This window comes from Porphyrobacter sp. LM 6, assembly GCF_001720465.1.
Taxonomy (GTDB): Bacteria; Pseudomonadota; Alphaproteobacteria; order Sphingomonadales; family Sphingomonadaceae; genus Erythrobacter.
Genome location: NZ_CP017113.1, coordinates 2,928,739 through 2,979,257, shown reverse-complemented (window position 1 = coordinate 2,979,257; position 50,519 = coordinate 2,928,739). Strand labels below are relative to the sequence as shown.

Below are 50,519 nucleotides of genomic sequence, written 5' to 3'. Positions count from 1 at the left end.
GTTTTGCAATCGCTGCAACCCGTAATCACCCGTTAGGCATGGCTACGAGAGCGGTGCGAAGCGAATCAGAGCGTGGCGACTCGGCGGGTCAGGCGCGAGAGCTTGCGAGCCACAGTGTTCTTGTGGAGCACGCCGCGGGCAACGCCGCGGGCCATTTCCGGCTGGGCCGCCTTGAGCGCGGCAGCAGCAGCTTCCTTGTCGCCGGCTTCACAGGCCGATTCGACCTTCTTGATGAAGCTGCGGATGCGGCTGATGCGGGCGCCGTTGATGGCGGCGCGGTTGGCATTGCGAAGAATGCGCTTCTTGGCTTGCGGCGTATTGGCCATAATTCGTGTCTGTCTCGCGTCTGGTTCAGACCGCCCTGAGCGGCTGAAAGGAAATCCGATGGTGTGCTCGAAAGGGGCGAGCAGACACGAGGTCCGACCGCCGGAAAGCGGCGCACATAGTCAGAAGCGCCGCGAAGGTCAACGATTCCCTTGGAGCAGGCCACTCGGGCGCTGTCAGGTCTGGCAGACCGGGCAATACCAGGTGCTGCGCCCGCCTTGAGCGATGCGGCGGATTACCCCGCCATCGTTGCGACGGCAAGGCTCTCCCTCGCGTCCATAGGCATCGAAGCTGCTGGCGAAATAGCCCAGCTCGCCATCGGGCCGCGCATAGTCGCGCAAGGTCGATCCGCCATCGCGAATCGAGGCCTCAAGCACATCGATGATCGCCGGCACCAGTCGCGCCAGCTGCGGCCCCGTAACCTTGCCGGCCGGCTTGGTCGGACGGATGCGGGCGCGCCACAGCGCTTCGCACACATAGATGTTGCCGAGCCCGGCGATGATCCGCTGATCGAGCAGGCACAGCTTGATCGACTGGGTCTTGCCCTTGAGTGCCGCCTTGAGGTGCGCTGCGGTCAGCCCAGGGCCGAGCGGTTCCGGGCCGAGCGCGGCGAATTGCGGCCAGGCTTCGATGTCATTGGTCGCCACCAGATCGACCGAGCCGAACCGGCGCGGATCGCACAGCGCGAAGCTGTGGCTGGCGGTTTCAAGCAGCAGGTGATCGTGGGTGTCAGGGGTTTCGGGATCAATCCGCCAGCGACCGCTCATCCCGAGGTGGAAGATCATCGTCGCCCCGCGATCGAGATGCATCAGCCCGTATTTCGCCCGCCGCGATAGCGCGCTGACGGTCGCCCCGGTCATCACCTGCACCAGATCGGCGGGGAAGGGGCGGCGCAGATCGGCGCGGTTGAGCTGGACGCGCGTGATCCGCTCGCCTTCAAGGAAGCGGGCAAGGCCGCGGACGGTGGTTTCGACTTCTGGAAGCTCTGGCATGGTCCGGCTTCCCTAACACCCTTTGCCTTGGCGGCAATTCCCTCTAGGGAACGCCGCATGAGCGAAACCACCGACGAAACCGTCTCCTTCGGCTACCAGCAGGTCACCCCGCAGGAAAAGACCCGCAAAGTGGGCGAGGTCTTCTCCAGCGTCGCGCGCAAATATGACATCATGAATGATGCCATGTCGGGCGGGCTGCACCGCTTGTGGAAGGACCGCTTCGTCAAGCGTGTGAAGCCGCAGCCGGGCGAGCAGATTCTCGATATGGCCGGCGGCACCGGGGACATCGCCTTCCGCATGGCGGCAAAGGGCGCGCACATCACCGTGGCCGACATCAACCAGGACATGCTCGATGTCGGCGCGGAACGTGCGCTCGAACGCGGCTTTTCCGAGGATGACGGCAGCCTCGTCTTTACCTGCCAGAACGCGGAAGAGGTGAGCTTCGCCTCGAACACCTTCGATGCCTATACCATCGCCTTCGGCATCCGGAACGTAACCCACATCGACCGCGCGCTGGCCGAGGCGCTGCGGGTGCTGCGTCCGGGCGGGCGGTTCTTCTGTCTCGAGTTCTCGACCGTTGAATGGTCGGGGCTGAAGGAGGCTTACGACCTCTATTCCGAACATCTGCTGCCGCGCATGGGGCAAGCGATTGCGGGGGATGCGGATTCCTACCGCTATCTCGCCGAATCGATCCGCAAGTTCCCGCCGATGCCCGCTTTCGAGCAGATGATCCGCAAGGCCGGCTTCGCCAATACCAAGGTCGAGCCGATCCTTGGCGGGCTGGTCGCGATCCATTCGGGGTGGAAGATCTAGGCCAGTGCCTTCGCCCGCAACGCATCTGATCCGCCTTGCCCGCTGGGGCGTGACGCTTGCCCGCCGCCGTGCGCTGGTTGGGATCGAGAATGATCCCAACGCGCCCGCAGGTCTGCGCCGCCTCGTCAAACTCGCGCGGCTCGCCACGCTGACCGGCAAAAGCGGCAAGCCCGATTACGCGGGCGCCTTCCGCGCTATTGGCCCGGCTGCGATCAAGCTTGGCCAGTCGCTCGCCACCCGCCCCGATCTGGTGGGTGAGGAAGCAGCCAACAATCTCCTGTCATTGCAGGACAGCCTGCCGCCGGTGCCCTTCGCGCAAATCCGTGCGGTGATCGAATCGAGCTTCGGCCAGCCGATCGAGGCGCTGTTCAGCGAAATCGATCCCGAGCCTGTGGGTGCCGCGTCCATCGCGCAGGTGCACAAGGCGGTGACCACCGATGGCCGCAAGGTCGCGGTGAAGGTGTTGCGCCCCGGAATCCGCGAGAAGTTCGCGCAGGACATCCAGACCTATGAATGGGCTGCGGCCCATGTCGAGGCGATGGGCGGCGAGGCCGAGCGTCTGCGCCCGCGCCTGACCATCGCCAATTTCAAGCGCTGGACCAATTCCGAGCTCGACCTCCGCCGCGAAGCTGCCTCGGCGAGCGAGCTGGCCGAGCAGATGGCGGGCGTGCCGGGTTACCGCATTCCGGCTGTCGATTGGGACCGCACCAATGGCCGGGTGATGACCATCGAATGGATCGACGGCATCAAGATCAGCCGCGTCGAGGAACTGCGCGCGCGCGGCCATGATCTGGCGGCGATTTCCGAGAAACTGGTTATCAGCTTCCTGACCCAGGCGATCAGCGCGGGGTTCTTCCATGCCGACATGCATCAGGGCAACCTGTTCATCGAGGATGACGGCACCATCGTCGCGATCGATTTCGGGATCATGGGCCGGATCGACCGCCGTGCGCGCCAGTGGCTCGCGGAAATCCTCTACGGGCTGACAACCGGCAATTACCAGCGCGTCGCCGAAATCCATTTCGAGGCGCAGTACGTGCCGTCCTACCATTCGGTCGGCGAATTCGCGACCGCGCTGCGCGCCGTGGGCGAGCCGATGCGCGGCAAGCCGGTGAAGGAACTCAGCGTCGGCCAGATGCTCGACGGGCTGTTCGCGATCACCCGCGATTTCGACATGCAGACCCAGCCGCACCTGCTGCTGCTGCAAAAGACGATGGTGATGGTCGAAGGCATCGCAACCCAGCTCAATCCCGACATCAACATGTGGGACACCGCGGCGCCTTACGTACGCTCGTGGATTCGTGACGAGCTCGGGCCGGAAGCGGCGCTGGCGGATCGCCTGAAGCAGGATGCCGAAACGCTGTTTCGCCTTCCGGGCCTGATCCGCCGCGTCGAGGAGATGTTCCCGCCCAAGGGCGGCGCGCCCGAACCGCCGCCGCTGCCGGAGATCGCGCTCATCACCGACAAGCGCGAAGGGCGCGGGTGGCTGGGTTATGTGCTTGCCGGACTGGCAGGCGCGGGCGCAGTATGGGGCGCAGTGAGCGCGGGCTGGCTCTAGTTGCCCTTGCCAAAGTGGCGTGCGGCGACGATCACGATAACCAGTGATAGCACTTCGACTGCCATTGGTAGCAAGGCGGTGGGGTAGTTCCCGTCGATCAGCAGGCTGAGGGCGCGTCCCGCGAGTGCGATGCCGATCAGCGCCGCCGCCGCCCACAGCGCCCCGCCGTGCGTGCGCCATGCGCTCCATGCCATCGATCCGCCCAGGACCCAGAAGAACCCGGTGAAATCCGCGCGCATGCTCGCCAGTCCCTGCGCACCCGCCGCCGCGACCCCGAAGGTCTCTCCCAGTTGCACAGGCGCGAACAGAAACCCCGTCCCGATGGCCAGATAAAGCAGCCCGAGCACACCAAGCGCCGCACGCAGAAGCAATATCATCCCCGATCCCCCGGTAAGTTCCCTGCATCATGTCTGACGCAGGCCCGGCTTCGGCTCAAGCCGCCGCGCCGTCAAATCGGCGCAAAACCAGTTGCGCCGCTGTAAGCGCAATCTTAACCACATCGGGTCAAGGATCGCTTCGTGCACAGCGCTTGGCGCTGACGAGCAACGCGTCTAGATATCGGGCAAGCTGGGCAAGCGAAGGAGCAGAGCAAGCGATGGCATGGCCGGTCAGCCATAACGTCCGCCAAAACGGGGCCGCGTGGTGACGGGCAGGTTCCCGCGCATCCTGCTGGTCGTGGGCGGCGGTATTGCCGCGTACAAGGCCTGCGAGCTCGTGCGCCTGATCCGCAAGGGCGGCGGCGATGTCACCTGTGTGGTGACCAAGGGCGGGCAGCAGTTCGTCACCCCTATGGCACTTGCAGCGCTTTCCGAGAATCAGGTCTACACCAACCTCTTCGATCTCAAGAACGAAGCAGAGATGGGCCACATCCAGCTCAGCCGTGAGGCCGATCTGGTGGTGGTCTGCCCGGCGACCGCCGATCTGCTCGCCAAGATGGCAAGCGGGATCGCCGATGACCTTGCCACCACGCTGATCCTCGCCACCGATAAGCCGGTCATGGCCGTCCCGGCAATGAATGTCCGGATGTGGGAGCATGAGGCGACCCAGCGCAATGTCGCCCTCCTCAATTCGGCCGGCGTCACGGTGCTCCAGCCCGATGAAGGCGCGATGGCCTGCGGCGAATTTGGCTACGGTCGCCTGCCCGAGCCCGAAGTGATCTGGCGCGCGATTGCCGAGCATTGCGGCATCGAATTGCCCGAGCCAGTGGCTTCGGGCCGCGCGGTGATCGAGGTCGAGGCACTTGAGCCTGAAGAGGCCGAAGAAGAGACGGCCGATTCGCCGATGGGCGGACTCGGCGGCCTTCTGGCACGGATCATTCCGCGTTCGACCGCCAAGCGCAGCCACGAGGAGATCGAAGCCGAGCTGGAAGAGGAGCTTTCGCCCGTCGAAGACGAGGAGTTGGCAGCGCCGGAAGAGCCCGAACCCGATTTCGCGCCCGATCTCGGTGGGCCGCTGCTGGCGACCAAGGGCAAGGCCAATGCCGCCCCGCCGGTCGATATTTCGGCGATCAACCATGCGGTTGACCCGCGCAAGTCTGCGCCCGAGCCCCTCGCCCCCGAGATTCCGGACGAAATCGAAGCGATCATCGGCGAGGTGCCCGAAGGCGCGGATTTCGGCCTGCCGGAAGGGCATCGCCCGCTGGCTGGTCGTCACGTGCTGGTCACCGCCGGCCCGACTTGGGAAGCGATCGATCCGGTGCGCTACATCGCCAACCGTTCGAGCGGAAAGCAGGGCTTCGCGGTCGCTGCCGCTGCGGCCGCGCTGGGCGCAAGGGTGACGCTGGTGGCCGGGCCGGTGTCGCTCAAGACCCCCGCCGGCGTGACCCGTGTGGATGTCGAAAGCGCGATGGACATGGCCGATGCGGTCAGGCGCGCGCTGCCGGCCGATGTCGCTGTGATGGTGGCGGCAGTGGCAGACTGGCGGCCCAAGGAATATCGCGACGAGAAAATCAAGAAGCGCGGCTCGGCCCCGCCGGCACTGATGCTGACCGAGAATCCCGACATTCTCACCAACGTCGCCGGGATCAAGAACCGGCCCGAACTGGTAATCGGCTTCGCTGCCGAGACCGAGAACATCCTCGAATTCGCCAAGGCCAAGCGCAAGCGCAAGGGTGCGGATTGGATCGTTGCCAATGACGTGAGCGGCGATGTGATGGGCGGCGACCGCAACCGCGTGCACATCGTCAGCACCGAGGGGGTCGAGACGCTCGAGGAAATGCCCAAGAGCGCGGTGGCGATGGCGCTGGCTGAACGCATCGCCGCGGCCCTGCACGCCGAAGCTGCCGAATGAGCCTTCCGGTCGGTGTTAAGATCAAGCGGCTGTCGCACGGCGAAGGCCTGCCGCTGCCCGCCTATACGACGTCCGGCGCCGCCGGGATGGACGTGGTCAGCGCCGAAGATGTGACGCTTGCGCCGGGTGCGCGGCACGCAGTGGCGACCGGCCTCGCGATGGCGATCCCTCAGGGCTACGAAATCCAGGTCCGCCCGCGATCCGGGCTGGCGCTAAAGCACGGTATCTCCGTGCCCAACACACCCGGCACGATCGACAGCGACTATCGCGGCGAACTCAAGGTGATCCTGATCAACCTCGGAAGCGAACCCTTCGCCATCGCTCGTGGCGACCGCGTCGCGCAGCTGGTGCTGGCGCCGGTGGTGCAGGCTGCGTGGGACGAAGTTGAAGAACTCGACGCGACCGAACGCGGCGCAGGCGGCTTCGGCTCGACCGGCGGCCACGCGAAGCTTTGATCTTGCCGCCTGAGCGGCGCTCGCATATTCCTCGCCTGTCCAAACGACGGGAATTCATGTCCGAGAATGTGACCTGCTGAATCGCCAGCGCACGCCTTGAGCGTGTGGCCGGCAGATTGCTTCGCCGCCCCGCACCTTGCGCGGGCGAGCGGTCCGGCACATTCATTCAGGACAATTCCATTGAACATCTCGAAACACGAGCAGCGCGTGCTGCACGTCCTCGCGCAGGGCGGATTGATCCGTTATCGGCGTGACGCCCACGGCAAAGTCATTGAAATCGATTGCTTCAACCGCGATGGCTTCCGACTCACGGATTGCAGCTTGCCAGTATTCGAAAGGCTGCGACGCCGCCGTCTGATCCGAAGCGTGGAGGGGCAGCCCTACCGCATCACCCGTGAAGGGCTGGCCGCTGTGCGGGCCCAGCTCGATAATCGCTGAGGCAGCACGCGGACGACAGACAACAAAAAAGGCGGCGCCGATCCCCTGGCGCCGCCTCTCTGTTCCCGTCCAAGGGTCTCTTGATGATAGCCCTACACCTTTAATCGGCAGGGCGCACGGTCTTTTCGTCATCGCGGATGGTGATTCGCACGGTTTCGCCCGAATTGCCGGGGAAGCCGGTGAACAGCGCGTCCACGAGGTTTGGCACGAGGCGCGGAAGTCGGTTTGAACGCGACACGGCTTCGGCCTTGCCTTCGAACAGGCGCTGGCCATCGGCCACGCGGTCAATCTTCACGTCCACGCCGCTGGTGTAGACGGTGTAACTGCGCACTTCCGGCCCACCGAAGAACGGATCGTTGAAGCCAAAGCCCCAAGCGCCGAATCCGCCGCCCCATCCGCCCCACGGACCCCACCGGTTGTAGCCGACCCCGTTGAAGTCGGTGCGAACGCGCTCGCGTCCGTTGTCGACGCGGTAGTCGAAGCGCACCAGCATGTCGGCGCTTTCGGGCGTAGCGACACGGGTGTAGCCGATCTGGGTGAGCTCTTCTGCGACGGAATTGGCATAGGTCGCGAATTCGAGCCCGCCCGCGAGTTTGGGATCCTCGGCCACCACCGCGAAGGTCTGTCCCTGCGGCGCCGGCAGCGGTACGGCAAAGCGCGAAACATCGGCCTTGAAGGAATTGGATGCACAGGCCGACAGCCCGAGCGCAAGCGCCACGGGCAGAGCGAGGCGGGTAAGGGACTTCATTGAAGGCATCGAGAGCAACATGACATAACCCTTGTCTGGCGACCAGCACGGCAATGGTGCTGGATCATGATGGATACATCATATCGCCAAGGAATGAACGGCAATTGAACATTCAACGCGCGGATGGCTCGGTTCGTCGTGGCCGACCGAGGGATCAGTGCCGTACCAGCCCCAGCGCCTTGTAAGCCGCATTTAGGGTCGGGGTGCCGCGCTCGCGGGCCTTGGCGGCGCCGCGGGCGAGGATGGCGTCGAGCGCCTCGGTATCGTCCTTCAGCGCCACGAACTGGTCGCGGATGGGGCCGAGCTTGGCGACCAGCAGGTCGGCGAGCGCCGGCTTGAACGCGCCGAAGCCCTGTCCGCCGAACTGGGCCAGCACGGCGGACACCGGCTCGCCTGCAAGAGCAGCGTAGATGCCGACGAGGTTCCTCGCTTCGGGCCGATCTGCCAGTCCGGCTTCCTCGGAGGGAAGCGGCTCGGGGTCTGTCTTCGCCTTCTTGACCTTCTGCGCCATCGTATCGGCATCGTCCGACAGGTTGATGCGGCTCATGTCCGAAGGATCGGACTTGCTCATCTTGGCGCTGCCATCGCGCAGGGACATGATCCGCGCAGCTTCGGCAGGGATGATCGGTTCGGGCAGGGTGAAGATCGGTGCATCTTCGGTGCCGAAGTCGTTGTTGAACTTCTGTGCGATGTCGCGGGCGAGCTCCAGATGCTGCTTCTGGTCTTCGCCCACGGGCACATGGGTCGCCTGATAGAGCAGCACGTCGGCGGCCTGCAGTACGGGATAGGTGAAAAGCGCCACGGACTGGCCTTCGCGGTTCTTGCCCGCCTTGTCCTTCCACTGCGTCATGCGGTTAAGCCAGCCCATGCGGGCCGTGCCGTTGAGCAGCCACTGCAGCTCCGGATGCTGCGGCACCTGCGCCTGATTGAACAGGATCGCCTTGTCGGGATCGAGCCCGCAGGCGACCAGCGTGGCCACCAGTTCCAGCGTCGAGGATTTGAGCTCGCCGGGATCGTGCGGCATCGACAGCGCGTGGAGATCGGCGATGAAGATCAGGCACTCGCCGCCCGCCGCATGGGCATCGTCCTGCAGCTTCACGTAATTGCGGATCGCACCAAGGTAGTTGCCGAGGTGCGGCTTGCCGGTGGGCTGGATGCCGGAGACGACGCGCATGTTGGTCCTGTCGTAAAGAAGATTAGCTCTGGCGGCGCATTAGGCGCTGCACCGTCGCCTTGTCGAGTACGCCGAGCAGCACCGTGCCTGCGCCATAGGTGACGAGGCTGACCGCGAGGATCGCGCCCACCGCCAGCAGACGCATGGTAAAGGGGCCTCCAAGCCACGGAGCGATGACCCGCATCAGCCCCCAAAGAGCCGCTCCCATAAGCGCCGATGCGAGCACGATCCGCCCGATCCGCCCTACCACCCTTGCAGGCAGGCGGAAGAACCCGCGGCGCGCAAGGATCGCGCCGAGCAGGGCGATATTGACCCAGGCCCCGATCGCGCCCGCCAGCGCCAGCCCGACCACCCCGAGCAAGGGCACGAGCACGAGGTTGAGCACGACCGTCACCACCAGCGAGGCCGCAGCAGTATAGACCGGAGTTCTGGTGTCACGACGGGCGAAGAAGTTGGGGGTCAGAACCTTGACCAGAACATAGGCTGGCAAGCCCACGACCAGCGCCGAGGTGACCATGCCGGTGATCCGGGCATCCTCTTCGGTAAAGGCTTGTCCCTCCATGAATGCCTTGACGAAGGCGAACCCGGTGAAGAACAGCGCCACCGCGCAGGGCAGAGTGAGCAGCATGGCAAGCTCGATCGCATTGGCCTGCAGACGGACGGCTTCCTCGTCCTCGGCGCGGCTGATGTAACGCGAAAGTGCGGGCAGGATCGCGGTGCCGAGCGCGATCCCGATGATGCCGAGCGGCAGCTGGTTCCAGCGGTCCGCCATCGCCATGTAAGTGAGGCTTCCGTCGGGCAGCCCGCGGATGAAGGCGAGGTCGATGAAACGGCTGATCTGGTAGACACCCGCGCCGAACACAGCCGGCACGATGAGCACGCCCATTTCCTTGACCCGGTCGGTGATGCGCGGGCGCTGGCGTGGAATGCGGAAGCCCGCCCGGCGCATGAACCACGCGAGCCACACGAGTTGGAGCAACCCACTTACCGATACCGCGATCGCAAGGCCTATGCCGGTCGCTGCGCGGGTCGCCTCGCCCGGGGTTTGGAACGCGCCCCAAACCAACGCGGCGAGCAGGCAGATATTGAGCAGGATCGGCGCAGCGGCAGCGGCGGCAAAGCGCGACAGCGAATTAAGGATAGCTGCGACCAGCGTCGCCAGACTCATGAACATGAGGTAGGGAAAGGCGATTTGGCCCATCGTAACGGCCAGGGCATAGGTGGGCGCATCGCCGCGCAATTCTCCATTGGCGAAAGCCCACAACACCCACGGCATGGCGAGCATCATCAATGCGCCGAACACCACGAGGATCGGCAGCAAAACGGCAAGAACTTCGGCTGCAAAGCGTCGCGCCTCGCTCTCGCCCTCGGCCATGTGGCGATTGAACAGCGGCACGAAGGCCGAAGCGAAAGCGCCTTCGGCAAACAGGCGACGGAACAGGTTGGGAAGCTGAAAGGCGAGTTGCCACGCATCCGCCACGCCGCCCGCTCCCAGCACCCGCGCCAAGAGGATGTCGCGCGCGAACCCGAAGATGCGGCTCACCAGAGTGAGGCCGCCGATCGTGCCGACGTTCTTGATCAGGCTCATAGCGGGCGTTGTCCCTCCACGCCTGCGTGATCAGGCGTTGCCGGTCACCGGCGTGATCGGGGTGCCTCCGGCTGCTTCCTCGGCGCGGCGCGCGGCGAGCTGCTGCGCGTAAATCCCGCCGAAATCGACCGGATCCACCATCAGCGGCGGGAAGCCGGCATCGCGCACCGCATCAGCCACGACGCGGCGGGCGAACGGGAACAGCAGGCGCGGCGCTTCGGCATAAAGGAAGGCGTGGGCCTGATCTTCGGGCACATTGCGCATCCCGACGAGGCCGCAATAGGCCAGATCAACCATGTAGATATTGCCGCGCTGCGAGGTTGCCGTGAGCGTCAGCTTGAGCGTCACTTCGTGGACGTCGGGGCTCACGTTTTCGGCGCCGATGTTGAACTGCACGTCGATCTGCGGCGCCTCGGGCCACTGGAACACGTCGGGCGCATTCGGATTTTCGACCGAGAGATCCTTCACATACTGGGTGATGATCCCGACCGCGGGCTGGGTGTCGGCCCCGTTGGCCTTGGGTTCGCCGCCCGCAGCAGCATTGTCGAGATCGGTGAGGACGCCTTCTTGCTCGGCCATGGAATTCTGTCTTTCAATCTGGGTAACACGATGTGCGTCTGACGCACCGATGAGGTGCGCGCCGCGCCGCCCAGCGCGCCTAGCAGGGGCGCGGCCTGCCCGCAACCGGATGCCGCCCGCAATACACGCGCGGCAATAATCGTATGGTGACGGCACATATTGGCGGTTGGCGAATTGTAATAGATACCCATTTAAGGCAGGGTGACACCTTATGGAGGTTGGCGCGCCGCAACGCGCGTCCGCCGCCTACGTAGATCGGATGAAGACTGTGCTTGAAATCGTTCTCCTCGCCATGGTGGCCGCGTTCCTCGGCTTGCGGCTCTACTCGGTGCTCGGTCGCCGGGCCGAGCAGGAAGAGGAATCAGTGCCGCAGCGGTTCGATGCTGATGACAAGCCGTCGGGCCTGCCGCGCCCCGCTCCGGCCGCTCCGGTCGTTGCCCCGCGCCCGCCCGAACTGGAAGGGGTGATGCCTGCCGTGGAACGGGGTCTGCGTGAAATTGCCGCTGCCGACAGCCGCTTCAACATCAGCCAGTTCCTCGAAGGTGCGCGTGCGGCCTACCGCATGGTGCTCGAAGCGTTCTGGAAGGGCGACCGCGAGACCCTGCGCGAACTGTGCGACGACGATGTCTATGAAGGCTTCATCGCCGCGATCGACGCGCGCGAAGCCGCGGCCGAAACGCTCGAGAACACGCTGATCCGGATCGAGGAAGTGCGGGTTCATTCGGCCTCCCTCGACGGGCGCACCGCCCGGATCGCGTTGCTGTTCGTGGCCGATATTGCCGCGCTCACCCGCGACAAGGATGGCAATATCATCGGCGGATCGCTCGACGACGCGATCGAAAGCCGCGATGTGTGGACCTTCTCGCGCAACGTCACCGCGCGTGATCCCAACTGGCTGCTCGACGAAACCGACGAAGGTTGATCGCCTGCCGCTGACCGGACGCGGGTGCCGGTGCGGGGCTGAAGGAGTCTGACATGCGCTCGGTGCTGGCGTTCGCGTTGCTGGTGATGCTGGCAGGGTGCGGACGCATCATCCCGCAAGGCAGCCTCCCGCCACCCGTCGCAACCGCGCCGCCGCCAGTCTCAACCGTGCCGCCGCCGGTCGCCACCATCATTACGGACAACGCTGTGCGGGCGGGTGTGGCGCCCGGCCCAGCGCTGGCCACCCTGCCCGTGAGTGATGCCGATGCGCACGGCGCGCTGGTAAGCTTCGTCGAATCCTGCCCCCGTCTCCTCAAGCGCGAGGATGCCAGCGGCCTGACCCGCCCGGACGACTGGCGCGAGGCTTGCGAGACGGCGCGGGGTGTTGCCCCGGCCCAGGCGCGCGCCTTCTTCGCGCAGACCTTCGCACCGGTGCAGGTCGGTGATGGCAAGGCTTTCGCTACCGGCTATTTCGAGCCCGAGATCGCCGGCAGCCGCACCCGCCGCCCGGGCTTCGAGGTGCCGGTCTACGGGATGCCGAGCGATCTGGTGCGCGGCTGGTTCGACTTCATCACGCCCGAGGCACGCACCGGCACGCCGCCCTTGGGGCGCTATGACGAGCAGGGCCGCTTCGTGCTCTATCACGACCGCGCCGCAATCGAGGATGGCGCGATCACCGCCACCGCGCCGGTGATCGCGTGGGCGGCGGATCCGGTCGAGTTCTTTTTCCTCCAGATCCAGGGCTCGGGCCGCTTGATCACCCCCGAAGGCGAGGTGATCCGGATCGGCTATGCCGGCCAGAACGGCCGCGAATATATCGGCATTGGCGGGGTCATGCGGTCCCGCGGCCTGCTCGGCACCGGGCCTGGGCAGTATCCGGGCTCGATGCAGGGCATCATGGCCTATATCCGCGACAACCCGCAGGAAGGCCGGGACATGATGCGGCTCAACAAGAGCTGGATCTTCTTCAAGGAGCTGACGGGCGATGGCCCGCTCGGCGCGCTCGGCGTGCCGGTGCGGCGCGAGAGCTCGGTCGCGGTCGATCCCGCCTTCGTGCCGCTCGGCGCGCCGGTGTGGCTCGATCTTGACCGGCAAGAGGCAGCCGGCCTGTGGGTCGCGCAGGATACCGGCGGGGCGATCAAGGGCGCCAACCGCTTCGATACCTTTTGGGGTGCGGGCACGGATGCGCGGGTGATTGCGGGCGGCATGAGCGGGCGCGGGCGCGCCTATGTGCTGCTGCCCAAGGTCGCCGCTGTCCGGCTTGGCACGGCGCAGCGATGACCGGGCCAGTGCGCGGACCGAGCGGTCTGTCCAAGGCCGAGCAGGCCGCCTGGGCGCATTTGGCCGCGAGCGTGACCCCGATGCCGGGACGCAAGCGCCCCAAGCCGCCTGCTCCCGCCGAGCCTGCACGCAAAGCCGTCGCTGACACCGCCACCGCGCCCTCCGGCAAACCGCCCGCGCCGCCCAAGGCGCAGCGTCCGCCCAGAACCGTGCCGGGCGTTCCCCCTGCGCCCACCGCACCGGGCCTCGATTCGCACTGGGACCGTCGGGTCAAGGCCGGACGGCTTGAACCCGAACTGACGCTCGACCTCCACGGTCACACGCTCGATACCGCCTACGACCGGATCATGGCCGGGCTCGATCAGGCCCGCGCCATGGGTGCGCGGGTGGTGCTGGTGGTGGCGGGGCGTGAACGTCCCGTCGATCCGGCCGACCGCATGGCGAAACGCGGTGCGATCCGCGCCAAGCTGCTCGACTGGCTCGCCGCGAGCCGCCACGCCAACGCGATTTCGGCGGTGCGCCGCGCGCATATCCGCCACGGCGGCGAGGGTGCGCTCTACCTCATTCTCAAGCGGACGGGCTGACGGCGCTGAGGCTTGAAGCCACCGATGTGTCGCGCTATCCGCGTAAGCACACGGGGCCAAGCAACCTCCCGTCCAGGCTGAGACAGGCCCAAGCGTTGCCTCGTTTTCCTGCCGGTTCCGGCAGGTGTCTCTTGCGAGGTAAACATGGCCGGTTCGGGCACTCCTTCGATGTCTTCCGTCTCACACACCCCAGTTCAGGTTTCCTTCGCCGCGCTGCTGCGTGCCTTTACCCGCATCGGGTTCCTCAGCTTCGGTGGGCCTGCCGGCCAGATTGCGTTGATGCACCGCAAGCTGGTCGAGGAGCGCGGCTGGATCGGCGAGGGCGATTTCCTCCATGCGCTCAATTTCTGCCACCTGCTCCCCGGACCGGAAGCGCAGCAGCTGGCGACATGGATCGGCTGGCGGCTGCACGGCTGGCGCGGCGGACTGGCGGCGGGGCTGCTGTTCGTGATCCCCGGCGCGGCGATTATCCTGTTGCTGTCGGTGCTCTATGCGCTGGCGGCGAACCTTACGCTGGTGGCGGCGCTGTTCCTCGGGATCAAGGCGGCGGTGCTGGCGATCGTGGTGCAGGCCTTGCTGCGGATCGCGGGCCGCGCGCTCGATACCGGATTGAAGCGCGCACTGGCGCTGGCGGCGTTTGCCGGACTGTTTCTGTTCGATCTGCCGTTCCCGCTGATCGTGCTGGGGGCGCTGGCCATCGGCATCGCGGTCGCAGCGGTGCGGCCAGACTGGTTGGCATTGAAGCCGGGCAAGGGCGCCGCACCCACCGCCGCGCGGCCGTGGCGCAGCACGCTGCTGGCGGTGCTGCTGTGGGGCGCGGTGTGGGCTGCGCCGATGGCGCTGGTGGCGCTGACGCTGGGGCAGGAACACGTCTTGTGGCAGATCGGCGCGTTCTTCTCGCAGCTGGCGCTGGTGACCTTCGGCGGCGCTTACGCCGTGCTCGCCTACATGGCGCAGGAGGCGGTGCAGGGGTTCGGTTGGTTGCAACCGGGCGAGATGGCTGACGGGCTGGGGCTAGCCGAGACCACGCCGGGGCCGCTGATCCTGGTGACACAATTCGTCGGTTTCCTCGCCGCCTTCCGCGCGCCCGAGCCGTTTTCGCCGCTGGTCGCAGGGCTACTCGGTGCGGGGCTGACGACGTGGGTGACCTTCGCGCCGTGCTTCCTGTGGATCTTCGCGCTGGCACCGTGGATTGATCGGCTGGGCAATGCCGTGCGCCTGAAAGGTGGGCTGGCGGCGGTGACGGCAGCAGTGGTGGGCGTGATCGCCAACCTGACCGTGTGGTTCGCGCTCCACGTGCTGTTCGCTGCTGTCGGCGAGGAGCGCTTCGGGATGCTGCGGCTCTATTGGCCCGATCTGGTCAGCTTTGACTGGCGCGCAGGACTGCTAGCATTGCTGGCAGGCGTGCTGGTGTTCCGGCTCGGCTGGTCGGTGCTGCGCGTTCTGGCCGTTTGCGGAGCCGGTGCGGTGGTGCTGGCCTTCGTGCTCTAGCCGGAAAAAAGCGCGCTACTCGCCGAGCTTGGGCAGCGCGGCGAGCAGATCTGATGCCAGCGTTGCCGCAGCCTTTCGTGATGCCTCCCGATCGGCGGCGTCGGCGACTTCATAGGTATAGGCGGGAATGGCGTAGGTCTTGTGGAACCAGTTCTTCGCCGTGCCGCTGCCCGGATTGGCGTTGCGTGGATCGATAGTGAAGGGGTAGCCGGGTAACGCCGTTTCCTTGCCTGCCAGCCATGCAGCGAGGAACCGCTGCTGCGCTTCGCTCGCCTCATTGCCTTGGACGTAGAACAGGTTGCGCGCGGTGGAGTGGAAGTCGACCATCAGCACCGGGCGCACGCCGGCGGGCAGGGCATCAAGCCAAGCCTTGACTGCGCGGGTCTCGGGCTGGGTAAACTCCCCCCAGTCGCGGTTGAGATCGACGGCACCGCGGTTCGCTCGCCAGTGGCCGCGCGCCACGCCATCGGGGTTGAGCATCGGCACTACCAGCACCTGCACATCGCCGAGCCTGTCGGCGTGCTGCACCAGCGCATCGACGAAGGCTTCCATTGCGATCGCCCCGGTCACCTCGGGCGGGTGCTGGCGACCCAGCAGGATCACCAGCTTCGGCGCGTCTGCGCGGCCCAGCCGGATCGCCTCGATCGGCCGACCATCGTGCGAGGTGCCAAGCGTGAACACTCCTGCGTCCGTCGTCGCACTCCATCCGGAGAGCCTTGCTGCCGTATCGACCGGCGTGATGATCTCCTGCGCCGCGATCACCCCTCTACCAGGCGGCAGTTCAAAGCGCGCGCTTTGTCCGTCAGGGCTCACGGTGGCGGGCAGTTCGCGCCACGCCTCGAAGCCCTCGCGCAGCTTCGGGCATAGCGATGCCCGCCCTCGAGATAGCGCAATGTGACGGTCACCGGCGCTTCGCCTGCCGTCTCATAACGGAAGGCAAACCATGGGCTGGGATTGATCGGCGGAGCGTGTTCGGGAGTTACCAGCAAGGTGACCTCGCGATCACCGGCAATGGAGCAGGCGAGCGGCGGAGCACCATCGAAGTCGAAAGCGATAGTCACCGAAGGGGTGCGGCAGGCCGCCCCCGCCGCCACCATGCCGACGGGTTTGGGGCGCGCCGCCGGGACGCAGCCCCCCACCATCAGCAGGGCAACACTGGCCCACAGGTATCGATGAACAATTCCCATGGGCCGGAGTTCTATCAGAAGCTCTTGCGAACTTCGAACCGGACCACCCGCCCGCGCGGCGAGTGCAGCTGGCTCAGGAAACCATAGGTCTCGTCGGCCAGCGGCGGATCCTTGTCGAACAGGTTGTTCACGCCCACCCGCAGCCGCGTGCCATCCAGCGGACCATCGGTATTGATGGTGAAGGTGAGGGTGGTGTTGATCGTCAGCATGTCGTTGACGCGCCAGAAGTTCGCGTTGGGATCATCCGACACGATCGGCACGTCGCGGGTCACACTGGTGTTCCACACCTCGCCGACATAGCTGGCGAACACGCCAAGGTCGATCGGGCCGCTGCCCCAGTTGACCGAGCCGCTGAAGCGCCACTTGGGCCGCCCGTCGAGCTCGAGCAGATCGCCCAGCCCTTCGATCCGCACTTCCGGCGGCAGCTCACCGTCCGCCACCGCATCAAGCAACGTCTGCCCGTCAGGCCCGGCGGATTGAACGAAGCCCACCAGCCGCGCTGCGTTGGCGCGCAGACGGATCTTGCCAGCGCCAAAATCGGGGACGTTATAGGCAAGACCGAAGTCCCAGCCCTTCGACACGCGGCTGTCGAGGTTGAGATAGGGGTCGAGCACCCGGATGATGTCGCCCGCTGCCGCAAGCCCGGTGCCGGCGTAGAGATCGATCTGCTCCTGCGTGGGCGCAGCGCGGATCACGTTGGGATTGCTGCTGCCGTTGAGGCGGAGCAGCAGGTCGAGCGCGATGGCGTTGTCATCGCCGAAGGTGCCGACAAGGCCGGTCTGCTTCACGCGCCAGTAGTCCGCCGTGAGCGTCAGGCCCGGTATGAACTTGGGTTCGAACACGAGACCCAGGTTGATGCTCTCGCTGTCTTCGGGGCGCAGCTGGTCGGTCCCCGACCGGAAGCTGATCACGCCTTCACCCGGACAGGCGCCGAGGTCGGCAAGCAGACCCTTCTGGACCTGGGCCTGACAGCGCACAAAATCGTCACGGGTGTTGGAACGGGTCGTGCCTTCATCGTTGACCTGCACGAGGTTCGGCGCGCGGAAGCCCTGCGACCATGCGCCGCGCACCATGATGCCGGGGACCACGGTCCACGATGCCGCGGCGCGCGGGACGATGGCAGTCTCCCTGATGTCCCGGAAGTGCTCCATTCGCCCGGCGAGTTGGAGGTTGAGGGATTCGACCAGCGGAATGTCCATGTCCTCGCTAACCAGCGGGACAAAGGTTTCGAGGAAGGCCGAATAAACCTCCCGCGAGCCGCTGGTGTCGGGCGATGCGCTGGTACCTGCAACGTCGCTGCCGTCGAATACGCCAGTGACACTGTCGGTCCAGGTGATGGTGCCATCGATACGCGGATCGCGATCATCGAAGAATGTCTCGCGCCGCCACTCGACCCCGGCTGCCACGCCGACAGCGCCGCCCGGCAGACTGAACAGCTCGCTGTTGCTGACCTTGAAATCCGCCAGCGCGAGGCTGGTGCCGCCCGTGCGGAACACGCTGATGCGGAACGGATCGATGCTGCTTGCAGGGTTAGGGGTGCAATCGCCATTGGCCGGATCCGTCAAACACCCGCCGTTAAAGGGGTTATAGGCGTCCGGCGTCGAGCGGTTGATCGCTTGCTGCAGCAGGGTCAGCGACACGCGGTTGCCTTCAAGGTCGGTCGCCTCGGCTTCGGAATAGACGAAGCCGGTGTCGAAATCCCAATTCCCGAAATTGCCCTTCAGCCCCGCGACGAGACGGTAGGAGTCCTTGTCGACATCGACTGTGCGGTTGCCGGCATCGACGAAGCGGTAACGCTCCATGATGAGGTCTGCGCCGCTCGTGGAGATCGTCGTTCCCGGCCGGCGGTTGGGGTTGGGCGCGCCGCCGGGGAAGGTCACCGGCCCGAACGGGTTCCAGTAGGCATTGCGCGAAATCCCCACCGGTACCGCGCTGAGGATCGCCGCCGGGGTGATGTTGCGGCTGCTTTCCGAGCGGTAGTAGGTGCCTTCGAAATAGCCTTCGATATTGTTGCTGAACTCGTAGTTGAGCAGCATCGCGGCATTGATGCGGGTTTTCTCGCTGATCAGCGTGGTGCCGAAAGCGCGATTGTAGCGCACATCAACCGCTGGCGTTTCGCCGTTGCGCGCGCATAGCCCGTTGCCCAGATCGAAACGGCAGCCCGTAATGGTCGATGGCTGGATATAGAAGTCATCGTCGCGGATCGGCGTGGCGGTGCTTGGAGCCTGAATGTCGAACTGGCCGAACGGCCCGAAGGTGTTGCGGTTGTTGAATTGGGTATCGCCTTCGAAATCGGTGCCGACGAGCAGCGGGCGCTTGTCGTCATCGGCCGAATAAGCTCGTGCAGAGGCGGGCGTTGCGTTCTCGTGGAAATAGCCGCCATAGATGGTCAGGTTCGCGCGCCCATCAGCGAAGTCGAAGCCATAGCCGCCATTAACTTGCGTCGAATAGGCATTGGTGCCGTCCGAAAGGCGAAACTCTCCTTCGACGAAGCCGCCCCTGCGGTTGCCGCGCAGCACGGTGTTGACCACACCCGCCACCGCGTCCGCGCCGTAGATCGCGGAGGCGCCGTCGCGTAGCACTTCGAGCCGGCGCACCGAGCCCGGCGCGATCTCGTTGGTGTCGGGGCTGACCACGGGGACCAGCAGCTCGGTCTGGAAGCCGGGGTTCAGCACCATGCGCCGACCGTTGATCAGCAGCAGCGTGTTGCCGGTGCCCAGATCACGCAGGTTGATCGAGGCCGCATCGCCGCGGGCGTTGTTCGAGGTAACATCGTTCTGTTCGTTGAACGCAACCGAACCTGCCTGCGGAATGGCACGGAACAACTCGTCGCCAGAGGTTGCGGCGACGTTCTGGATGTCGATCTCGTCGACCACGGTCACAGGGAGCACGTCGTTGATCTTCGCGCCCTGGATCTGGGTGCCGGTCACGATGATCTCGCGCGCCGGATCATCCGCAGGTGCGGCAGGCGGCGTGACCACTTCCTGTGCCTGCACGGCCGTGGCGGCGATAAGGCTCGCGCCGCACATCAGGGCAAATCGCCCGATAATCCTTGTCGACATACTCATTCTCCCCGTTTTTCCGTGATCTGAAGTGATTTTGCCCAGTGTGCGAACAGTCCGGGCCATTGGCTGATGACTTGTTCCGGCCGCCCGAGTCCCCAGCCGTGCCCGCCATCGCGGAACAGGTGCAGCTCCGCGCTTGCCCCGGCCGCGATCAGGCTCTGGAACAGCAGGATGCCGTGCCCCGGCGGCGTGGTGGGATCGTCGGCGGAAGCGAAGATAATCGTCGGCGGCGCGTCCTTGCTGACGTGCGTGTCGAGCGACCATGCCGTCTCGGCAGCGGCATCGGGCTTGTCGCCTATGATCTCGCGACGGGTGCGGGTGGTATCGTAAGGCTTTCGCAAGGTTACGACCGGGAACAGCAGCACCGCAAAATCAGGCCGGGCAGAGACGCTCTCGAACCGGTCCTTGCCCTCGTAAAGCGCGCGGTCTGGCTGGTAGGCGGTGAAGCCCGCCAGATGCCCCCCGGCGGAAAAGCCCATGATCCCGATACGCTTCGGATCGAGGCCGAACTCGTCCGCGCGGGTGCGGATGATCTTCATCGCCCGCTGCGCGTCCATGAATGGGGTGCTGGCATCCCAGCCATCGTTCGGCAGGCGGTAGATCAGCTCGAACACGGTGAAGCCTTGCGAGGCAAGCCATTCGGCAGCCGGCGTGCTTTCCTTCTTGAGCTGGATACGGAAATAACCGCCCCCGCCTGCGACCAGCACCGCCGCGCCGTTGGGCGTGGCCGGGCGGTAGACCCGCATGCGCGGGACGGCGATGTTCGAAATCGCGCCGAGACCTGCGCCTTCGGTGCCGATCTTCTCTTCGCCGGTCACCTTGCCATGGCCCGGCGGAGTGCCCGGCCAAAGGAGGATTTCCTGACGCGTGGCAATTGTTTCGGCCGCGAGCGGAAGGCCCGGAGCCAGCAGCGCCAAGGCGGCCGCAAGCGCAAGGGCCAGACGCCGGATCACGGTGCCTTCTCCAGGACTTTGGCGATTGTTTCGCTGACCGGGCCGCTACGCTCATGGCGCTCGATATCCTCTTCGGGCAGTGGCAGCGGCGCCCCCGCCAGCGCGGCAGCGAGCCGTTCGCGGTCGAGCGCGCCTTCCCAGCGTGCGACGATGATCGTCGCCACGGCATTGCCGATGAAATTGGTGAGCGCGCGGCATTCGCTCATAAAGCGGTCGATACCGAGGATGAGCGCCATGCCTGCCACCGGCACCCCGGGCACGACCGAGAGCGTCGCGGCGAGGATGACGAAGCCCGATCCTGTTACGCCTGCTGCGCCCTTGGAACTGACCATTGCGACCAGCACCAACGTCAGCTGTTCGGCAATCGACAGCTCCACGCCAACCGCCTGCGCGATGAACAGCGCGGCTAGTGTCATGTAGATGTTGGTGCCATCGAGATTGAAGGAATACCCCGTGGGTACCACCAGGCCGACCACCGCCTTGCGGCAGCCTGCCATCTCCATCTTCTCCATCAGGCTCGGCAATGCGGCTTCGGAGGACGAGGTGCCGAGCACCAGCAGCAGCTCTTCGCGCAGGTACCGGATCAGTGCGAAGATCGAGAAGCCACCCGCCCAACCGACCAGCCCGAGCACCACCAGCACGAACAGCAGCGAGGTAAGATAGAAGGTGCCCACCAGCGCGGCGAGATTGGCAAGGCTGCCGATCCCGAACTCGCCGATGGTGAAGGCCATCGCCCCGAATGCGCCAATCGGGGCAAGCTTCATCAGCATGTGAACGAGTTTGAACACCACCTGCCCGAAAGACGCGAGCACGTCGGTGACGAGGTCGCTCGCAGGGCGGGTCGCGGCAATCGCCACGCCGGCAAGGATGGCCACCAGCAGGACCTGCAGGATCTGCCCGTCGGTCACTGCGCTGAACAGTGTTTCGGGGATGATGCCGAGCAGGAAGCCGGTGATGGTCGTCGCCTCGGCCTTGTCGGCATATTCCGCAACGGCAGCGGTATCGAGCGTGGCGGGGTCGATGTTCAGTCCCTCACCGGGGCGAACTACATTCGCGACGACCAGGCCGATGATCAGCGCCAGGGTGGAGAAGGTCAGGAAGTAGGCGAAGGCCTTGCCTGCGACGCTGCCCACCGCCTTGAGATCGCGCATCCCGGCTATGCCGGTCGCCACAGTGACGAAGATCACGGGCGCGATGATCATCTTGACGAGCTTGATGAAGGCATCGCCGAGCGGCTTCAGCGATGCGCCGAATTCGGGCGAGAAATGGCCAACAGCCGCGCCCAGCGCAATCGCCGCCAGTACCTGCACATAGAGCAGGCGGTAGAACGGCTTCTTCGCCGCTGGGGCGCTTACCCCTGCTGCAAGGCCGGATTCTAAGGCTGTGTGCGAACCCATCGGTCGCGGCGCTCCCCGGTGCAAATCTCTCCGTGTCGGAGGATCGGGTGCGCGGGCCTGTGATGCAAGGTTTGTAGGCGGAGCCGGGACAGTCTCATAAAATCAGAAATTTACCGTATGATCGAGCCGAAACCTTGCGGGAATCCGCACAATTTCCTTGCCGCGAGTGCGGAAATCCGCACACTCGTGTGTTCGAGGGCGAAAGGAGCGCGACACGTGCAGGGCAGGCTGGGCCGCTGGTATCTGGCGAGTGTCGCGGCGGTCGCCGTGATCCTGCTTGCCGGGCTTGCGATGCTGGTGCTTGACCGGGCGGTGCGGGTGCAGGCGCTCGAGGACACCCGCGCGGCTGCCGACGGACAGGCCGCGATCCTTGCTGCCGGGCTGGAGAGCGAGCTCAACAAGTTCACGCTTGTCCCGCGCGTCCTGGCGGCGGACCCGGATGTGGCTGAACTGCTCGGCGGAAATGCAGGCCAGCGCGATCTGCTCAACCGGCGGCTGGAGGCACTGGCGCGGCAAACGCGGGCCGCGGCGATCTATCTGATGGACGCGCGCGGGCTTACGCTGGCGGCGAGCAACTGGGGACGGCCCGACAGCTTTATCGGTTCCAATTACCGGTTCCGCGATTACTTCGCGGGCGCGATGCGCGCCGGAACCGGGACCGAATTCGCGCTCGGCACGGTCAGCCGCCGCCCAGGACTCTACCTTGCCGAACGGGTCGGCCCGGCAAATGCGCCGCTCGGGGTTGTGGCAGTGAAGGTCGAATTCGACAGCCTGGAAGCCAAGTGGCGCGATGCGCAGGACATGGTGTTCGTCACCGACCGGCAGGGCATTGTGCTGCTTGCGAGCAATCCCGAATGGCGCTTCCGCGCAGTCCAAGGCGCAGGAGGCGCAGGCGAGGGGGGCGCCCGTGATCCGAAGCGCGATGCGATGCGCTTCGGGGTCGCGAACCCCAAACCGCTTGAGTTGCCGGGCGGCGGCCAGGCCGGGCAACCGGTACGGATGATCGAGAAGATCCAGCCGATCGCGCCCGCTGGCTGGGAGTTGCACCTGCTCGCTGATCCCAGCGCACGGCTTTCGGTTGCGCTCGCCAATGCCCGCCTTGCGGGGGTCGGCATTCTCGCGCTGCTTGCGCTGGCGGGCGCTGGCGCATGGATGTGGCGCCGCCAGCGGCAGGCGCGCGCCGCCGCCGAGATCGAGGCTCAGACCGCCCATTTGCGCGAACAGCTGCGGCAGGCCAATCGCCTCGCCACGCTCGGCCAGATCACCGCCGGGCTCGGGCACGAAATCCGCCAGCCGCTCGCCGCGATGCGTGTCTATGCCGAGACTGGAGAGCGCCTCCTCGCCGCAACCCGCACCGACGAGGCGGCGGGCAACTTTGCCAAGATTGCGGGGCTGGCTGCGCGGATCGGGGAGATCACCGAGGAACAACTCCACTTCAGCCGCCGCTCTGCCGAAGAGCCGCGCGATATCCGGCTTGCCGAGGTGATCGACGGTTCGCTCCTGCTGCTGCGCGACCAGATCCGTCAGCAGGGCATCACCCTCACCCTGCCATCTGCCGAGACCGCCGCCGCCACGGTGCGCGCGCGCCATGTTCAGCTGGAACAGGTGCTGGTGAACCTGCTCCAGAACGCTGTGCAGGCCTGCGGGGAGGGAGGGACAATCGTGCTGGATGTCACCACCGATGCGCAGGCCGTGCGCCTCAGCGTCAGCGACGATGGCCCCGGCGTACCCGCGGCTCTGCGCGATACTTTGTTCCAGCCCTTCGTCACATCGAAGGCGGAGGGCATCGGCCTCGGCCTTGCAATCGCGCAGGATATCATGCGCCAGCTCGGCGGCGATCTGCTGCACGAGGATACGCCGAAAGGCGCGCGCTTCATCATGGTCATGCCCGCCGCATGAACACACCCGCGTCGCCCCTTCCGCTGCATGTTGCGCTGGTCGAAGACGATCTTGCGCTGCGCGATGCGACTGTACAGGCGCTGGCCTTCGAAGGGGTCGAGGTCACCGCCTTTCCCGATGCTCGCGCTGCGCTCGGATGGCTGACCTGCGACTACGCTGGCGTTGTGGTCAGCGACGTGCGGATGCCCGGCATGGACGGGATCGCCTTTTTTGCCGCCCTGCGCGACATCGACCCTGATCTACCGGTGATCCTGACCACCGGTCACGGTGATGTCGCGATGGCGGTCGAAGCGATGAAGAACGGTGCGGCCGATTTCCTCACCAAGCCCTATGCTTCTGCCGATCTGATCCGGGCCGTCAGGGCGGCGAGTGTCCGGCGCGCGCTGGCGCTCGAAAACCGCGCTTTGCGCGAGGAGACGGGGCGTAGCGCGCAGGGCGCCATTCCGGGCAGCTCTCCCGTCGCACAGCGTTTGCGCTCCGTCATCGAAGGGGTCGCGCGATCGGAAATCGACGTGGTGCTCACCGGAGCGCACGGCACCGGCAAGAGCCACGCGGCGCGGTTGATCCATGATCTGAGCCCGCGCCGGGCTCGCCCCTTCGTTGCGGTCGATGCCGGGGTGCTGGCGCATGAGGATGCCGAACTGCTGCTGTTTGGCCGCGATCCCGGTTCGGGGCCATCGGGCGGGGGGCTTTCCCGAACCGGCCTGATCGAGCGCGCCAATGGCGGGACCCTGTTCCTCGACGAGATCGCCGTGGCGTCGGGCGTGCTCATCAAGCGTCTCGCGTCGCTGATGGACAAGCGCGAGGTCTGGCCGATAGGTTCGTCGAGCGCGCGGCGCCTGAATGTCCGGATCATCATCGCCCGCCTTGACGAGCAGCCGGGCGAAAGTGGCCGCGATCCGCTGTGGCACCGGCTTGGCGCGGTGCAGATTGCGTTTCCGCCGCTGGTCGAGCGCCGCGACGATGTGCCGGAAATCTTCCGCCTGTTCGTGGCCCGCCATGCGCGCGAGGCGAGCTTGCCCGCTCCGCCTATCGGCGAGCAGCAATGGCGCCGCGTCCAGTCGTATGACTGGCCCGGCAACCTGCACGAGCTGAGCGGCTATGCCCGCGCATTCGTGTTGGGCCTTGCGGACATTGAATCGCCCGGTGCATCGCAGGTCGGGCAGCGCCCATTGCAGCAGATCGTTGCCGATTTCGAGCGAACCGTGCTCGAAGAGGCCTTGCGGCAATGCAGGGGCGATGTCGCAAGCCTGCAGACCATGCTGCGCACCCCGCGCAAGACGATCTACGACAAGCTGGCGAAGTATGATCTGAAGCCGGCGAACTATCGCTGATTTTGCGGAGAAGCGGCAGCGTAGGTGGCGATGCAGGTTCGCTCTAACCGGGTGTGGATGACCGGCGCTAGACCATGTTGAAGCGCCGGAAGTTGCCGCCATCGGCCAGTACCTCGCGCGCGCAGTTATGGCCGGGTGCGCCGGTCACGCCGCCGCCCGGGTGATTGCCCGCGCCGCACATGTAGAGACCCTTCACCGGCCCGCGATAGGCGCCATTACCCAGCACCGGGCGCGCCGACCACAGCTGGTCGAGGCTCATGTGCCCGTGCATGATATCGCCGCCGACGAGGCCGAAGGTGTCGAACAACCCCTTGGGGCTGAGCACCTGCCTCCCGAGGATCGAGGCGCGGAAGCCCGGTGCGTGCTTTTCGACGGTGTCGATGATCGTATCTGCGGCGGCATCCTGCTCGTCGTCCCAGTTCCGGCCGTCGGGCAGTTCGGGTGCGAATTGCTGGCAGAACAGGCTGGCGACGTGCTGCCCTTCGGGGGCGAGGGTGCTGTCCACCGTGCTCGGGATCAGCATTTCCACGATCGGTGCCTTGGACCAGCCATGCGCCTTGGCGTCGAGGAAAGCTTTGTCCATGTAGTCGAGCGTCGGGGCGAGGATGATGCCCGACTGGTGATGTTCGCCCGGCTCGGGCAGGCAGGTGAACTTCGGGAGCTCGCTCAGCGCGACATTCATGCGGAAGGTGCCGCCGCCCGCCTTGAACCCGCGCATCCGGCGGCGGAAGTCTTCGGGCTGGTGGGCTTCGTCGAGCATGGTGCCGTAAAGCAGCTTCGGCCCGACATTGGCGATGACCCGCTTGGCCGCGATCTCCTCGCCGCTTTGCAGGCGCACACCGGCCACCCGGTCACCATCGACCAGCACCTGGTCAACCGGCGCTTCGAGGCTGATTTCGACCCCGCAGGCCTCGCACACCTTGGCCATGATCTGCGTGATCGTGCCCATTCCGCCGACGCTGTGGCCCCAGGCGCCCTTCTTGCCGTTCACTTCGCCGAACACGTGGTGCAGCAACACATAGGCGCTGCCCGGCGTATCGGGGGAGGCGTAGTTGCCGACCACGGCGTCAAACCCGAAGGCGGCCTTGACCGCTTCGCTTTCGAACCAGCTGCCAAGGAAGCTGGTGGCCGACTTGGTGAAGAGGTCGAGGATGTCGCGCTTGGCCTCGAGCGGGAGCTTCGCCATCCCCCAGCCTTGCGCGGCCCCGGCCAGCAGCGTGCGCAGCCCTTCGCCGACATTGGGCGGACTCTTGAGCGCAAGGTCGCGCAGCACCTGCGCGACGCCTTCCAGCGCGTCGTAATAGGCGGGCAGCGCCTCGGCATCGTGGTTCGAGAACTTGCGGAATTCCGCCTGGGTCCGCTCCAGCCCGCCGCCGAGCTTCAGGTAGCCGCCATCCTCCTGCGGCAGGAAGTTCGAGATCGGCCGTTCGATCACGCGGTAGCCATGATCGTGCAGCCGCATGTCGGCGATCACCTTGGGTTGCAGCAGGCTGACCGTGTAGCTGGCGACCGAATTGCGGAAACCGGGGTGGAATTCCTCGGTGACCGCCGCGCCGCCCACGACATTGCGCCGCTCGACCATCCGCACCTTGAGCCCCGCTTGCGCGAGGTAGAAGGCGCACACCAGCCCGTTGTGGCCTGCGCCGATGATCACGGCATCATATTGCTTGGTCATGCGCGGCTCCATCCGGCTTTGGGTTGCTGTTCCAGCCGCGCTTCGGGGATGATGTCGCGCATCCGGCGGCAGAAATGCTTGAGACAGACTTCCTTGTCGCTGAGCGGCCCCATGCTGAAGCTGCGCGACGCCATGCCGTCCTGCACGCGGGTTATGAGAGCTGTGTCCTCGGCGTTGACCTGCCGGTTGATGCGCCAGTTGAGGTAACGCGCGGCGCGCATTTCCCGGCGCGCATCGGGCAGGACATAGGAGATTTCGCGGATCAGGCAGGTGGTCGGCCCGGTCGGGATCCACTGCATGAAATCGACCTGATCGGGATAGATGTCGAACGCGACATTGGGCCACAGCTTGAAATACATCCAGTGGCGCTGGAAGTGCTCGGGCAGGTGTTGCACCGGCGGGAGCAGCCGCTGGTAGAGGCGTTCCGACCAGTTGGCGCTCTCGCGCTCGACCATGTCGCCCCACATCCGATCGACATGGTCGCTCGCTTCGACGCCGTAGCTCTTGCCGAACAGGCGGGTGAGGCCCGGATGCGCGATCGGAATGTGCAGTCCGTCGGAATAATTGTCGCCGACATTTTTCCAGTTGACCGCGCGCGGCCGCAGCGTGACGCGCCCGAGCGCGGTGAGGTCTTCGAACCGGTGGGGCGCGACCATGGCTTCATAGGGCGCCATCATCTGGGCAACGCTCGGCCCGCCATCATCCTCCAGCCGGACGAAGATGAAGCCGCGCCATATCTCCAGCTCCACCGGAACCAGCCCGGCAGCATCGCGATCAAGCGTCGGGTAGCTGGCGCTGTCGGGCACGCCCGTCAGCCGGCCGTCGAGATCATAGGTCCAGGCGTGGTAGGGGCAGACCAGCTTCTTCGCGCAGCCGCTTGCGCCGTCGACCAGCCGCGAGCCGCGATGGCGGCAGACATTGGTGAAGGCGCGCAGCGCATCGCCCTTGCCGCGCACCACGATCACGCTCTCGCCGCAAAAGTCGAGCGTGTGCCAATCGCCCTCGGCGGGAATATCGCTGACATGGCAGACGACCTGCCAGCTGGGGCGGAACACGCGTTCGATTTCGAGGCGGTGGAATTCCGCATCGTGATAGGTCCACGCCGGCAGGCTCCACCCGTCGAGCGGGTCGGGTGCGGCCGAGGGAATGCTCTGCGTTGCCATGTGCGAGTCCTTGCTATACATCCGTATAACAAGCCGGAAATGAGCCCGCAACCTGCCTTTACCCGCGCCGATCCCGACGCGCGCCGCCAGAGCCTGATCGAGGCGTGCGCCCGCGTGCTGGCCGACAAGGGTGCAGCGGGCATCTCGGTGCGATCGATCTGCGCGGCGGCGGGCGTATCACCGGGCCTGCTGCGGCACTATTTCGGCGGGATCTCGGAAGCGATTGCGGAGACCTATCGCTCGACCGGCGCGATGATCGACGCCGCGCTGGCGGAGGCGGTGGAAGCCGCAGGGCCTGACCCGCGCGCCCGTTTGCTGGCCTATATCACCGCCAACTTCCGCCCGCCGATTGCCTCGCCCGAACTGCTTGCCAGCTATGTTGCGTTCTGGAGCCTGACCGGCAGCGATCCGACGGTCGCGGCGGTGCGCGCCGAGGTTTACGGGAGTTTCCGCCGCGAGCTCGAAGGGCTGTTGCGCGCCTATCGACCGGATCTCGCGGACGTGCGGGTGATGGCTGTCGCGCTCACCGCGCTGATCGACGGGCTATGGCTGGAACTCTCGCTCGGGCAAGCGCCGTTCAGTGCCGAGGAGGCCGAGGCGCTCGCCGCCCAGTGGCTCGACGCGTTGACCGCTCAGGCGGGTGACGGCTGACCGCCGCGCCGCGCCCACAGGTAGAGCGGCAGGCCCGCCGCCATCAGCACAAGGCTCCAGCCGCTCGCTTCCACCCCTGCGCCCCACAGCGTCCACAGCGCATAGCCTGCGCCCACCAGCGCGAAGCCCCGCGCGACCTTCATCCGCCACGCCGCCAGCGCGCAGGCGAGGTAGAGCCAAAGCGCCGCGCTGGTCGAAAGCAGCAGCACGAATTCGTAGATGCCCTGCATGTTCCTGCTCGCATTGAGCAGCAGGCACACCGTGGCGATGATGCTGGAGAGCAGCAGCGCGCGGCGCGGGGTGCCGTGGCGGTCGGTGGCGGCGAACCAGCGCGGCAGCATCCCGCGCTCGGCCATGGCACGCGGCAGTTCGCCTTGCAGCAGCACCCAGCCATTGATCGCGCCGACGCAGCTGACGATCGCGAAAACCGTCACCAGCGCCGCCGGCCCCGCGCTCCAGTTGCGCTCGACGAAGGTCGCGAAGGGGGCAGGCGAGGTGGCGGCAACCGCCTCGGGCAGCATCAGCGCGATGGCCGAACACACCAGCAGATAGAGCAGCCCGGTAAGGCCCGTGCCCCACATCGTCGCGCGCGGCACGTTGACGGCGGGGTTTTCAACCCGCGCTGCTGCAATGCTCGCGCATTCGAACCCCAGCAGCGCGAACAGCGTCAGCGCCGCCGCGCCGCGCAGGTCCGTCCCGTTGAGTTCGCTCATCACCAGCGGGCGGATTTCGCCCGTGCCGGCCCCAAGCACAGCCGCCGCGATGACGATCACCGCGACCAGCGGGACGAGCTTCAGGAGAAGTGTCACGATCTGGAAATTGCCCGCCGCATGCACGCCGCGCAGGTTCACCAGCGTCATCGCCCAAACCAGTGCGATGGCGCACAGCGCCGGCATCATCGGGGTGCTGGCGATGGCGGGGACGAAGGCCGAAAGGTAGCTCACTGCCGCAACCGCGATCGAGACCACCGCGGTCCACACCGAGACCCAGTAGATCCACCCCATCAGAAAGGCCGGAAGCTCGCCGAAAGCCTCGGCCACGAAGCCGGCCGGATCTCTCGCACCGGGCCGCGCGCGGGTGAGGGCGGCGAGCACCCAGGCCAGCACCAGCGTTCCGGCGGTGGTGACGATCCAGCCGAGCACGGCATTCCAGCCATAAGGCGCAAGACTGGCCGGGAGAAGGAACACCCCCGAGCCGATCATGTTGCCCATCACAAGGGCGATGGCAGCAAAAAGGCCGAGCTTGCGGCCCGGCCCTTTCGCATTTTGGTCTTTCGGGTTCACCGGATCAGAAATCGAAGCCGGCCTTGATCCCGATGATGCGAGGCCGCGTCACGACGTCATAGAACGCGCCGCCGGTTCCGCTGATCCCGTCCGGATCGCCGCAGGTGGTTTCGACGCATTGCACCCCGCTGTTGATGATGCCGCGCTCGTCCAGGAGGTTCGTGGCAAAGATCTCGAAGCGCAAGTTGTCCTTCCTGACGCCGAAGCTGAGGTCAACCGTGGTGTACGGATCAAACTCGCCCTTGATGTCATTCTGCACATCACGCAGGTCGCTGCGGCGGCGACCGATATAGGCGGCCGCGCCCTGGACATGCGCGTCCCACCCACCAAGCGCGAATTCATAACGCGCGATCGCGTTGCCCTTGAACTTCGCGGTGACCGGAAGCTGCGTCCCTGCTTCGGCGAGCAACGCGTTGGTGCGTCCGTCGCCCGGATCGAAGGTACAATCGAAGGCCGGGTTGGCGATCCGGCAGAAATCGCGCCTAATCGTGGCATCGTTGTAACTGCCCGAGAGCGTCAGGGTGAGCCCGTTCGAACGGTAGGTGAAATCGGATTCGATCCCCCGGATCCGCGCGATGCCTGCATTGCGGATTTCGGTCAGCCCGTTTTCGCCCAGGAAGGAAAGCTGGATTTCATTCCAGTCCTCCTGATAGATCGCGCCGTTGAAGGTGACATCGCCGAAGCGGGTTTTCCAACCGAGCTCGTAGTTGTCGAGCGTGTCCGCGAGGTAGGGCGGCAGCGTGCCGCGGCGGTTGATCCCGCCCGGACGGAAACCCTGCGACCACGTGGCATAGACCAGCAAGTCCGGGTTGATCTTGTAGGTCGCATTGAGCTTGTAGATCGCATCGGTGTCCGAAGTGACCTTGTCGAGATTGGTGCAGGGCGAACCCGCCACCTGCGCAGGACCGAAGCAAGCCGCCTCGCCCGTGCGGCTGGAATAGCCGTCGCTGAAGCCGAAGAAGCCGACGAGCGAGTTCTTGTAGTTATAAAGCCGCGCGCCGCCGGTCAGCGTAAGCTGGTCGGTCACATCGAAGCTGAGTTCACCGAAGGCGGCATAATCGCGATCGACACGCTCCTGACGGGTGAGCCAGATGTTGCTCTCTGTGCCCGTCACGGTGATCGAATCGGCAATGTCGTCGATGATGTAGTTCTGTGTGATGCGATGGTACTGGCGCTGAGCAAACACACCGCCGATGAAGCGCAGCGGCGCATCAGCCGGGCTCGAAACGCGAATTTCACCGAAGGAGCGGCGGTACCGGTCATTGGCCTCGATGTACTGGTTGGGGTTCACCAGATCGCCGTCATTGTCGGTGAAGTAAGCGCCGTACCCGTACAGTGCATCGTAGAAATAGGCGTAGTCGGAATAGTCAGAGGCAGTGTCGGTACGGCGCCAAAGCTGGCCACCGGTGGCGACAAGGTCCCAGCTGCCGATCTTACCCTCGATTGTCATCGCGGCCTGGAGCCACTTGTCCTTCGAGAATTCGGGATTGTACTGCACGGTCTGCAACGAGCGGGTGACGGCACTGCTGCGTTCCTGCGCGAAGCTGCCGTCGGCGTTCTGGATCTGGCCCATGATGGTGGGGCGCAAGGTCCAGCTGTCGTTGAGCTCGATCCCCAGCGCCACGCGCGCACCATAGGTGTCGACGTCGTTGTAATTGTCCTCGACGAATTCGGCGTTGTTCTGGGTAATGCCCGAAGTGGGGTAGGTGCGGCTACCGGCGATGTTGTCGATGAAGCCGCCATCGCGGCGATACCACGCCACCACGCGCAGCGCGGCATTGTCGGAAAGCTTGGCGTTGTAGAAACCTTCGAGCACACCGCCGAAGTCACCACGATTGACGCTGTTCAGCTCGACATCCATCGCGCCGTAGCTGTCTTTATAGTCGGGCGCATTGGTGACCATCTTGATCGTGCCCGCCATCGAGCTTGCGCCGTAAAGCGTGCCCTGCGGCCCGGCCAGTGCCTCGACCCGGGCAAGGTCGTAGGCGTGGATATCGAGCGCGCCCTGGATCGTCGTAATCGGCATTTCATCAAGATAGATGCCGACCGTGGGCTGCGAGGCCGAGTGGTTGGCGTTCTCCCCGCTGGCAACGCCGCGGAAATAGACCTGACTGAAACCGGGACCAGCCGTCTGCACCGTCACCGAAGGCAGGAACTTGGCCACATCGCGCAGTTCGTTGACCTGCAGGTCGTCCAGCGCCTCGGTGCCGAGCGCGGTGATCGCAATCGGCACATCCTGCAGATTCTGCGAGCGCTTCTGCGCGGTGACGATGATCACGTTATCGTCGGCGGCGCTCTCTTCCTGTTGCGCCAGCGCGGGCGAGGCCACCGTAAGCGCGCTACCCGTCATCAGGCTGGCGACAAATGCGCGACGCCATGTCGTGTTAGATTTTGACAATTTGGTTCTCCCGAACGTCCCCTGATACGCTTTCCGCCATAAAGCGGGCGCAATGCCAAGTGCCGGATTGTATTTGGCAGAGGAAGTTGACGCCCTTTTGTGTCAACCATGGCATTTTGGTCACAGCCGCGAAGGTTCAGTCCGGTAGCCGCCTGTAGGTCTGCGGCAAGTCGCCCAGCGCCTCTTCCAGCGGCCCTAACCACGCGCGATAGGGCTCCCACTGGCCGACCCCGTCGCGGTTGATCGGGCGGCGGACCTGTTCGGATGACGCCGTCCGCACCGCGCGCGCATTGCGGTGGAACTCCATGCAGGAGTCCTCGAACGGCAGGCCGAGATAGCCGAGCATGGCGCGCACTTCGGCTTCGGGATCGTCCAGCAGCTGTTCGTGGATCACGCGGTGCACGCGCCCGGGAAGGACACGGTCATAGTGATCCATCGCCCGCACATAGTCGGCATAATAGCGCCCGATGTGATCGAGCGAATAGGAGAAGGCCTGCCCCTTGGCGAAATGCTGGCGGAAATTCGAGAAGCAGCAATCCATCGGATGCCGCCGCGCGTCGATGATCTTGGCATTGGGCAGGATCAAGTGAATGAACCCGGCATAGCTCCAGTTGTTGGGCAGCTTGTCGATATAGAACGGCTTGGCGGTCTTCCGCTGCACGCGGGTGCGTTCAAGGAATTCCGCCCCCAGTTCGGCAAAGCGTTCGGCGGGCATATCCGCGACCGCATCGGGCCAATCGCGCAGATCGTTGCCCGCCGCCTTGGCCTCGCGCATGGCCATCGCCGGGATATCGGGCAGTTCCATCGTCCCTTCGATCTGCGAATGGCTCGACAGGATCTGCTCCAGCAATGTCGAGCCTGCGCGCGGCAGGCCGAGGATAAAGATGGGGTCCGGTGTCTGGTCGCCCAGACCTTGCTTTTGCGCGAGGAATTCCGGGGTCAGCACTTCGATCATGCGGTCGACCTGCTGTGTGATCACTTCGGGCTCGTAACCCAACTCCTCGCTCCGCAGCGCATTGCCCGCGTCATAATGGCGGAAACTGTCGGCCACCTCGCTGCGATCCGCATAGGCTTTGCCCAAGGCAAAATGCAGATGCAGCGCATCATCGGAGGAAACACCTGCCGCCAGGGCCGCTTCCATTGCGGCAATATCGGCATCGTCGAAGGTGATGGTCTTGAGGTTGGCAAGGCTCCACCACACCTCGCCGAGGTGGGGCTCGGCTGCCAGAGCACGGCGATAGGCGGCAATGCTCTGTTCGAGCTGGCCGACGGTCTTGAGCATATGCCCATAGCTCATCCAGAGCTTGGCATGATCCGGGAATGTCTCGACCAGTTCGCCGTAGATCGCCAGCGCCTCGTCATAATCGCCGATCCGCCCGAGTGTTGCCGCGAGGAGGTTGCGATTGCCCGGGTTGACGGGATCGCGGGCTAGCACCTGTTCCAGCACCGCGCTCGCCTCGCCGTACCGGTTCTGCTTGTAGAGTGCCATGGCCAGATTGGCCTGCGCTGCGGTGAAGGAGGGCGCGAGTTCGATCGCCCGGCGCAGCAGGTTCTCCGCATCCTTGTAGCGCCCGAGCCGGCCTGCGAGTTCCGCCATCATCCGAATGGCAGCCACATCGAGCGGTTGAGCGGAAAGGCGCGCGCGCAGCCCGGCTTCGGCCTGAGCCAGATCGCTGTCCATCATGGCCTGAGCAATGGCGATCATTTCGGGATCGCGGGTGGTCGCGCGGATGGCCGACATTTCCGCAGCGGCCGCTTCCTCGTCCCGACCGAGCGTTCGCAGCACCCGCCCGAGCATGCGATGCGCGCCGGCATTGGCGGGGTTGCGGGCAGTGACCGATCGCAAGTGCGCAATCGCCGCCAGCGGATCGCGCCGCGCCAGTTCCGCTATGGGCATCGGCGGCGCGGCCGCCTGCATTCCCTCGCTGTTGTTCATGCGCATCCGGTCAAAGGCATTTTGGATCGTGAGTTACGAGTAGTGGCACAGCCTCCGGCAAAGGGGAACAGCGAACAGGACGCGCGGAACAGGCCAATGGCGGATTGCCGATGCGATCCGAACCAAGCCGCAATATCCGCTTGCCGCGCTCCCGTTTCCGAGACTAAACGGGTCGGATTGCCCGTAAGGGGGCGACTTTGTCGTTACGCGATTGAAAGGTGGCGGAGACGGAGGGATTCGAACCCTCGGTACCCTGATAGAGTACGGTTCCTTAGCAGGGAACTGGTTTCAGCCACTCACCCACGTCTCCGGGTCTCAGCATTGGCTGTGAGGGCGGCGCTATAGTCGGCCCTTGCGGCAGCGGCAAGGTGGCTTGCAAGAAAATCCGTTCCTTGCCGGTTTGCCGCCTGTGCGTGCGCCGGGTCGGCGATCAGTTCGGCCCGCATTCAGGCTCGGCCCTCTAGCCAGCGGTCGGCTCGTCGCAATTTCGATTCGCTCCGGCGAGAAGCGATTGCGGGCCTGCGCGGAAGCGATTCTGCTGCCTCGTGTGACAATCCGGGACCTGTGTGTCCCCATGCAAAGGCTGGGTTATGTCGGCAAGCTTCTCTTATCCCCTTCGCGCTCTGACGGGCTTTGTCATGGCTGTTCTGGCGCTGGGTGCATTCACCGCGCCGCTGGCTGCGCAGGACGTGGAAAAGGTCGATCCCGATCAGGCCTATGGCGCGATCGACGGCGATCTTGCGCCGCCCGCCGAACAAACCGCGCCGACCGAGCCTGCCGCAGCCGATACCGCTGCTGCTGCCGCGACAGGCGAGCCGACCGCGACCGCGACCACCACCGATGCGACCGGCACTGCGCCCGCTGCGGGTGAAGCGGCACCGGCCGCCACCGCGGCAACCTATGGCGAAGATGACCTTATCGGTGCCGCCGAAGGTCTGTTCGGCAAGGGCGCGGAAGGCCTCGCCAAGCTGATCCAGGATCTGCTCAAGGATCAGGGCGAACCCAATGGCTACATCGTCGGGCGCGAGGCGGGCGGGGCGTTCATCGTCGGCGCGCGCTATGGTTCGGGCACGCTGCACCACAAGGTCGAAGGCACCCAGCAGGTCTACTGGACCGGCCCCTCGATCGGGCTTGATGCCGGAGCCAATGCCGCCAACACCTTCGTGCTGGTCTACAACCTCTACGACACCGAGGAGCTGTTCAAGCGCTTCCCGGCGGGTGAGGGGCAGGCCTATTTCGTCGGCGGGCTGACCGCGAGCTACCTCCGGCGCGGCGATATCGTGCTGATCCCGATCCGCGTCGGCGCAGGCCTGCGGCTGGGCATCAACGCGGGCTACATGAAGTTCTCCAAGGAACAGAAGTGGTCGCCCTTCTGATCTAAGGATTTTCGCGTCTGCATACGAAAAGCCGGTTGCGATAACCGCAAGCGGGGGCCATGCGCTCGCGCATGCTTGACCGACTCGAACCGCAGGCGCCTGACGCCCTCCTCGCCCTGATCCGCCTCTATGCCGCCGATCCGCGGGCCGACAAGATCGACCTCGGCGTCGGCGTCTACCGCACCGAAGACGGCGCGACCCCGGTGTTCGCCGCGGTCAAGGCGGCTGAGCAGGTGCTGGTCGATACACAGGACTCCAAGTCCTATCTCGGCCCCGAAGGCGACATGGGCATGGTCGCCGCGCTGATGCCCTATATCTTCGGGGCGGACCCCACGATGGGCGGGCGCATTCAGGGGATGCAGACCCCGGGCGGCACCGGCGCGGTGCGTCTCGCGCTGGCGCTGGCGCAGAAGGCCGGCGTGAAGCGCGTCCACATGGGCGTGCCGAGCTGGCCCAACCACGCGCAGATTCTCGCCGATCTCGGCATGGAACTGGCGCCCTTCGATCACGCCAACGCTGACGGCAGCGCCAACCTCGATGCCGTGCTCGCCGCGATCAATGGCGCCGCCGCCGACGAGGCGGTGCTGCTCCACGCCTGCTGCCACAACCCGACCGGGATCGATTATACCGCCGGCCAGTGGGCGAGAATCGCCGATTCCTTCGCCGCCTCCAGCACCTTCCCGATCATCGATGCCGCCTATCAGGGGCTCGGCCACGGGCTTGAAGCGGACGGCGCCGGTATGCGCGAGGTGCTCGCCAAGGTTCCCGAAGCCTTCATCGCCTATTCCTGCGACAAGAACTTCGGCCAGTATCGTGACCGCGTTGGCGCGTTCTACGTGCTGGCGAAGGAGGCAGGTGCGCTCGACACCGCCTTCTCCAACGCCAACGCGCTGGCCCGCGCGGCCTGGTCGATGCCGCCCGATCACGGCGGTGCGGTGGTGCGGATCGTGCTCGGCGATGCGGGCATGACCAAGGCGTGGCTGGCCGAGCTTGACGATATGCGCGCCCGGATGCGCGGCGTGCGCGATGCGCTGGCAGCGGCGGGTACGGCAGGGCGGATCGACCTGACCCCGCTGGCGAGCCAGAACGGCCTCTTCGCGATGCTCCCCGTCACCAAGGACGAGGTCGCCAAACTGCGCGAAGATCACGCGATCTACATGGCCGCCTCGGGCCGCATCAACATCGCGGGGCTGACGCATGCCAACCTGCCCAAGTTCATCGCCGCGCTCGCCGCGGTGACGGGCTGAGGCCGCCAGGGTGCTCGACCGCCAGCCGGTGCTGGAGGGCGAGCACGTCCGCCTGCGCCCGCTGCGCCCCGATGATTGGGACGCGCTGTTCGCGGTCGCTTCCGATCCGCTGATCTGGGCGCAGCATCCCGCGCACGACCGCTGGCAGGAACCGGTGTTCCGCGCCTTCTTCGACGATGCGCTGGCGAACAAGGGCGCGCTGGTGGTGATCGACGCGCAGACCGGAGCGGTGATCGGCTCGTCGCGCTTTCAGGGGCTGGACGCGGCAGGCGGCGGCTCGGTCGAGATCGGCTGGACCTTCCTTGCCCGCTCGCACTGGGGCGGGCGCTGGAACCACGAGATGAAGCGCCTGATGCTCGCCCACGCGCTGGCGAGCGTTGCTGAAGTGCGCTTCTTGGTGGGCCAGACCAACACCCGCTCGCGCACCGCGCTCGAACGCATCGGCGCGCAGCTTACCGACCGGCGCGAGGAGCGCATCATGGCGGATGGCACGGTGATCCCGCACCTGACCTACGCGATCACGCGCGAGAGCTTTGCGAAGGGCCCTCTGGCGGGCTGACGGGGGGACGTGGCTAGGGTTGCGGCAGGTCCGCTGACGGCTCGCCCTGGTTTGGCCCTTGCGGCATCGGGCGCAGAAGGAGGATCAGGCCCGCCACAGTCAGCAGGGCCAGCGTATACACGCTCCCTTCCGGTCCCTCTCCAGCGCCAGTGATATACTCCGGCCCGACAGGCACCAATTTTACGATCAGTGCGGGCAGGCCGGTGTCCAAGCCCGTAATCGGGACGTCAAAACCGGCGCCGGCAAACCAGTTCCAGCCGACGTGCCAGCCCATCACCCCCCAGATCGAATTCGACTGCCGCACCCAGGCGCAGGCGAAAATCGCGAAGACGAAGGTCATGACCATCGGCAGCAACTCTGCCCTGGGCGAGAAGTGCACAAAGGTGAAAGCGGCGGAACTCAATATGAAGGCGGCGGTCATGTTCCAGCGCCGCATCACGGCTGAGAACAGCCAGCCCCGGAAAGCGAACTCCTCCACACTCGCTTGCACGGCAAAGCCGGCGAGCAGCAGAGCGATCCAGCCGAGCGCCGCAGGGCTGGCAAAGGCGGGGGCCAGATCAACAACACGATATCCGCCGGAAAGGGCTATCGCCGTCACGATCGCGCCCATCATGGCTACGCCAACGGCCAGTCCGCCCAGGAATTTCTTGAGCCCCCCGTCGCCGCAAAGTCCGGCACTTGCGAGGCTTCTCTTTTCGACCCAGCGAATCCAGCCAGATACCGCGAGCCCCAAGGCGATGAATGACACCAACATCAGGAAAAAGCCCAAGGGCCCGCGCGGTGCGCCCGTCGGCTCGGTAAAGCCGAGGTGGGCGAGCCCGAGATCGCCCGGCAACATGCTGACGACAAGAATGAAAATGCAGATAAAGGGGGCGGCGATGCTGGGCGGTATCCAGCCCTTTGAGGTCTCGTCGGAAAAGATCATCTGTGTCATGTCGCGCAGGCTAACCGCCCGCCGACGACGGCTATAGAACGATCGTGCGGAACAGGTCCGAACGCAGCCACTCCTTTGGCGTGAGGCCGACGGCCTTGCGGAATGTGCGGCCAAAATGGCTCTGATCGGCAAAGCCTGCGCCATGCGCAGCATCGGCCAGCGTCGCGCCTTCACGCAACAGGCGCTTGGCGAAATCAACCCGCCGGTATTGCAGATAGCGATAGGGGCTGGTGCCAAGCAGCGCCCTGAAATCGCGCGAAAGCTGCCAGCGATCGCAGCCAGAAACGCGTTCAAGCTCCTCAAGCCGGGCGCCGACGACGACGGCGCTTTCAAGAAACTCGCGCGCCTGCATCACGGCTGTCCGGTTGGCGGTCCGCCCGGATGTGTTCCTGCCAGCCGCAATGTTCATCGCATGGGCGAGATCGTAGAGCGCGTCTTCGTAGGCTGCGGGATCGTCGTCTGCTGCGCAGTCGACAACCATGCTGAAGGCTGCCGCGATCAAACCGGGGTCCGTCGAGACGCCATTCACAACAAACGGCAGCTGCGCGCCACCAAGAACGGCCTGGATATGCGTGGGCGGGACATAGGCCGCCCGATAGCTGAAACCAGCCTCATCATGGCAGTGCCCATCGTGCAATTCGTCGGGATGAAGAACGAGCACCTGACCCGGCAACGAATACCGCACTTCCCTGCGATAGTTGAAGGCCTGCACCCCGGCCACAGTCAGAGCGACGGTATAGGTATCGTGCCGATGCGGCGAAAACGCTGCTCCGACCACCCGGTTGGCAACGCGTTCGATCGGCCCGAAAGCGCCGGCTGAATGCGATGGTTGCGAGGCATGGGCTGCCGAAGTCATCGGCAATATATTGGGGGTAGCGGCAAGAATGCCAACCTTGCCAATGGGTATGAGTTGGCAAGCGCAGCGGCGGCATTCAGTGAAAGCAGCGCGCCGTCCGCCCCCGCTCACCCCTTGGCGGCGAGGCTCTGCATCCGCTTGAGATACCGCGCCAGCACGTCGATCTCGAGGTTGACCTGATCGCCCTCGGCAAGGTCGCCCAGCGTTGTCACCGCGGCAGTGTGCGGGATGATGTTCAGCAGGAAATCGCAGGTGCCATCGGTCCGGTCGCGCACGTCGTTGACGGTGAGCGACACGCCGTTGACCGTAATCGAGCCCTTTTCCGCGATGAACGGGGCCATTTCGGCACGCGCGCGGATGGCGACCTGCCAGCTGCCGCCGGCCTGTGCGACCTTCACCACCTCGCCGACCGAATCGACATGGCCGGTGACGATGTGTCCGCCCAGCTCGTCGCCGAGGCGCAGCGAAGGCTCGAGGTTCAGTTTCGCGCCCGCGTTCCACATCCCCTGAACGGTGCGGCTGACCGTCTCGCCCGACAGGTCGACATCGAACCATGCATCGCCCGCCGTCCCCCCGCGCTCGACCACGGTAAGGCACACGCCCGAACACGCGATCGAGGCGCCGATATCGATCCGCGCCGGATCGAGCGGGGCGGTAATCCTGAGGCGCAGGTCGCCGCGCTGCTCGGCGGCGGCAATGGTGCCGATGGCGGTGACGATGCCGGTGAACATGGGCGCAGGGTTCCTCTTAATTGCGGCGGCGCAGATAGGCGGTGAATGCGTCGCTGCCAAGCTGGCGGTGGTCGCTCTGCTGCCAGCGGCCATGCGCTTGCGGAAGGTCGGCAAGGCCCATCGGCCCCAAGGCGCGCTTGCCATCGCCGATCAGGATCGGGGCGCGGTAGAGGTGCAGTTCATCGACGAGGTCGGCGGCGATAAAGGCGGCGGCAGTGGCAGCCCCGCCTTCGACGTAGAGATATTGCACGCCCTCCAGCGCGGCGATGTCTTGCGGTGCGGCAATCGCTGTCACGCCTTCGGGAGCCGCGCCACGGGTCAGCACCACGCGCTGCGGCGAACGGTCTTCGAGGCCCGGCAGCCGCACATCGAGACGCGGGTTGTCGCTGCGCCATGTGCCGCCGCCGACGAGGATCGCATCGTTGCGGGCGCGCCGGGCGTGGACATGGGCGCGCGCGGCTTCCCCGGTGATCCACTGGCTGGTACCGTCGGCAAGCGCGATGCAGCCATCGAGCGATGTCGCAAGCTTCAGCGTTACCCACGGGCGGCCAAGGCGTTGGCGGGCAAGGAACCCCGCAAGGCTGGCGGCAGAAGCGGGGTCGCCGAGCACGGTGACGGGAATGCCCGCTGCTTCGAGCCGCGCGATACCCTGTCCGGCGGTGCGCGGATCGGGGTCGATCTGGCCGATCACCACACGGGCAGGCTGTGCGCCGGCGATCAGATCGGCGCAGGATGGCCCGCGCGGGGACTGGTGGGCGCAAGGCTCCAGCGTGACGTAGAGCGTGGCCTCGGCGATCAGCGCAGGCGCGAGTCCGGCCAGCGCCGCGGCTTCGGCATGGGGCCGGCCGCCTGCCGCCGTCCAGCCGCGCGCGATGACGCGGCCCTGATGCACCACCAGCGCCGCGACGCCGGGGTTGGGGCGGGCCAGCGGGCGCGCGCGCTGGGCGAGGCTGGCCGCAGCCGCCATCCATTCGCGATCCGTCGGGGTCGCAGGTCCCGCTATTGCCCGGAACCCTGTGTCGTTGGCTGACCGGCCTGCTTGAGCAGCTCTTCGCGGCGCTTGGCCTCGGCAGCGGCCTTGGCGGCGCGCTCGGCTTCGGCCTTGGCCTCCATCGCCTCGACATCAAGCCCGGTCGCCGCGCCGAGCGACTTGTACATCTTGCGCTTTTCCGCCGCGATCCGTTCTTCCTCGGCGGCGCGCAGGTCCTTGATTTCCTGGTTGGCGCGGTTTTCGGCCACGATCTCGGCATCGGTGCGCGTCGGATCGAGGGTGGTGATGTATTCGATCTTGGGACGTTCCGGCTCGCCGAAATATTCCTGCTCCAACGCCCAGGCGAGGATCCCTGTCACCGGCATCACCGACAGCGCAAGGATCGGCCAGCGATAGGGGTTGGGCCGGCGAATCTCGCGCCAGAAGTCGGCAAGGCCCGGACCCGGATTGAAGCGTGAATTGGATAGCATCCGCCCATTATAGGCCGCCGCAGGCCGAACGCCAATCGCTTCGCGTCAGCCGAAGCTCGCATAGAGCGCGCGGCCATGCTCCTTGAGCCAGCGGTCGGCATCGGCGATCTGGCCTTCGAAGATCCGGCCAAGCAGCGCGTGGAAGGCGGGCGAGTGGTCGAAATGGACGAGGTGCGCGACTTCGTGCGCGACCACCGAGCGGCGCACGTGATCGGGGGCCTGCACCAGCCGCCAGTTGATGCGAATGCGGCTCGTGTCCGAACACGAGCCCCAGCGGCGCTGGGCGCGGGTCAGACCGACCGGCACCGGATCGAGTCCGGCGGCGGCGCAATATTCGTGCATATCGGCCTCGCACAGCCGCAGCGCCTCGGCTTCGAGCCAGCGGCGCACCCGCGCTTCGAGACCCGCGCTCGGCCCGCCAATCCGCAGCGTCTCGCCCTCGATCGCCGGACGGCGCGGGGCGCTGGCCTGCCACGCCAGCTGCAGCACGCCGCCGCGATAGCGGATCTCGCCGCCGGGCTGCGGGGTGACGCGCTGGGGCAGAGCGGCCAGCTGGCTCGCCAGCCAATCGGTGCGGGCATGGGCAAAGGCGATCGCCTCGCGCGCTTCGGCCCAGGCGGGCAGGGTGATCCGGACCGCGCTGCCATCGGGCGAGAGCCGCAAGGTCAGCCGCCGGGCATTGTGCATCCGCTTGAGCACGATCGGCATGCGCTTGCCGCCGAGTTCGATTTCGGGTTCGAGCGGGGCGCGGCGCAGCCAGTCGATCATGCCTGCTCCTCCGCCGTGTCGGCCCAGTCACCCCGCGCGCGGCGGGCCATTCGACGATGTGATGCTCCATCGGGCCGGCGTCGACCTCGCTCACCACCCGCCCGATGACCGAGGCCCCGGCACGGCGCACGGCATCACGATCACCCGAGAGGAGATAGTGCCAGCCCGGCAGCGACCGGCCATCGGCGCGCAGGCGATAGGCGCAGGTCGAAGGCAGCCAGCTCACCTGTTCGACGATCCGCAAGGTCAACCGCAGGCAATCGGGCACGAAGGCCTTGCGGTTGCGATAGTCACTGCATTGCGCGGTGCCGGTATCCAGCAGACGGCAGGCAATGTTGGTATCGTGGATTTCGCCGGTTTCCTCGTCCTCGATCTTGTGCAGGCAGCAGCGGCCGCAGCCGTCGCACAGCGCCTCCCACTCGGGCCGGGTCAGCTCGCCCAGCGGCAGCTCCCAGAAGCGGTCCCTCAGCTCACCCATTTGTCCAGTTCCGCGGCCACCGCGTCCGGCCCCTGATCGACCGGCAGCGTCGCCAGCGGGGCGCCATCGGGGCCGAACAGATAGACGATGTTGGAATGGTCCATTAGATAGCCACCCCCCTCGACCGGCTCACCCTTGGCGAAGAACACCTTGAAGGTCTTGGCCGTGGCGGCGATCTGTTCGGGGGTGCCGGTCAAGCCGACGATATCGGGGGAGAAAGCGGCGGCGAATTCGCCCACAACTTGCCTCGTATCGCGTTCGGGATCGATGGTGATGAAGATCGGCGTGATCTTCGCCGCCTTGTCCGCATCTTTAGCCTTGAGCACCTTCAGCCCCTGCGCCACGCGCTGCATATCGGTCGGGCAGATATCGGGGCAAAAGGCATAGCCGAAATAGACGATACGGTACTTCCCCGCAAAATCGCCCCAGCGCACGGTTTCGCCCTTGCTGTTGGTGAGCGCGAAATCGCCGCCGATCGCAGCGCCGGCCAGCGGCGGTTCGGGCGCGGGAGCGAAGGCATCGCAGCCGCTAAGCGCAAGCGCTCCCGCGATCAGCATCGGAAGGACGGGGTAGGACTTGTTGCTGCGGTTCATGGTCTGCTAACTGAAGGCTTGCGAGAGGGCGGGCTTGCCCCGCTCGATACCACACACCAGATGTGTGGCAGGTAATGCGAAAGGATCAAACCGTGCTGGCCGATGTTTTGCGCAAGTTAGGAATGCGCGCCGGATTTACCAGCGCCGCGTTGGCGGCCCTGGGCCTGCTGGCGGCGGCACCGGTGGCCGCGCAGTTCCAGTCGGAAGGCTACAAGTTTCTCGAAGCGGTCAAGGAGCGCAAGGGCGACGAGGCGACCGACATGCTCAACAAGCCGGGCACGCAGGTCGTCAACTCGCGCGATATCACCAGCGGCGATACCGGGCTGCACATTGCGGTCGCGCGCAGCGACGCGCTGTGGGTCCGCTTCCTGCTGCAACGCGGCGGCGATCCCAATATCCGCAACAAGAAGGGCGTCACCCCGCTTCAGCTGGCGACCGCGATGGGCTTTACCGACGGGGTCGAGGCGCTGATCAAGGGCGGGGCGAGCGTCAATATCTCCGACCAGACCGGCGAAACCCCGCTGATCGCTGCCGTCCACGCGCGCAACGTGGCGATGGTGCGGCTGCTGCTGGAAAAGGGCGCGGATCCCGATCACAACGACAATTCGGGCCGCTCGGCGCGCAACTACATGGAACTGCAAAGCGGCAACACGCTGCTCAAGCAGGAATTCACCAACGCCGATGCCAAACGCGCCGCGGCGGGAACCAAGAAGAACTACGGGCCTTCTTTCTGACATGACCGATTTTGCTGATCTGACGCTCGATGAACTGCGCGTCGCGCTGGCCCCCGATATCGCGGCTTCCGCGATCTTTGATGGCTGGAACGAAACCGCGCTGGTCGCTGCCGCCGAAATGGCAGGCTGCGATGTCGATGTGGCCAAGCTCGCCTTTCCGGGCGCCAGGCCGATGGACATGATCGAGGCGTGGATCGCGAGCGTCGATCAGGCGATGGAAGCGGCATGGCCCGCCGAAAAGCTTGCCACGCTGAAGATTCGCGAGCGCATCCGCACGCTGGTCGCCTTCCGGCTTGATGCGGTCGCGGACATCGACGAGGCGGTGCGCCGCGCGCTCGCCGTGATGGCGCAGCCGCAGAACGCCCCCCGCGCACTGAAGCTCGGCTGGCATTCGGCGGATATCATGTGGCGGCTCGCGGGCGACACCGCGACCGATTACAACCACTACACCAAGCGCGCGATCCTCGGCGGGATCTACACTGCGACGCTGGCGGTGTTCGTCAATGACGACAGCGAGGGCAAGGCCGATACCCACGCCTTCCTCGAGCGGCGGATCGACGGGGTGATGAAGTTCGAAAAGGCCAAGGCCCAGTTTCTGGGCAAGGACCGCGAACTGCCGAGCCTGACGCGCTTTCTAGGCCGGTTGCGCTATCCGGCGCGGTAAGTCGGGGATTAGCCCGACGGGGCTTGTCGTCTCGCCCGCTTTGATGTCCTATGAAGCTTGCAAGAGTCGCGCGGTTGCGCGCGCAAAGCTTTGACGGGAAGGGTATTTCGATGGCGGGTTCGCTCAACAAGGTCATGCTGATCGGCAATCTCGGGGCCGATCCCGAAGTGCGGACGTTCCAGAACGGCGGCAAGGTGTGCAACCTGCGGATCGCCACCAGCGAAACCTGGAAGGATCGCAACACCGGCGAAAAGCAGGAACGCACCGAATGGCACACCGTGGCGATCTTCAACGAAGGTCTGGCGGGCGTTGCCGAGCGCTTCCTCAAGAAAGGCAGCAAGGTCTACATTGAAGGCCAGCTCCAGACCCGCAAGTGGCAGGACCAGCAGGGCAATGACCGCTACTCGACCGAAGTCGTGCTGCGCGGCCCGAACTCGGTGATGACCATGCTTGATGGCGGTGGCGGTGGCGGTAGCGGCATGGGCGGCGGCGGTGCCGGCCGCTCAGGCGGCGGCAGCTACGGCGGCGGCGGTGGTGGTGGCGGTGGCTGGGATCAGGGCGGCGGTTCGTCGGGCGGCTCGGGCGGCGGCTTTGGCGGCGGCGCTCCGGCTGGCGGCTACGACGATCTCGACGACGATATTCCGTTCTGATTCAAAGGAAAGCCCTGAAATCGAAAGGCTCCGCAGGCGATTGCGGGGCCTTTTCTTTGTGTCCGAGCGCTAGAAAATGTTAAAAGAGTTTGACATTGCCCTCGAAATGTAAAAACATCTAAACATTGGATGATTGCAAGGGAGCAGAGATGATGTCGCATCGGATGAAATACTGGTTGCTGTGTGCCTTGGCTTTCGGCGCGGCGACGATGGCGGGCATCATCATCGGCAAGACCGTCCCCGCAGGTCATGCGAGCGAGAATGCGACTCTGATCTTCCCGTTCCTGCTCGGGGTCTGCGCGGCCGTGATGTGGGCTAGCTGGCTGTGGTGGCGCAAGACCGACGATCTGCAACAGCAAGGTCAGTTGATCAGCTGGTATTGGGGCGGGACCTTTGGCGCGCTGGTCATGCTCGTCTATCTGTCCGTGTTCTTCGGCCGCCATAGCGACCTCACCATTGGCGCGACTTATCTCTTCTTCGCCGAGGCAGCCGGCTTCGTCGTGCTCTGGCTGGTCTGGCGCCTGCGTGGCCGAGGGGTGTCGGAGTGAAGAACTGTCTGCGCGAGCTACGCAAGGCGCGCGGCCTCAATCAGGCCGACTTGGCTGACGCTCTGGAGATATCGCGGCAAACGATCATCGCGGTCGAGGCGGACAAATATGATCCCTCGTTGCCGATGGCCTACCGGATCGCGGCTTTCTTCAGTGTTCCGGTGGAGCAGATCTTTTTCAATCCGTGGACGGCCGATTGACCGGCCGAGGTTCGGCTAGACCGGGGTTAGACCCCCTCTAGACCCCCCTTAGACCCCCTCTTGCCCTGTGTTCCACGTGGAACATTGCGGGCTTGCGGCGCCGGCTCAGTCCTTCTTGAGGCCCGCCAGCAAGGCTGCGAGCGGGCCTTCCTGCTCACCCTCCTGCACGATCCCGGCAGCCTTGCGCATCGCATCGGCATTCGGCCCTTCGGCATAGGGATCGATCGCGAGGCCGAGCGTCTGCGCCACCGCTTCGCCCAGATCGAACATCTCGCCTGAATATTCGATCTCGTCGCAATCATCGGCTTCGAGTTCGAGTTCGACGTCCGCGTCATCGGCCGCAGGACGCCGGTTTTCCTCGATGAATCTGAGGTCGATCGGCTCGTCGATGGTGACGGGGAAGTCTTCCCCGCTGATCGCGCAGGGCTGCATGATCGCCGCTGTGAGCCGCCCGGTTGCACGGATGGCGCGGGGCTTCTGTTCGAGCGCCACTTCGGCCCGCAGATGCTCGACTGCGCCAAGGCCGAAGCGCGCGGCGAGCGCGGCACATTCTGTCTCGCTTGCCTCGATCACCACCGTTCCCGCAGGTAGCGGGCGCGCCTTGATCATGCGCGGCAGTTCCGAAGGGGGAAGGGCCGCGCTCACCAGATCGCGCTCGCCTTCAGCACCTCGGCATCCGAGAACCGGCCGAGCCGCTCGAACAGCTTCATGACGCGTTCGGCCACGGCGCGCGCGCTTGCGGCTTCGTCCGCGCCCTCGGCAAAGGTGACGTTGCGCTGGATTGCGGCGGTCAGCTTGTCGATGTCGCCGGTGTTGAGCGCGCTGCGATAGGCCCCGAGCCGCCCGCCGAGCACGCTCATCAGCTTGCCGATGCGCTTGCCCACGATCACGTCGTTGATCCCGAATTCGCGCAGCTGGCCGTCCATGTCCTCGACAAACAGCTCGGCGAGGAGCGCGCTTTCGGCCCGCAGATCGGACGCTTCGACCCGCACCATGACCGCGCTGAGCACAGCAGTGATCATGTCGAACCGCCCGGCGATCGTGTCCGCCACGCCGCATTCGGCATAATAGGCCGGCTCGCGCGCGAGTTCGATCACGCGGTGCCACAGCGGCCGCACGCCTTCGCGCGGGTCGGGTGCCGTGCCGAGCAGGCGGGAGAGGAAGGACATCGGATACGGGCCTTTCGCGCGTTCATTCCACAGGAGTTTGCAGGGCCGGTCGAACCCCGCGGTGTTACGCAAACGCACGAGGCGCGGATGCGTTCAAGCAGGGTTCAACCCCGATGCTCCACCGCCGCTGCCATATGGTGCGTTGCAAGCTTGCGCCTAGCCCCTTAAAGCGCATCGCCCAAGGGACAAACGCGCAAAGCTGCGCGATCAATGACGGGACGAACACGGTTTGGCGCAGATGACACAGGCAGGCCCGAAAATTTCTGGCAAGCGCTCGCTCAAAACAGCGGCGCTGCTCGCGGTGCTGGCGGTAGTCCTGCCGGCCTGCTCGTCGATCCGCGAATCGCGCGGCTATATCGTCGATCCGCTGCTGACCGACGCAATCCAGCCCCGGATCGACAACCAGCAATCGGTTGAAGGCACGCTGGGCCGCCCGACCTTCACCAGCCAGTTCGGCGCGCCGACATGGTATTATGTCTCGAGCGTGACCGGGCAGCGCCCGTTCAACCGCCCGAAGATCAAGATCCACAGCGTGCTCGCTGTGCAGTTCGATGACGCTGGGCGGGTGATCAATGTGAAGCGCTCTGGCGTGGATCAGGTCGTGTTCCTCGATCCCGATGGCGACAAGACCCCGACCCTCGGGCGTGAACGCGGCTTCCTTGAAGACCTGTTCGGCAATATCGGCCAGGTCGGCGGGGCAGGCGTGCCAGGCGGCGGCGGGCCGAACGGACAGTAATCCGCTTGAACCGCTTGCCGCGCGCGCCATATTGGCGGGCATGAGCAACGATCCTTCGGCCCACGGCCTCGTTCAGTGGCATGGCACCACCATCATCGGCGTGCGCCGTGGCGGCAAGACAGTCGTCGCGGGCGACGGGCAGGTGTCGATGGGCAACACCGTGATGAAGCCCAACGCGCGCAAAGTACGCCGCATCGGCAATGGCAGCGTGGTCGCCGGTTTCGCCGGCGCGACTGCGGATGCCTTCACCCTGTTCGAACGGCTCGAAAAGAAGCTCGAGCAGTATTCGGGCCAGCTGATGCGCGCGAGCGTGGAGCTCGCCAAGGACTGGCGCACCGACAAGTATCTGCGCAATCTCGAAGCGCTGATGATCGTCGCCGACAAGGACACGCTGCTGGTGCTGACCGGCAATGGCGATGTGCTCGAACCGGTGGGCGATATCGCCGCGATCGGATCGGGCGGAAACTATGCGCTCGCCGCCGCCCGCGCGCTCGCCGATTACGAGGCCGATGCCGAGGTGATCGCGCGCAAGGCGATGGCCGTGGCGGCGGATATCTGCGTCTTTACCAACGGCAATTTGACCCTCGAAACGGTTTAGCCCTATCCGCTTCAGCGTGAGGGCGGAGCGCGGGACAATCGACAGCAACAGTGACAGTGCCGAGGCGCAGCGCGACCGGATCACCGCGATCCAGTTGCTGCGTGCGGTTGCTGCACTGGCAGTGGCCGCAGGGCATATCGCCTTTGCCTTTGCCGATCATCTCGGCCCCGGCCTCGGGCTGACATGGCGCGGGGATGTGAGCGGGCAGCTGGCGGTGATGCTGTTCTTCATCGTTTCGGGCTATGTCATGGTGGTGGCGGCCGAGCGCCAGTTCGGCAGGCCGGGCGCGCGCACGCTGTTCTGGCGGCGCCGCATCATCCGCATCATGCCGCCTTACTGGATCGCGAGCCTGATGCTCGCCGCGATCTTCCTGACGCTGTTCCCGACCCCGATCGATCCGGCGAAGCTCGCCAAGTCGCTGGCGCTGATCCCCTATTGGCCCGACAATGAATTCCTGCGTCCGCTGCCGTTCCTGTGGGTGGGCTGGACGCTGTTTTACGAGATGATGTTTTACCTGTGGTTCGGGCTGTTCATCGGCCTGCCCCGCGCGCGGGCGATCCTTGCGGTGGCGGCGGTGCTGGCGGTGCTGGTGATCGCTGGCCATTGGGTGCCGCCGGTCAATCCTGCGCTGTTCGCCGCGACAAGGCCGATTTCAGTGATGTTCGTCGCCGGGATGGTTTTGGCGCTATGGCGCGCGCGGGGCGGAGAGTGGGGCGCGGTGTGGCGTTGGCTCGCGCTCCTCTCTGGCGGCGTGCTGCTGTGGGCGGTGCCGGTGCCCGACGTGCCGAGCGCGCTCGGCTGGAATTACCTCCTCTGGTGCGGCGCGCCGGCGCTATTGATCGCGCTGGCGGCGCTCGCCGGGCCGTTGCCGCTGCCTGCGGCGGGCCTCGTCAACCGCGCGGGCGACATCAGCTATGCGCTCTATCTGCTTCACGTGCCGGTCGCATGGTTCTGGCTGTGGTTCTGGCCCCGCGTGCCGTTCTTCGATCCCGGCCCCTGGGATTACCTGGTGAGCGCCGTGATCGCAGCGGTCGGGATCAGCTGGCTGTTCTACACTCATGTGGAGCGGCCGATGACGCTGGCCTTGAACCGGCGGCTGGCCGCGCCACATAGCGGCGAGGACACAAGCAGAAAGACCCCATGACCACCTCCACCGCTCCTCAGGCGCTTACCCCCAAGGCCATCGTCGCCGCGCTCGACGAACATATCATCGGTCAGGCCGAGGCGAAGCGCGCGGTCGCCGTCGCCCTGCGTAACCGCTGGCGCCGTCAGCGGCTGGGCGCGGATCTGCGCGACGAGGTGACCCCCAAGAATATCCTGATGATCGGCCCGACGGGTTGCGGCAAGACCGAGATCAGCCGCCGTCTGGCCAAGCTTGCCGAGGCCCCGTTCATCAAGGTCGAGGCGACCAAGTTCACCGAGGTCGGCTATGTCGGCCGCGATGTCGAACAGATCGCGCGCGATCTGGTGGAAGAGGCGATCCGGCTGGAAAAGGAACGCCGCCGCGAGAAGGTGCGCGAGGCCGCGTCCGAGGCCGCAATGGACCGGCTGCTGACCGCGCTGGTGGGTGACAATGCCTCCGAAGCCACCCGCGAAGCCTTCCGCCAGCGTATCGTCCAGAACGCGATGAACGATGTCGAAGTCGAGATCGAGCTGCGCGATACGCCCGCGACCCCGTTCGACATGGGCAACATGGGCGGGCAGATGGGGATGATCGACCTCAGCGACATGATGGGCAAGGCGCTGGGCCGGAAGAACACCCGCCGCCAGAAGCTGCGTGTGCCCGAAGCCTGGGACCGGCTGGTCGATGAAGAGGCCGACAAGCGCCTCGATCAGGATGATGTCGCGCGCGCCGCGCTCCAGAATGCCGAAACCAACGGGATCGTGTTCCTCGACGAGATCGACAAGATCGCGGTCTCCGATGTGCGCGGCGGATCGGTCAGCCGCGAAGGTGTGCAGCGCGATCTCCTGCCGCTGATCGAGGGCACCACGGTTGCCACCAAGTACGGCCCGATGAAGACCGACCACGTGCTGTTCATCG

At 65.6% G+C, this 50,519-nt stretch carries 50 protein-coding genes, 1 tRNA gene and 1 pseudogene (1 of these 52 running past the window's edge); 24 read left to right on the top strand and 28 right to left on the bottom strand.

The annotated features are described in order from the left end of the window. Window positions 1–65: 65 nt before the first annotated feature. Together rpsT and mutM are read right to left on the bottom strand one after the other, a co-directional pair. Window positions 66–326 carry a 30S ribosomal protein S20 gene (rpsT, locus tag BG023_RS14290; protein ID WP_069311023.1) on the bottom strand — a complete coding sequence of 87 codons (261 nt, stop codon included), beginning with the start codon at window positions 324–326 and terminating at the stop codon, window positions 66–68. Window positions 327–500: 174 nt separating this feature from the next. Next, entirely contained in the window at window positions 501–1,316 is an 816-nt protein-coding gene (mutM, locus tag BG023_RS14285) for a bifunctional DNA-formamidopyrimidine glycosylase/DNA-(apurinic or apyrimidinic site) lyase (RefSeq protein WP_069311022.1), read from the bottom strand. 57 nt (window positions 1,317–1,373) lie between these two features. On the opposite strand from mutM, the gene BG023_RS14280 reads away from it, so the two are divergent. Together BG023_RS14280 and ubiB are read left to right on the top strand one after the other, a co-directional pair. Next, window positions 1,374–2,129, top strand: a complete 756-nt coding sequence (locus BG023_RS14280) for a class I SAM-dependent methyltransferase (protein ID WP_069311021.1) — start codon at window positions 1,374–1,376, stop codon at window positions 2,127–2,129. 4 nt (window positions 2,130–2,133) lie between these two features. Next, entirely contained in the window at window positions 2,134–3,687 is a 1,554-nt protein-coding gene (ubiB, locus tag BG023_RS14275; RefSeq protein ID WP_069311020.1) for a 2-polyprenylphenol 6-hydroxylase, read from the top strand. On the opposite strand, the gene BG023_RS14270 is transcribed toward ubiB, so the two are convergent. Then, window positions 3,684–4,064: a DUF4345 family protein gene (locus tag BG023_RS14270; protein ID WP_069311019.1), complete on the bottom strand. Its 381-nt coding sequence runs from the start codon at window positions 4,062–4,064 to the stop codon at window positions 3,684–3,686. The two genes, ubiB and BG023_RS14270, sit on opposite strands and share 4 nt — an antisense overlap. Before the next feature lie 262 nt (window positions 4,065–4,326). On the opposite strand from BG023_RS14270, the gene BG023_RS14265 reads away from it, so the two are divergent. From BG023_RS14265 to BG023_RS14255, 3 genes are all read left to right on the top strand, one after another. Further along, the gene (locus tag BG023_RS14265; RefSeq protein ID WP_442956772.1) at window positions 4,327–5,976 is read left to right on the top strand and encodes a bifunctional phosphopantothenoylcysteine decarboxylase/phosphopantothenate synthase; all 1,650 of its coding nucleotides are present in this window, start codon (window positions 4,327–4,329) and stop codon (window positions 5,974–5,976) included. Beyond that, entirely contained in the window at window positions 5,973–6,431 is a 459-nt protein-coding gene (gene dut, locus BG023_RS14260) for a dUTP diphosphatase (protein ID WP_069311018.1), read from the top strand. Before BG023_RS14265 ends, dut begins: the two co-directional genes overlap by 4 nt. Before the next feature lie 180 nt (window positions 6,432–6,611). Next, entirely contained in the window at window positions 6,612–6,869 is a 258-nt protein-coding gene (locus tag BG023_RS14255; RefSeq protein ID WP_069311017.1) for a YjhX family toxin, read from the top strand. A 100-nt stretch (window positions 6,870–6,969) separates the two neighbouring features. On the opposite strand, the gene BG023_RS14250 is transcribed toward BG023_RS14255, so the two are convergent. The 4 genes from BG023_RS14250 to secB form a co-directional block, all read right to left on the bottom strand. Then, a complete protein-coding gene (locus tag BG023_RS14250) occupies window positions 6,970–7,617 on the bottom strand; it encodes a DUF4136 domain-containing protein (RefSeq protein ID WP_083234801.1) in 648 nt (215 codons plus the stop codon). Window positions 7,618–7,771: 154 nt separating this feature from the next. Further along, window positions 7,772–8,791, bottom strand: coding sequence for a tryptophan--tRNA ligase (gene trpS, locus BG023_RS14245; protein ID WP_069311016.1), 1,020 nt, complete (start codon window positions 8,789–8,791; stop codon window positions 7,772–7,774). Window positions 8,792–8,813: 22 nt separating this feature from the next. Continuing rightward, the gene (gene murJ / locus BG023_RS14240) at window positions 8,814–10,379 is read right to left on the bottom strand and encodes a murein biosynthesis integral membrane protein MurJ (RefSeq protein WP_069311015.1); all 1,566 of its coding nucleotides are present in this window, start codon (window positions 10,377–10,379) and stop codon (window positions 8,814–8,816) included. A gap of 30 nt (window positions 10,380–10,409) precedes the next feature. Then, window positions 10,410–10,958, bottom strand: a complete 549-nt coding sequence (gene secB, locus BG023_RS14235; protein WP_069311014.1) for a protein-export chaperone SecB — start codon at window positions 10,956–10,958, stop codon at window positions 10,410–10,412. Between the two features lie 259 nt (window positions 10,959–11,217). Here secB and BG023_RS14230 point away from each other — a divergent pair, with 259 nt between their 5' ends. From BG023_RS14230 to chrA, 4 genes are all read left to right on the top strand, one after another. Then, window positions 11,218–11,880: a Tim44/TimA family putative adaptor protein gene (locus BG023_RS14230; protein ID WP_069311367.1), complete on the top strand. Its 663-nt coding sequence runs from the start codon at window positions 11,218–11,220 to the stop codon at window positions 11,878–11,880. A 53-nt stretch (window positions 11,881–11,933) separates the two neighbouring features. Then, entirely contained in the window at window positions 11,934–13,160 is a 1,227-nt protein-coding gene (gene mltA, locus BG023_RS14225) for a murein transglycosylase A (protein WP_069311013.1), read from the top strand. Next, complete coding sequence (locus BG023_RS14220) at window positions 13,157–13,744, top strand: Smr/MutS family protein (RefSeq protein WP_150122896.1); 588 nt, start codon at window positions 13,157–13,159, stop codon at window positions 13,742–13,744. Before mltA ends, BG023_RS14220 begins: the two co-directional genes overlap by 4 nt. 168 nt (window positions 13,745–13,912) lie before the next feature. Further along, complete coding sequence (gene chrA / locus BG023_RS14215) at window positions 13,913–15,235, top strand: chromate efflux transporter (RefSeq protein WP_069311012.1); 1,323 nt, start codon at window positions 13,913–13,915, stop codon at window positions 15,233–15,235. Window positions 15,236–15,250: 15 nt separating this feature from the next. Here the strand turns inward: chrA and BG023_RS14210 are convergent, their stop codons facing one another. From BG023_RS14210 to BG023_RS14190, 5 genes are read right to left on the bottom strand one after another with little or no spacing between them, the layout of a single operon-like run. Further along, window positions 15,251–16,048 carry a M14 family metallopeptidase gene (locus BG023_RS14210; RefSeq protein ID WP_190315784.1) on the bottom strand — a complete coding sequence of 266 codons (798 nt, stop codon included), beginning with the start codon at window positions 16,046–16,048 and terminating at the stop codon, window positions 15,251–15,253. Beyond that, window positions 16,045–16,422 (bottom strand): hypothetical protein, encoded by a 378-nt coding sequence (locus BG023_RS14205; RefSeq protein ID WP_150122895.1) that lies wholly within the window; start codon window positions 16,420–16,422, stop codon window positions 16,045–16,047. Before BG023_RS14205 ends, BG023_RS14210 begins: the two co-directional genes overlap by 4 nt. Window positions 16,423–16,436: 14 nt before the next feature. Beyond that, window positions 16,437–19,484: a TonB-dependent receptor domain-containing protein gene (locus BG023_RS14200; RefSeq protein ID WP_069311009.1), complete on the bottom strand. Its 3,048-nt coding sequence runs from the start codon at window positions 19,482–19,484 to the stop codon at window positions 16,437–16,439. A gap of 2 nt (window positions 19,485–19,486) precedes the next feature. Beyond that, window positions 19,487–20,440: an alpha/beta hydrolase gene (locus BG023_RS14195; RefSeq protein ID WP_069311008.1), complete on the bottom strand. Its 954-nt coding sequence runs from the start codon at window positions 20,438–20,440 to the stop codon at window positions 19,487–19,489. Further along, a complete protein-coding gene (locus BG023_RS14190; RefSeq protein ID WP_069311007.1) occupies window positions 20,437–21,837 on the bottom strand; it encodes a dicarboxylate/amino acid:cation symporter in 1,401 nt (466 codons plus the stop codon). The genes BG023_RS14195 and BG023_RS14190 overlap by 4 nt, the downstream gene beginning before the upstream one ends. 216 nt (window positions 21,838–22,053) lie before the next feature. Between BG023_RS14190 and BG023_RS14185 the strand changes: the two genes are divergently transcribed. Further along, on the top strand, window positions 22,054–23,736 hold the full coding sequence (locus BG023_RS14185; protein ID WP_190315783.1) for a sensor histidine kinase: 1,683 nt from the start codon (window positions 22,054–22,056) through the stop codon (window positions 23,734–23,736). Further along, on the top strand, window positions 23,733–25,070 hold the full coding sequence (locus BG023_RS14180) for a sigma-54-dependent transcriptional regulator (protein WP_069311006.1): 1,338 nt from the start codon (window positions 23,733–23,735) through the stop codon (window positions 25,068–25,070). The genes BG023_RS14185 and BG023_RS14180 overlap by 4 nt, the downstream gene beginning before the upstream one ends. Window positions 25,071–25,137: 67 nt before the next feature. Here the strand turns inward: BG023_RS14180 and BG023_RS14175 are convergent, their stop codons facing one another. Together BG023_RS14175 and BG023_RS14170 are read right to left on the bottom strand one after the other, a co-directional pair. Continuing rightward, window positions 25,138–26,745 carry a phytoene desaturase family protein gene (locus BG023_RS14175; RefSeq protein ID WP_069311364.1) on the bottom strand — a complete coding sequence of 536 codons (1,608 nt, stop codon included), beginning with the start codon at window positions 26,743–26,745 and terminating at the stop codon, window positions 25,138–25,140. After that, window positions 26,742–27,908 carry an aromatic ring-hydroxylating oxygenase subunit alpha gene (locus BG023_RS14170; protein WP_083234800.1) on the bottom strand — a complete coding sequence of 389 codons (1,167 nt, stop codon included), beginning with the start codon at window positions 27,906–27,908 and terminating at the stop codon, window positions 26,742–26,744. The genes BG023_RS14175 and BG023_RS14170 overlap by 4 nt, the downstream gene beginning before the upstream one ends. A 39-nt stretch (window positions 27,909–27,947) precedes the next feature. Between BG023_RS14170 and BG023_RS14165 the strand changes: the two genes are divergently transcribed. Continuing rightward, complete coding sequence (locus BG023_RS14165) at window positions 27,948–28,559, top strand: TetR family transcriptional regulator C-terminal domain-containing protein (protein ID WP_069311004.1); 612 nt, start codon at window positions 27,948–27,950, stop codon at window positions 28,557–28,559. Here the strand turns inward: BG023_RS14165 and BG023_RS14160 are convergent. The 4 genes from BG023_RS14160 to BG023_RS14145 form a co-directional block, all read right to left on the bottom strand. Beyond that, the gene (locus BG023_RS14160) at window positions 28,541–29,770 is read right to left on the bottom strand and encodes an amino acid permease (protein ID WP_233993027.1); all 1,230 of its coding nucleotides are present in this window, start codon (window positions 29,768–29,770) and stop codon (window positions 28,541–28,543) included. The two genes, BG023_RS14165 and BG023_RS14160, sit on opposite strands and share 19 nt — an antisense overlap. A 76-nt stretch (window positions 29,771–29,846) precedes the next feature. Next, complete coding sequence (locus BG023_RS14155) at window positions 29,847–32,192, bottom strand: TonB-dependent receptor (RefSeq protein ID WP_069311002.1); 2,346 nt, start codon at window positions 32,190–32,192, stop codon at window positions 29,847–29,849. Window positions 32,193–32,376: 184 nt separating this feature from the next. After that, window positions 32,377–34,176, bottom strand: a complete 1,800-nt coding sequence (locus BG023_RS14150; RefSeq protein ID WP_083234799.1) for a tetratricopeptide repeat-containing sulfotransferase family protein — start codon at window positions 34,174–34,176, stop codon at window positions 32,377–32,379. Between the two features lie 219 nt (window positions 34,177–34,395). Then, window positions 34,396–34,486: transfer RNA gene (locus tag BG023_RS14145), tRNA-Ser, on the bottom strand. A 280-nt stretch (window positions 34,487–34,766) separates the two neighbouring features. Here BG023_RS14145 and BG023_RS14140 point away from each other — a divergent pair. The 3 genes from BG023_RS14140 (at window position 34,767) to BG023_RS14130 (ending at window position 37,358) form a co-directional block, all read left to right on the top strand. Beyond that, window positions 34,767–35,552 (top strand): DUF1134 domain-containing protein, encoded by a 786-nt coding sequence (locus BG023_RS14140; RefSeq protein ID WP_069311001.1) that lies wholly within the window; start codon window positions 34,767–34,769, stop codon window positions 35,550–35,552. 71 nt (window positions 35,553–35,623) lie between these two features. Further along, on the top strand, window positions 35,624–36,799 hold the full coding sequence (locus BG023_RS14135) for an amino acid aminotransferase (RefSeq protein WP_069311362.1): 1,176 nt from the start codon (window positions 35,624–35,626) through the stop codon (window positions 36,797–36,799). 10 nt (window positions 36,800–36,809) lie between these two features. Continuing rightward, window positions 36,810–37,358 (top strand): GNAT family N-acetyltransferase, encoded by a 549-nt coding sequence (locus BG023_RS14130; protein ID WP_069311000.1) that lies wholly within the window; start codon window positions 36,810–36,812, stop codon window positions 37,356–37,358. Between the two features lie 13 nt (window positions 37,359–37,371). Here BG023_RS14130 and BG023_RS14125 read toward each other — a convergent pair whose 3' ends face one another. The 8 genes and pseudogenes from BG023_RS14125 to BG023_RS14095 form a co-directional block, all read right to left on the bottom strand. Continuing rightward, window positions 37,372–38,292 carry a CPBP family intramembrane glutamic endopeptidase gene (locus BG023_RS14125; protein ID WP_069310999.1) on the bottom strand — a complete coding sequence of 307 codons (921 nt, stop codon included), beginning with the start codon at window positions 38,290–38,292 and terminating at the stop codon, window positions 37,372–37,374. Between the two features lie 31 nt (window positions 38,293–38,323). Beyond that, window positions 38,324–39,148: a helix-turn-helix domain-containing protein gene (locus BG023_RS14120; RefSeq protein WP_069310998.1), complete on the bottom strand. Its 825-nt coding sequence runs from the start codon at window positions 39,146–39,148 to the stop codon at window positions 38,324–38,326. Between the two features lie 107 nt (window positions 39,149–39,255). After that, complete coding sequence (locus BG023_RS14115; protein WP_069310997.1) at window positions 39,256–39,879, bottom strand: riboflavin synthase; 624 nt, start codon at window positions 39,877–39,879, stop codon at window positions 39,256–39,258. A gap of 16 nt (window positions 39,880–39,895) precedes the next feature. Beyond that, window positions 39,896–40,882, bottom strand: coding sequence for a bifunctional diaminohydroxyphosphoribosylaminopyrimidine deaminase/5-amino-6-(5-phosphoribosylamino)uracil reductase RibD (ribD, locus tag BG023_RS14110; RefSeq protein WP_335673852.1), 987 nt, complete (start codon window positions 40,880–40,882; stop codon window positions 39,896–39,898). Next, window positions 40,879–41,340, bottom strand: a complete 462-nt coding sequence (locus BG023_RS14105; protein ID WP_069310995.1) for a hypothetical protein — start codon at window positions 41,338–41,340, stop codon at window positions 40,879–40,881. The genes ribD and BG023_RS14105 overlap by 4 nt, the downstream gene beginning before the upstream one ends. Window positions 41,341–41,385: 45 nt before the next feature. After that, a complete protein-coding gene (locus BG023_RS14100; RefSeq protein WP_069310994.1) occupies window positions 41,386–42,108 on the bottom strand; it encodes a M48 family metallopeptidase in 723 nt (240 codons plus the stop codon). A 43-nt stretch (window positions 42,109–42,151) separates the two neighbouring features. Next, window positions 42,152–42,586, bottom strand: a pseudogene (locus BG023_RS14620) (YcgN family cysteine cluster protein); the annotation flags it as partial. Next, entirely contained in the window at window positions 42,574–43,179 is a 606-nt protein-coding gene (locus BG023_RS14095; protein WP_069310993.1) for an SCO family protein, read from the bottom strand. The pseudogene BG023_RS14620 and the gene BG023_RS14095, both read right to left, overlap by 13 nt. A gap of 74 nt (window positions 43,180–43,253) precedes the next feature. Between BG023_RS14095 and BG023_RS14090 the strand changes: the two genes are divergently transcribed. The 5 genes from BG023_RS14090 to BG023_RS14070 all read left to right on the top strand — a co-directional run bounded on the left by BG023_RS14090 (window position 43,254) and on the right by BG023_RS14070 (window position 45,975). Further along, complete coding sequence (locus tag BG023_RS14090; protein ID WP_233993025.1) at window positions 43,254–43,913, top strand: ankyrin repeat domain-containing protein; 660 nt, start codon at window positions 43,254–43,256, stop codon at window positions 43,911–43,913. Window position 43,914: 1 nt separating this feature from the next. Next, window positions 43,915–44,577, top strand: coding sequence for a COQ9 family protein (locus BG023_RS14085; protein ID WP_069310991.1), 663 nt, complete (start codon window positions 43,915–43,917; stop codon window positions 44,575–44,577). A 110-nt stretch (window positions 44,578–44,687) separates the two neighbouring features. Continuing rightward, window positions 44,688–45,227 carry a single-stranded DNA-binding protein gene (ssb, locus tag BG023_RS14080; protein WP_069310990.1) on the top strand — a complete coding sequence of 180 codons (540 nt, stop codon included), beginning with the start codon at window positions 44,688–44,690 and terminating at the stop codon, window positions 45,225–45,227. Window positions 45,228–45,376: 149 nt separating this feature from the next. After that, window positions 45,377–45,775 (top strand): hypothetical protein, encoded by a 399-nt coding sequence (locus tag BG023_RS14075; RefSeq protein WP_150122894.1) that lies wholly within the window; start codon window positions 45,377–45,379, stop codon window positions 45,773–45,775. Then, on the top strand, window positions 45,772–45,975 hold the full coding sequence (locus BG023_RS14070; RefSeq protein WP_069310988.1) for a helix-turn-helix transcriptional regulator: 204 nt from the start codon (window positions 45,772–45,774) through the stop codon (window positions 45,973–45,975). The genes BG023_RS14075 and BG023_RS14070 overlap by 4 nt, the downstream gene beginning before the upstream one ends. Before the next feature lie 105 nt (window positions 45,976–46,080). Here the strand turns inward: BG023_RS14070 and BG023_RS14065 are convergent, their stop codons facing one another. Continuing rightward, window positions 46,081–46,620: a YceD family protein gene (locus BG023_RS14065; protein ID WP_150122893.1), complete on the bottom strand. Its 540-nt coding sequence runs from the start codon at window positions 46,618–46,620 to the stop codon at window positions 46,081–46,083. Continuing rightward, on the bottom strand, window positions 46,617–47,144 hold the full coding sequence (locus BG023_RS14060; RefSeq protein ID WP_069310987.1) for a ubiquinol-cytochrome C chaperone family protein: 528 nt from the start codon (window positions 47,142–47,144) through the stop codon (window positions 46,617–46,619). Before BG023_RS14060 ends, BG023_RS14065 begins: the two co-directional genes overlap by 4 nt. Window positions 47,145–47,382: 238 nt before the next feature. On the opposite strand from BG023_RS14060, the gene BG023_RS14055 reads away from it, so the two are divergent. The 4 genes in view from BG023_RS14055 to hslU are tightly spaced (at most 40 nt apart) and all read left to right on the top strand, a layout consistent with a single transcriptional unit that may run on beyond the window. After that, window positions 47,383–47,880 carry an outer membrane protein assembly factor BamE gene (locus BG023_RS14055; RefSeq protein WP_069310986.1) on the top strand — a complete coding sequence of 166 codons (498 nt, stop codon included), beginning with the start codon at window positions 47,383–47,385 and terminating at the stop codon, window positions 47,878–47,880. Window positions 47,881–47,920: 40 nt separating this feature from the next. Beyond that, window positions 47,921–48,478 (top strand): ATP-dependent protease subunit HslV, encoded by a 558-nt coding sequence (hslV, locus tag BG023_RS14050; RefSeq protein ID WP_069310985.1) that lies wholly within the window; start codon window positions 47,921–47,923, stop codon window positions 48,476–48,478. Between the two features lie 16 nt (window positions 48,479–48,494). Continuing rightward, a complete protein-coding gene (locus tag BG023_RS14045; protein WP_069310984.1) occupies window positions 48,495–49,622 on the top strand; it encodes an acyltransferase family protein in 1,128 nt (375 codons plus the stop codon). After that, a protein-coding gene (gene hslU, locus BG023_RS14040; RefSeq protein ID WP_069310983.1) for an ATP-dependent protease ATPase subunit HslU crosses the window boundary here: on the top strand, window positions 49,619–50,519 show its 5' portion. It continues 416 nt past the right edge of the window; only the first 901 of its 1,317 coding nucleotides appear in the window; the start codon lies at window positions 49,619–49,621; its stop codon lies beyond the right edge, outside the window. Before BG023_RS14045 ends, hslU begins: the two co-directional genes overlap by 4 nt.

What these genes read in the sequence shown, in the direction of transcription:
- rpsT (WP_069311023.1), bottom strand. Translation starts at nt 326, where the DNA reads ATGGCCAATACGCCGCAAGCCAAGAAGCGCATTCTTCGCAATGCCAAC.
- mutM (WP_069311022.1), bottom strand. Translation starts at nt 1,316, where the DNA reads ATGCCAGAGCTTCCAGAAGTCGAAACCACCGTCCGCGGCCTTGCCCGC.
- BG023_RS14280 (WP_069311021.1), top strand. Translation starts at nt 1,374, where the DNA reads ATGAGCGAAACCACCGACGAAACCGTCTCCTTCGGCTACCAGCAGGTC.
- BG023_RS14270 (WP_069311019.1), bottom strand. Translation starts at nt 4,064, where the DNA reads ATGATATTGCTTCTGCGTGCGGCGCTTGGTGTGCTCGGGCTGCTTTAT.
- dut (WP_069311018.1), top strand. Translation starts at nt 5,973, where the DNA reads ATGAGCCTTCCGGTCGGTGTTAAGATCAAGCGGCTGTCGCACGGCGAA.
- BG023_RS14250 (WP_083234801.1), bottom strand. Translation starts at nt 7,617, where the DNA reads ATGAAGTCCCTTACCCGCCTCGCTCTGCCCGTGGCGCTTGCGCTCGGG.
- trpS (WP_069311016.1), bottom strand. Translation starts at nt 8,791, where the DNA reads ATGCGCGTCGTCTCCGGCATCCAGCCCACCGGCAAGCCGCACCTCGGC.
- murJ (WP_069311015.1), bottom strand. Translation starts at nt 10,379, where the DNA reads ATGAGCCTGATCAAGAACGTCGGCACGATCGGCGGCCTCACTCTGGTG.
- secB (WP_069311014.1), bottom strand. Translation starts at nt 10,958, where the DNA reads ATGGCCGAGCAAGAAGGCGTCCTCACCGATCTCGACAATGCTGCTGCG.
- BG023_RS14230 (WP_069311367.1), top strand. Translation starts at nt 11,218, where the DNA reads ATGAAGACTGTGCTTGAAATCGTTCTCCTCGCCATGGTGGCCGCGTTC.
- mltA (WP_069311013.1), top strand. Translation starts at nt 11,934, where the DNA reads ATGCGCTCGGTGCTGGCGTTCGCGTTGCTGGTGATGCTGGCAGGGTGC.
- BG023_RS14220 (WP_150122896.1), top strand. Translation starts at nt 13,157, where the DNA reads ATGACCGGGCCAGTGCGCGGACCGAGCGGTCTGTCCAAGGCCGAGCAG.
- chrA (WP_069311012.1), top strand. Translation starts at nt 13,913, where the DNA reads ATGTCTTCCGTCTCACACACCCCAGTTCAGGTTTCCTTCGCCGCGCTG.
- BG023_RS14205 (WP_150122895.1), bottom strand. Translation starts at nt 16,422, where the DNA reads ATGGGAATTGTTCATCGATACCTGTGGGCCAGTGTTGCCCTGCTGATG.
- BG023_RS14200 (WP_069311009.1), bottom strand. Translation starts at nt 19,484, where the DNA reads ATGTCGACAAGGATTATCGGGCGATTTGCCCTGATGTGCGGCGCGAGC.
- BG023_RS14190 (WP_069311007.1), bottom strand. Translation starts at nt 21,837, where the DNA reads ATGGGTTCGCACACAGCCTTAGAATCCGGCCTTGCAGCAGGGGTAAGC.
- BG023_RS14180 (WP_069311006.1), top strand. Translation starts at nt 23,733, where the DNA reads ATGAACACACCCGCGTCGCCCCTTCCGCTGCATGTTGCGCTGGTCGAA.
- BG023_RS14175 (WP_069311364.1), bottom strand. Translation starts at nt 26,745, where the DNA reads ATGACCAAGCAATATGATGCCGTGATCATCGGCGCAGGCCACAACGGG.
- BG023_RS14170 (WP_083234800.1), bottom strand. Translation starts at nt 27,908, where the DNA reads ATGGCAACGCAGAGCATTCCCTCGGCCGCACCCGACCCGCTCGACGGG.
- BG023_RS14165 (WP_069311004.1), top strand. Translation starts at nt 27,948, where the DNA reads ATGAGCCCGCAACCTGCCTTTACCCGCGCCGATCCCGACGCGCGCCGC.
- BG023_RS14160 (WP_233993027.1), bottom strand. Translation starts at nt 29,770, where the DNA reads ATGGGCAACATGATCGGCTCGGGGGTGTTCCTTCTCCCGGCCAGTCTT.
- BG023_RS14155 (WP_069311002.1), bottom strand. Translation starts at nt 32,192, where the DNA reads ATGACGGGTAGCGCGCTTACGGTGGCCTCGCCCGCGCTGGCGCAACAG.
- BG023_RS14150 (WP_083234799.1), bottom strand. Translation starts at nt 34,176, where the DNA reads ATGAACAACAGCGAGGGAATGCAGGCGGCCGCGCCGCCGATGCCCATA.
- BG023_RS14140 (WP_069311001.1), top strand. Translation starts at nt 34,767, where the DNA reads ATGTCGGCAAGCTTCTCTTATCCCCTTCGCGCTCTGACGGGCTTTGTC.
- BG023_RS14135 (WP_069311362.1), top strand. Translation starts at nt 35,624, where the DNA reads ATGCTTGACCGACTCGAACCGCAGGCGCCTGACGCCCTCCTCGCCCTG.
- BG023_RS14125 (WP_069310999.1), bottom strand. Translation starts at nt 38,292, where the DNA reads ATGACACAGATGATCTTTTCCGACGAGACCTCAAAGGGCTGGATACCG.
- BG023_RS14120 (WP_069310998.1), bottom strand. Translation starts at nt 39,148, where the DNA reads ATGACTTCGGCAGCCCATGCCTCGCAACCATCGCATTCAGCCGGCGCT.
- BG023_RS14115 (WP_069310997.1), bottom strand. Translation starts at nt 39,879, where the DNA reads ATGTTCACCGGCATCGTCACCGCCATCGGCACCATTGCCGCCGCCGAG.
- BG023_RS14105 (WP_069310995.1), bottom strand. Translation starts at nt 41,340, where the DNA reads ATGCTATCCAATTCACGCTTCAATCCGGGTCCGGGCCTTGCCGACTTC.
- BG023_RS14100 (WP_069310994.1), bottom strand. Translation starts at nt 42,108, where the DNA reads ATGATCGACTGGCTGCGCCGCGCCCCGCTCGAACCCGAAATCGAACTC.
- BG023_RS14095 (WP_069310993.1), bottom strand. Translation starts at nt 43,179, where the DNA reads ATGAACCGCAGCAACAAGTCCTACCCCGTCCTTCCGATGCTGATCGCG.
- BG023_RS14090 (WP_233993025.1), top strand. Translation starts at nt 43,254, where the DNA reads ATGCGAAAGGATCAAACCGTGCTGGCCGATGTTTTGCGCAAGTTAGGA.
- BG023_RS14085 (WP_069310991.1), top strand. Translation starts at nt 43,915, where the DNA reads ATGACCGATTTTGCTGATCTGACGCTCGATGAACTGCGCGTCGCGCTG.
- ssb (WP_069310990.1), top strand. Translation starts at nt 44,688, where the DNA reads ATGGCGGGTTCGCTCAACAAGGTCATGCTGATCGGCAATCTCGGGGCC.
- BG023_RS14075 (WP_150122894.1), top strand. Translation starts at nt 45,377, where the DNA reads ATGATGTCGCATCGGATGAAATACTGGTTGCTGTGTGCCTTGGCTTTC.
- BG023_RS14060 (WP_069310987.1), bottom strand. Translation starts at nt 47,144, where the DNA reads ATGTCCTTCCTCTCCCGCCTGCTCGGCACGGCACCCGACCCGCGCGAA.
- BG023_RS14055 (WP_069310986.1), top strand. Translation starts at nt 47,383, where the DNA reads ATGACACAGGCAGGCCCGAAAATTTCTGGCAAGCGCTCGCTCAAAACA.
- hslV (WP_069310985.1), top strand. Translation starts at nt 47,921, where the DNA reads ATGAGCAACGATCCTTCGGCCCACGGCCTCGTTCAGTGGCATGGCACC.